The 57671-nt window shown below is 63.3% G+C and carries 47 protein-coding genes and 6 tRNA genes (1 of these 53 running past the window's edge); 13 read left to right on the forward strand and 40 right to left on the reverse strand.

Annotated features, from left to right (window positions below; genetic code table 11):
* Window positions 1–459: 459 nt before the first annotated feature.
* From tyrS to ACRQHG_RS04330, 3 genes are all read right to left on the reverse strand, one after another.
* Window positions 460–1719, reverse strand: coding sequence for a tyrosine--tRNA ligase (gene tyrS / locus ACRQHG_RS04320; RefSeq protein ID WP_284889506.1), 1260 nt, complete (start codon window positions 1717–1719; stop codon window positions 460–462).
* 96 nt (window positions 1720–1815) lie between these two features.
* Window positions 1816–3246: an argininosuccinate lyase gene (gene argH, locus ACRQHG_RS04325; RefSeq protein WP_435713419.1), complete on the reverse strand. Its 1431-nt coding sequence runs from the start codon at window positions 3244–3246 to the stop codon at window positions 1816–1818.
* 134 nt (window positions 3247–3380) lie between these two features.
* Entirely contained in the window at window positions 3381–4067 is a 687-nt protein-coding gene (locus ACRQHG_RS04330) for a nitroreductase family protein (protein ID WP_435719606.1), read from the reverse strand.
* Between the two features lie 277 nt (window positions 4068–4344).
* Between ACRQHG_RS04330 and ACRQHG_RS04335 the strand changes: the two genes are divergently transcribed.
* Window positions 4345–5892, forward strand: coding sequence for an MFS transporter (locus ACRQHG_RS04335; protein WP_435713421.1), 1548 nt, complete (start codon window positions 4345–4347; stop codon window positions 5890–5892).
* A 267-nt stretch (window positions 5893–6159) separates the two neighbouring features.
* On the opposite strand, the gene ACRQHG_RS04340 is transcribed toward ACRQHG_RS04335, so the two are convergent.
* From ACRQHG_RS04340 to ACRQHG_RS04365, 6 genes are all read right to left on the reverse strand, one after another.
* Window positions 6160–7395 (reverse strand): argininosuccinate synthase, encoded by a 1236-nt coding sequence (locus ACRQHG_RS04340; protein ID WP_026428863.1) that lies wholly within the window; start codon window positions 7393–7395, stop codon window positions 6160–6162.
* Window positions 7396–7397: 2 nt separating this feature from the next.
* Entirely contained in the window at window positions 7398–7871 is a 474-nt protein-coding gene (locus ACRQHG_RS04345) for an arginine repressor (RefSeq protein ID WP_087070718.1), read from the reverse strand.
* Between the two features lie 115 nt (window positions 7872–7986).
* Window positions 7987–9609 (reverse strand): dynamin family protein, encoded by a 1623-nt coding sequence (locus tag ACRQHG_RS04350; RefSeq protein WP_435713422.1) that lies wholly within the window; start codon window positions 9607–9609, stop codon window positions 7987–7989.
* Window positions 9588–11507 (reverse strand): dynamin family protein, encoded by a 1920-nt coding sequence (locus tag ACRQHG_RS04355; protein ID WP_435713423.1) that lies wholly within the window; start codon window positions 11505–11507, stop codon window positions 9588–9590. Before ACRQHG_RS04355 ends, ACRQHG_RS04350 begins: the two co-directional genes overlap by 22 nt.
* Window positions 11504–12820, reverse strand: a complete 1317-nt coding sequence (hisS, locus tag ACRQHG_RS04360; protein WP_087070714.1) for a histidine--tRNA ligase — start codon at window positions 12818–12820, stop codon at window positions 11504–11506. Before hisS ends, ACRQHG_RS04355 begins: the two co-directional genes overlap by 4 nt.
* A 13-nt stretch (window positions 12821–12833) precedes the next feature.
* Complete coding sequence (locus tag ACRQHG_RS04365) at window positions 12834–13562, reverse strand: MBL fold metallo-hydrolase (RefSeq protein ID WP_435713425.1); 729 nt, start codon at window positions 13560–13562, stop codon at window positions 12834–12836.
* Window positions 13563–13703: 141 nt separating this feature from the next.
* Here ACRQHG_RS04365 and ACRQHG_RS04370 point away from each other — a divergent pair, with 141 nt between their 5' ends.
* Both ACRQHG_RS04370 and ACRQHG_RS04375 read left to right on the forward strand, forming a co-directional pair.
* Window positions 13704–14996 carry a DUF349 domain-containing protein gene (locus ACRQHG_RS04370; RefSeq protein WP_435713426.1) on the forward strand — a complete coding sequence of 431 codons (1293 nt, stop codon included), beginning with the start codon at window positions 13704–13706 and terminating at the stop codon, window positions 14994–14996.
* Between the two features lie 89 nt (window positions 14997–15085).
* Window positions 15086–15565, forward strand: a complete 480-nt coding sequence (locus ACRQHG_RS04375; RefSeq protein ID WP_148304033.1) for a hypothetical protein — start codon at window positions 15086–15088, stop codon at window positions 15563–15565.
* On the opposite strand, the gene ACRQHG_RS04380 is transcribed toward ACRQHG_RS04375, so the two are convergent.
* The 21 genes from ACRQHG_RS04380 to ACRQHG_RS04480 all read right to left on the reverse strand — a co-directional run bounded on the left by ACRQHG_RS04380 (window position 15562) and on the right by ACRQHG_RS04480 (window position 32603).
* Window positions 15562–17865, reverse strand: a complete 2304-nt coding sequence (locus ACRQHG_RS04380) for a RelA/SpoT family protein (protein ID WP_435713427.1) — start codon at window positions 17863–17865, stop codon at window positions 15562–15564. The two genes, ACRQHG_RS04375 and ACRQHG_RS04380, sit on opposite strands and share 4 nt — an antisense overlap.
* A gap of 19 nt (window positions 17866–17884) precedes the next feature.
* Window positions 17885–18427 (reverse strand): adenine phosphoribosyltransferase, encoded by a 543-nt coding sequence (locus tag ACRQHG_RS04385; RefSeq protein WP_026428855.1) that lies wholly within the window; start codon window positions 18425–18427, stop codon window positions 17885–17887.
* Window positions 18424–19524, reverse strand: coding sequence for a protein translocase subunit SecF (gene secF / locus ACRQHG_RS04390; RefSeq protein ID WP_435713039.1), 1101 nt, complete (start codon window positions 19522–19524; stop codon window positions 18424–18426). Before secF ends, ACRQHG_RS04385 begins: the two co-directional genes overlap by 4 nt.
* Window positions 19524–21263: a protein translocase subunit SecD gene (secD, locus tag ACRQHG_RS04395; RefSeq protein ID WP_435713428.1), complete on the reverse strand. Its 1740-nt coding sequence runs from the start codon at window positions 21261–21263 to the stop codon at window positions 19524–19526. Before secD ends, secF begins: the two co-directional genes overlap by 1 nt.
* A gap of 5 nt (window positions 21264–21268) precedes the next feature.
* Window positions 21269–21745, reverse strand: a complete 477-nt coding sequence (locus tag ACRQHG_RS04400) for a preprotein translocase subunit YajC (protein ID WP_435713429.1) — start codon at window positions 21743–21745, stop codon at window positions 21269–21271.
* Between the two features lie 80 nt (window positions 21746–21825).
* A complete protein-coding gene (ruvB, locus tag ACRQHG_RS04405; protein WP_284889520.1) occupies window positions 21826–22845 on the reverse strand; it encodes a Holliday junction branch migration DNA helicase RuvB in 1020 nt (339 codons plus the stop codon).
* The gene (ruvA, locus tag ACRQHG_RS04410) at window positions 22842–23435 is read right to left on the reverse strand and encodes a Holliday junction branch migration protein RuvA (protein WP_435713430.1); all 594 of its coding nucleotides are present in this window, start codon (window positions 23433–23435) and stop codon (window positions 22842–22844) included. Before ruvA ends, ruvB begins: the two co-directional genes overlap by 4 nt.
* Before the next feature lie 23 nt (window positions 23436–23458).
* Entirely contained in the window at window positions 23459–24097 is a 639-nt protein-coding gene (ruvC, locus tag ACRQHG_RS04415; RefSeq protein WP_435719607.1) for a crossover junction endodeoxyribonuclease RuvC, read from the reverse strand.
* Complete coding sequence (locus ACRQHG_RS04420) at window positions 24097–24852, reverse strand: YebC/PmpR family DNA-binding transcriptional regulator (protein WP_284901235.1); 756 nt, start codon at window positions 24850–24852, stop codon at window positions 24097–24099. The genes ruvC and ACRQHG_RS04420 overlap by 1 nt, the downstream gene beginning before the upstream one ends.
* Window positions 24853–25000: 148 nt before the next feature.
* Entirely contained in the window at window positions 25001–25507 is a 507-nt protein-coding gene (locus ACRQHG_RS04425) for an NUDIX hydrolase (protein WP_435713431.1), read from the reverse strand.
* A 9-nt stretch (window positions 25508–25516) separates the two neighbouring features.
* On the reverse strand, window positions 25517–26110 hold the full coding sequence (locus ACRQHG_RS04430) for a hypothetical protein (protein WP_435713432.1): 594 nt from the start codon (window positions 26108–26110) through the stop codon (window positions 25517–25519).
* Window positions 26107–27231, reverse strand: a complete 1125-nt coding sequence (locus tag ACRQHG_RS04435) for a glycosyltransferase family 4 protein (protein ID WP_435713433.1) — start codon at window positions 27229–27231, stop codon at window positions 26107–26109. Before ACRQHG_RS04435 ends, ACRQHG_RS04430 begins: the two co-directional genes overlap by 4 nt.
* Window positions 27228–28235, reverse strand: a complete 1008-nt coding sequence (locus ACRQHG_RS04440; protein WP_435713434.1) for a phosphatidylinositol mannoside acyltransferase — start codon at window positions 28233–28235, stop codon at window positions 27228–27230. The genes ACRQHG_RS04435 and ACRQHG_RS04440 overlap by 4 nt, the downstream gene beginning before the upstream one ends.
* Window positions 28232–28963, reverse strand: coding sequence for a phosphatidylinositol phosphate synthase (gene pgsA / locus ACRQHG_RS04445; protein ID WP_435713435.1), 732 nt, complete (start codon window positions 28961–28963; stop codon window positions 28232–28234). The genes ACRQHG_RS04440 and pgsA overlap by 4 nt, the downstream gene beginning before the upstream one ends.
* Window positions 28963–30942 (reverse strand): threonine--tRNA ligase, encoded by a 1980-nt coding sequence (gene thrS / locus ACRQHG_RS04450; RefSeq protein ID WP_026428844.1) that lies wholly within the window; start codon window positions 30940–30942, stop codon window positions 28963–28965. Before thrS ends, pgsA begins: the two co-directional genes overlap by 1 nt.
* Before the next feature lie 226 nt (window positions 30943–31168).
* Window positions 31169–31615: a Dps family protein gene (locus ACRQHG_RS04455; RefSeq protein WP_087070697.1), complete on the reverse strand. Its 447-nt coding sequence runs from the start codon at window positions 31613–31615 to the stop codon at window positions 31169–31171.
* 487 nt (window positions 31616–32102) lie between these two features.
* Window positions 32103–32177 (reverse strand) — tRNA-Val (locus ACRQHG_RS04460).
* 1 nt (window position 32178) lies between these two features.
* A tRNA-Gly gene (locus ACRQHG_RS04465) sits at window positions 32179–32251 on the reverse strand.
* A gap of 71 nt (window positions 32252–32322) precedes the next feature.
* Window positions 32323–32397: transfer RNA gene (locus ACRQHG_RS04470), tRNA-Val, on the reverse strand.
* Between the two features lie 4 nt (window positions 32398–32401).
* Window positions 32402–32472, reverse strand: a tRNA-Cys gene (locus ACRQHG_RS04475).
* Window positions 32473–32530: 58 nt separating this feature from the next.
* Window positions 32531–32603: transfer RNA gene (locus ACRQHG_RS04480), tRNA-Gly, on the reverse strand.
* 213 nt (window positions 32604–32816) lie between these two features.
* Between ACRQHG_RS04480 and ACRQHG_RS04485 the strand changes: the two genes are divergently transcribed.
* From ACRQHG_RS04485 to treZ, 4 genes are all read left to right on the forward strand, one after another.
* Window positions 32817–32888, forward strand: a tRNA-Val gene (locus tag ACRQHG_RS04485).
* Window positions 32889–32940: 52 nt separating this feature from the next.
* Window positions 32941–35103 (forward strand): glycogen debranching protein GlgX, encoded by a 2163-nt coding sequence (gene glgX / locus ACRQHG_RS04490; RefSeq protein WP_435713437.1) that lies wholly within the window; start codon window positions 32941–32943, stop codon window positions 35101–35103.
* A gap of 10 nt (window positions 35104–35113) precedes the next feature.
* Window positions 35114–37837: a malto-oligosyltrehalose synthase gene (gene treY / locus ACRQHG_RS04495; RefSeq protein WP_435713438.1), complete on the forward strand. Its 2724-nt coding sequence runs from the start codon at window positions 35114–35116 to the stop codon at window positions 37835–37837.
* Entirely contained in the window at window positions 37837–39744 is a 1908-nt protein-coding gene (gene treZ, locus ACRQHG_RS04500) for a malto-oligosyltrehalose trehalohydrolase (protein ID WP_435713439.1), read from the forward strand. Before treY ends, treZ begins: the two co-directional genes overlap by 1 nt.
* Before the next feature lie 39 nt (window positions 39745–39783).
* Here treZ and ACRQHG_RS04505 read toward each other — a convergent pair whose 3' ends face one another.
* Entirely contained in the window at window positions 39784–40860 is a 1077-nt protein-coding gene (locus ACRQHG_RS04505) for a lipid II:glycine glycyltransferase FemX (RefSeq protein WP_435713440.1), read from the reverse strand.
* A gap of 60 nt (window positions 40861–40920) precedes the next feature.
* On the opposite strand from ACRQHG_RS04505, the gene ACRQHG_RS04510 reads away from it, so the two are divergent.
* Together ACRQHG_RS04510 and ACRQHG_RS04515 are read left to right on the forward strand one after the other, a co-directional pair.
* The gene (locus ACRQHG_RS04510) at window positions 40921–41493 is read left to right on the forward strand and encodes a DUF3000 domain-containing protein (protein ID WP_087070693.1); all 573 of its coding nucleotides are present in this window, start codon (window positions 40921–40923) and stop codon (window positions 41491–41493) included.
* 103 nt (window positions 41494–41596) lie between these two features.
* A complete protein-coding gene (locus tag ACRQHG_RS04515) occupies window positions 41597–42814 on the forward strand; it encodes an HRDC domain-containing protein (RefSeq protein WP_435713442.1) in 1218 nt (405 codons plus the stop codon).
* An 85-nt stretch (window positions 42815–42899) separates the two neighbouring features.
* Here the strand turns inward: ACRQHG_RS04515 and ACRQHG_RS04520 are convergent, their stop codons facing one another.
* Window positions 42900–44168, reverse strand: coding sequence for a class I SAM-dependent RNA methyltransferase (locus ACRQHG_RS04520; protein WP_435719608.1), 1269 nt, complete (start codon window positions 44166–44168; stop codon window positions 42900–42902).
* The gene (locus ACRQHG_RS04525) at window positions 44165–45949 is read right to left on the reverse strand and encodes an APC family permease (protein WP_493927409.1); all 1785 of its coding nucleotides are present in this window, start codon (window positions 45947–45949) and stop codon (window positions 44165–44167) included. The genes ACRQHG_RS04520 and ACRQHG_RS04525 overlap by 4 nt, the downstream gene beginning before the upstream one ends.
* 54 nt (window positions 45950–46003) lie before the next feature.
* Here ACRQHG_RS04525 and ACRQHG_RS04530 point away from each other — a divergent pair, with 54 nt between their 5' ends.
* Window positions 46004–46651 (forward strand): potassium channel family protein, encoded by a 648-nt coding sequence (locus tag ACRQHG_RS04530; RefSeq protein WP_435713459.1) that lies wholly within the window; start codon window positions 46004–46006, stop codon window positions 46649–46651.
* On the forward strand, window positions 46648–47373 hold the full coding sequence (locus tag ACRQHG_RS04535) for a potassium channel family protein (protein WP_435713445.1): 726 nt from the start codon (window positions 46648–46650) through the stop codon (window positions 47371–47373). Before ACRQHG_RS04530 ends, ACRQHG_RS04535 begins: the two co-directional genes overlap by 4 nt.
* Here ACRQHG_RS04535 and ACRQHG_RS04540 read toward each other — a convergent pair.
* The 4 genes from ACRQHG_RS04540 to ACRQHG_RS04555 form a co-directional block, all read right to left on the reverse strand.
* Window positions 47325–48023, reverse strand: coding sequence for a DUF3159 domain-containing protein (locus ACRQHG_RS04540; RefSeq protein ID WP_435713446.1), 699 nt, complete (start codon window positions 48021–48023; stop codon window positions 47325–47327). The two genes, ACRQHG_RS04535 and ACRQHG_RS04540, sit on opposite strands and share 49 nt — an antisense overlap.
* A gap of 47 nt (window positions 48024–48070) precedes the next feature.
* Entirely contained in the window at window positions 48071–48322 is a 252-nt protein-coding gene (locus ACRQHG_RS04545) for a hypothetical protein (RefSeq protein WP_026428833.1), read from the reverse strand.
* A gap of 30 nt (window positions 48323–48352) precedes the next feature.
* Window positions 48353–49129: a DUF3710 domain-containing protein gene (locus ACRQHG_RS04550; RefSeq protein ID WP_435719609.1), complete on the reverse strand. Its 777-nt coding sequence runs from the start codon at window positions 49127–49129 to the stop codon at window positions 48353–48355.
* 183 nt (window positions 49130–49312) lie between these two features.
* Window positions 49313–49612, reverse strand: coding sequence for a DUF4193 domain-containing protein (locus tag ACRQHG_RS04555; RefSeq protein ID WP_016442648.1), 300 nt, complete (start codon window positions 49610–49612; stop codon window positions 49313–49315).
* A 225-nt stretch (window positions 49613–49837) separates the two neighbouring features.
* Here ACRQHG_RS04555 and sepH point away from each other — a divergent pair, with 225 nt between their 5' ends.
* Entirely contained in the window at window positions 49838–51088 is a 1251-nt protein-coding gene (gene sepH, locus ACRQHG_RS04560; RefSeq protein WP_435713448.1) for a septation protein SepH, read from the forward strand.
* A gap of 80 nt (window positions 51089–51168) precedes the next feature.
* Here the strand turns inward: sepH and ACRQHG_RS04565 are convergent, their stop codons facing one another.
* Entirely contained in the window at window positions 51169–52296 is a 1128-nt protein-coding gene (locus ACRQHG_RS04565; RefSeq protein WP_435713449.1) for an alkaline phosphatase family protein, read from the reverse strand.
* A gap of 77 nt (window positions 52297–52373) precedes the next feature.
* On the opposite strand from ACRQHG_RS04565, the gene ACRQHG_RS04570 reads away from it, so the two are divergent.
* Complete coding sequence (locus tag ACRQHG_RS04570) at window positions 52374–54806, forward strand: DNA gyrase/topoisomerase IV subunit A (RefSeq protein WP_435713450.1); 2433 nt, start codon at window positions 52374–52376, stop codon at window positions 54804–54806.
* Here ACRQHG_RS04570 and ACRQHG_RS04575 read toward each other — a convergent pair.
* On the reverse strand, window positions 54803–55837 hold the full coding sequence (locus tag ACRQHG_RS04575; RefSeq protein ID WP_435713451.1) for a hypothetical protein: 1035 nt from the start codon (window positions 55835–55837) through the stop codon (window positions 54803–54805). The two genes, ACRQHG_RS04570 and ACRQHG_RS04575, sit on opposite strands and share 4 nt — an antisense overlap.
* Before the next feature lie 55 nt (window positions 55838–55892).
* Window positions 55893–57671 carry the 3' portion of a DNA gyrase/topoisomerase IV subunit B gene (locus ACRQHG_RS04580; protein ID WP_435713452.1) on the reverse strand. The gene runs 345 nt beyond the window's last position, so only the last 1779 of its 2124 coding nucleotides appear in the window; its start codon lies beyond the right edge, outside the window — the gene reads right to left on this strand; the stop codon is at window positions 55893–55895.

Raw genomic sequence — 57671 nt, forward strand, 5'->3', positions numbered from 1 at the left:
TCTACATCAAACAGACTGGTTGGTCCGAGGAGGAAATCATTCACGCTCAAGAAGAGCAACCCCGTTAGCCTACCACCGTGGCCTGGTTCTTTCAAACCAGGAAGCCTGTGGACTAGAACATAATCACGAGGATTCCGTGTCGCTTTAAGGCGTTTCCGGCTCTCGGCGACGGATAACAAGCTTACAAGCCCGGCCCGCTAGACGCAAATCAAACCAGAGAGACACCCACCACACCCAGCCCAAATACCCCAAAAACAACCAGAAAACTAACCAAAAACTCCCGAAAAACCAATGAAAACCCCGGAGATCCCCTACCAACACAGATCCCCCATCCATTCACCAATTCGCGCACCCTGCAACATAGAAGCGGCGGCGCTACCACCGGTAACGCCGCCGCTATCTACCACGATCTATCCCGCTTCACGCGCGAGAATCGTTCTTTGTTCTTGACTAAGCCCTCTACTCCGCCACGCGAATAACCGCGAGGTTCTTCTTACCCTTGCGGAGTACCACGACTCCACCGGGCAAAACATCCTCGCTGCTGAGCACGTCCGCTTCCCCAACCTTGCGATTGTTGATATTCAAGCCGCCGGATTTTGCGGTGCGCCGCGCAGCACCCAGGCCTCGTTCCTGGCCCGTGGCCACGAAGAGCTCCGGAATGGGAGTTCCCAGGCTTGCGCTGGCCTGCGGTAGCTCCGCCACCGCATCACGCAAAGTATCCGCATCCAGAGCGGCCAAGCCGTCACCGCCGAAAAGGGCCCGCGAGGCATTCTCCACCCGTTCGGCCACGTCCGCACCGTGCACCCAGGTCGTGACGTCTTGCGCCAGCACCCGCTGCGCACGCCGTTCCTGGGGCCGCTCGGCAACAGCCACCGCCAATTCCTCGATTTCTTCCCGAGTGCGGAAAGTGAAGACCTTGAGCATATGCACCACGTCTTCGTCAGCGGTATTGAGCCAGAACTGGAAGAACTTGTAGGGGCTGAGCATCTCCGGGTTGAGCCATACGGCCCCGCCTTCGGATTTCCCGAACTTCGTGCCATCCGATTTAGTAATGAGCGGGTTCGTGAGCACGTGCACCGACTCTCCTGTCACCTTGCGGATGAGGTCCATGCCGCCCACGAGATTGCCCCACTGGTCATTCCCGCCCACTTCCAGGGTGCAACCGTAGCGGGTAAACAGCTCCAGGTAATCATTGGCTTGGAGCACCTGGTAGGAAAATTCGGCATAGGAAATACCTTCATCGGATTCCAGGCGCCGCGCCACGATGTCCTTGGAAAGCATCGTCCCGAGCCGGAAGTGTTTACCCAGGTCACGCAGGAAATCAATCGCCGAAAGCTGCCCGGTCCAATCCAGGTTATTGACGAGCCGCGCCGGATTATCACCTTCGAAATCCAGCAGGCCGCGCAGCTGCCCGGCCAGAGATTCCACCCATCCGGCCACGGTGTCTCGTGAATTGAGCGTGCGTTCAGTCGAGGGGCGCGGATCCCCAATGAGCCCGGTCGCTCCGCCCACCAGCACCAGCGGATGGTGCCCGGCGAGTTGGAGGTGCCGCATGAGCTTCACGGCGACAAGGTGTCCGTGGTGCAGCGAAGCCGCCGTCGGATCAAAACCACAATAGAAGGTGACCGGACCGGAGTTCAGCGCGCTCCGCAGCGCGTCAATATCCGTATGCTGGGCAATCAGCCCGCGCCATTCCAGTTCCTCAAGAACGTCCTTCACGTCTCGTGTCCTTCCCTTATGCTTCGCGCGCCACGGGCCTTTCCGTAACGTCACGTCCGGACGTTATCACGCCCGGTTTTTTCTTGCCACTATTTTTTACGACGACGCCGCATCGGTCGCGCTGCGGGCAAAGCCCTCCGCGCGCCCGATGGATTCCCGCACACTCGCCAGCTGCTCAGCAACCCGCTCCGGGGCGGTGCCGCCCGCCCCCCGCCGGGCCCCTACAGAGGCGGCCACCGTGAGTACCTCCCGAACATCCGGGGTGAGCCGCGTGTCGATGGAGCGCAGCTCGTCGTCGTTCATATCCCATAGTTCGATGCCGCGTTTTTCGCAGAAAGCGACCGCGCGGCCCGAAATCTCGTGGGCTTCGCGGAACGGAACCCCACCGCGCACCAGCCACTCCGCAATATCGGTAGCCAGGGAGAAGCCTTGGGGCGCCAGCTCGGCCATGCGTTCGTAATTGAGCACCATGGTTTCCACCATGCCCGCAACCGCGGGGAGGAGGAGGTCGAGGGTGTCGATGGCGTCGAAAACCGGCTCTTTATCTTCTTGGAGATCGCGGTTGTAGGCGAGCGGGAGCCCCTTAAAGGTGGCCAGCAGTCCGGCGAGGTCGCCGATGAGGCGCCCGCTTTTGCCGCGGGTCAATTCGGCCACGTCCGGGTTCTTTTTCTGGGGCATAATCGAAGAGCCGGTCGCGTAGGCATCATCAAGGGTGACGAAGCGGAATTCGCGGGTATTCCACAAAATAATTTCTTCGGAGAGCCGAGAGAGATCCACCCCGATCTGGGCGCAAATATAGCTGAATTCGGCTACCAGGTCCCGCGCGGCGGTGGCATCGATGGAATTGTGTTCCGGGGAGCTAAAGCCCAGCTCTACCGCAATCGCCTGTGCATCCAGGCCCAGGGTATTCCCCGCCAGTGCCCCGGCACCGTAGGGCGAATAGGCCGCCCGCTTATCCCAGTCCTGCCAGCGCGCAATATCGCGCAGCAGGGGCCAGACGTGGGCGAGTAGATGATGGGCCACCAGCACCGGCTGGGCGTGCTGGAGGTGGGTGCGCCCGGGCATCACCGCATCCCCGGCGCGCTCTGCCTGGGAGACGAGCGCCCGCACTACCGCCAGCAGCTTGCCACTCAGGTGCCGGGCGGCGTCGCGCAAGTACATGCGGATGAGGGTGGCGATTTGATCATTGCGCGAGCGCCCGGCCCGCAATTTACCGCCCAGCTGCGGCCCGGCTTCCGCCAGCAGGGCGCGCTCCAGGGCGGTATGCACATCTTCGTCGTCAGGGGCCGGGGTGAGTTCCCCGCTGGCTACCCGCTGCCCGAGAGTGTCCAGCGCCGCGAGCATCGCGGTGAGTTCAGCCTCGTCCAGGAGTCCCGCACCGGCCAGCGCCCGCGCGTGGGCGCGGCTGCCGGCCAGATCATAAGGCGCCAGGCGCCAATCAATATGAGTCGAGCGTGAAAGTTCGGTCAGGGCATCGGCGCTGGCGCCGCTAAAGCGCCCACCCCACAGGGCGAGATGTTCAGTCATTGCACCATTCTAAGCGCCGCTACTTTCCCGCGGAAAGTTTCGCCACTCTCGCGCGGAAAGTTTCGCCGCCCTCCCGCAGGAAGCTTCACCACTCTCCTGCGCCGCGTTCTGTAGCGCACTCGCCCGGCGCCGAGTTACTTTCCCACGGGAAGTGCCACGTCAAAGCCCTGCGCCCCGATGGCGGCCAGCAGTCGCCCGCGCCGCGCCACCGAGCCGCTCAGGCGGGTGGGCACGTACTCGGTGAAGGGCCCAACCGGCTTTCCGTAGCGAATATCAACCCAGGGCGCGATGGCGGCGTCGTACTCCCGCAGCGATTCTACCGCCGATTCCGGTTCCTGGTAGTGGTCGGTGAATACGCGCAAGCCGGCATCCATACGGGGTTTGAGCTCCGGAATCCGCTCCTGATTGGGGTAGCCCATAATGAGGCCGATAACCGGGAACGTAAGTTCGGGCAGCTCAAGCACCTGGCAGACGCGCCAGGCGCGGCGGGTATCCGCCACGAAAATCCACAATTCGGGTGCCTGCGCCACGTAAGCCTGGGTGCACACCTCCGCAATGGCCTGGCGGCGGGCCGGATCCTGGACCCGAATAATGGTGGCGTATTGCATACCCTGCGAGGTGGCGGCGTGCAGGGCCGCGTTCACCAGGGTGGCGGTGAGTTCCTCGCCGAGAGGCCGGCCGTCGAAATCGCGGATGGTGCGGTGGTTAAGTTGCGTGCGGAGAGTGGCAGCGGCAGCGGCGCGAGCAGCATCGCCAGCAGCGTCACCCGCAACGCCGCCCGCGGGAAGCGTTTCTTCTGAAGTTTTTTGTGAAGTATCCATATGCGTATTGTCCCACGCTTGGGCCGCGGCGCAAGATTCGTCACAGCTGAGGTTCGCGGGGAATGCTGCTATGCTGGCACCCGTACCGGGACTGCTGTCTCTGCTTGCTCGCCTCCGTGCGGGCTCTTTTTGTGCATGCGCCCGGGATTGCCGGTTCTGCCGCTCTCCCGCCGCTCACCTTTGTACACCACAGCATCGCAGAGTTACCGGAGCTAGTGTGCGCTCGTCTCACGGCTAGAACTATGCCGGAAACGTGCGCGTTGTTGTGAAGGATGGAATGGAAAATACGCGTTATTTCACGATTCCGGGTTCGGACCGAACGTATGACCGCAATAAGCTCCTCGTGGTGCTCATTGTTGCGCTGGTCATGTCGCTCATCCAGGTCAGCTCGGTCAATAATCTTCTTCCCATTATCGAAACGGGGCTGAACGCCGGCCGCGGCGATATTCAATGGGTGCTCTCCGGCTATTCGCTGGCCTTCGGGCTGCTCCTGGTGCCCGCGGGCCGCATGGGCGATATTTTCGGGCGTTCTTCGCTGTGGATGATCGGGATGGCGGTCTTCACGCTGGGCTCCCTGCTGTGCGGGGTTGCCAGCGATGCCCTCATCCTCAATATCGCACGAGCCCTCCAGGGCATCGGTTCGGGGATTTTCTCGCCCCAGGTCACCGGCATGATTATGCAGTATTTCGACGGGCACGCCCGCGCGAAAGCTTTTGCCTATATGGGTCTGGCCATTTCCGCTTCGGTGGCCGTGGGGCCGCTGCTCTCGGGTAGCCTCGTGCAGCTCTTCGGCCCCGTGGGGTGGCGATGGTCCTTTATTCTCAACGTCCCGCTTGGCTTGCTTGGTTTGGGGCTGGGTATTTTCTTGCTGCCGTTCCTGAAGGAACGGCGCGCTATTGGCGACGACGCCGCTAAGATCGACGCCGCCTACCGGGCGGAAATGGAACGCCGGGGCCAACCGGTTGGCCGCCGGCGCGGGCATCGCCTCGACCTTGACCCGATAGGGATGACCCTGCTGACCCTCGCGGTGCTCTGCCTCATGCTGCCCTTTATGTCTCATTTCGCCTGGCGCTGGGCGCTGCTGGGCGGTGGGGCTCTCCTTGGCTTGGCCTGGGTGCTCTGGGAGCATTCTTATGCCAAGCGCGGGCGTATCCCCATGGTGAATTTGCGCCTCTTCCGCATTGAGTCATTCAGCTTCTGCACCTCGATCACCGCGATCCAATTCCTGGGAACCACCTCTGTTTTCGTGGTGCTGGCGATGTATCTCCAGCAGGGTATGGGATTCAATGCCTTGCAGGCCGGGTTGCTCGGCTTGCCCAATGCGATTGCTTCGGCCTATGCCTCGGTGTGGGCGGGGCGCTACGCGGTGGCCTGGGGGCGGCATGTCCAAGCCGGGGCTTTCGCGCTCGCGCTGGTCTCGCTCGCTTCCAGTATTCCGCTGGCCGCCGGCGTTGCCTACGCCGGCTGGAGCCCGTGGTGGATTTCCCTGCCGATCTGCGTTTTCGGCTTCGGGATTGGTGTGATCGGTTCGGTCAACCAGACCCAGGCGATGATTGACGTTCCGCGCGCCCACGGCGGTACCGCGGGCGGGGTCCAGCAGACCAGCCAGCGTATTACCACCGCTATCGGCAATGCCATGGTGACCGCAATCCTCTTCGCTTTCGTCAACGAGGGCACCCCGCGCGGGGACGGGGCATGGTTCACCGGCTACGCGGCTTCCATGGGGACGATCTGCGTTATTGTGGCGCTCGCCCTGACTGTCTCGATTATTTTCATGCGGCGGCCCGCCTCACCGGCGATGCTGCGCGCCCGCGAGGGGAAATAAGCCGAGGAAGTAAGCGGGGGAAGTAAGCCGGACCCGCCGGCGCAGGCGCCCGTAGCGCTCTATTCGTAGCGCCTGCATGGCTCTATTCTCAGCGGGATAGCTCCGCACATCATAAACGGGGCCGAGGTCGTGCATAACGACCCCGGCCCCGTTCTCTATATGTCGTATCGCCTGATCCGCGAACCTTAGCTCGGCTGTACGGGCGAAACTAGTTCAGCCGCGCTCATACGCCCGAGTTCAACCGGGCGAGCACATTAGTTCAGCCGCTTAGTTCAGCCGCGCCGGCGGGATGGCCACCCCGCGCCCGAAGGTTACATCGCGGGCGGCGGCGAGTTTGGCCGGTAGCCCGGTCAGCTCGATGAAGCCCTTGGCGTGGGACTGGTCGAAGGAATCACCGGCATCGTAGGTAGCTAGGTTGAAATCGTAGAGGGAGGCGTCCGAACGCCGCCCGGTCACGGTGGCGCGCCCGCCATGCATAACCATACGAATATCGCCGGAGACGTAGCGCTGGGTATCTTCGATGTAGGCATCGAGGGAGCGCTTGAGCGGGGAGAACCACTGGCCTTCGTATACGATATCCGCCCAGCGATCCGTAACGGTGCGCTTGAAGCGCGCCTGCTCGCGATCCATGGTCACATTTTCCAGCTCTTTATGTGCGGTGAGCAGCGCCATGGCGCCCGGTGCCTCGTAAATTTCACGGGACTTGATGCCCACGTAGCGGTCTTCAACCACGTCGATCCGGCCAATCCCCTGCTTTCCAGCTCGCTTATTGAGCTGTTCAATAGCTTGCAGCGGGGTCACGGCTTCGCCGTCGATCTTGACCGGAATACCACCCTCAAAAGTGATGATCACTTCATCGGGCAGCGGCGGGTAAGTCGGGTCATCCGTGTAGGTATACACATCCTTAGTGGGTGCATTCCACAGGTCTTCGAGGTACCCGGTTTCAATAGCCCGGCCCCACACATTCTGATCAATGGAGAAGGGATTATGGTGGGTGGTTTCGATGGGCAAATTGTGCTTATTGGCGTAATCAATAGCGAATTCGCGGGTGAGCGCGAGATCGCGCACCGGGGATAGGCAGGCCAGATCCGGCCCCAATTGGGTAATGCCGTTTTCGAAACGGACCTGGTCATTGCCTTTTCCGGTGCATCCGTGCGCCACCGTGGTGGCCCCGAATTGCCGGGCCGCGGCCACCAGGTGCTTGACGATAACCGGGCGGGAAATAGCGGAAATAAGCGGGTAGGCGTCCATGTAAAGCGCCCCGGCCTTGAGGGCCGGCATGCAGTACTCGCTGGCGAATTCATCGCGGGCATCGGCGATATAGGCTTCCACGGCCCCGCAATCGAGGGCGCGCTGGCGAATGGTCTCCAGATCCTCGCCGCCCTGGCCCACATCCACGGCGACCGTGATGACTTCGGCTCCGGTTCGCTCCCCGATCCAGCCGATCGCCACCGAGGTATCCAGTCCGCCCGAATAGGCGAGAACTACCCGCTCCTTCGCCATTATTACTCCTTTTTCTCCCCCATCGCGAGGAGGTGTTGCCTGATCTCTACCGCGCGTTCTTCGCTGCGGGCAATAACCAGCACGGTGTCATCTCCGGCAACGCAACCGAGCACACCATCCAGGCGCGCCCGGTCAATCCCGGCGGCGAGTAGCTGCGCGGCCCCGGGTGGGGTGCGCAGCACGATCTGGTTGAGAGCGCATTCGGCGCTGAGCAGTATTTCACGAGCCCACCGCGCCAGGCGCTCCCCCGTATCCATCGTCTGGTCAGCGATGCGATATGCCATCGATCCGTCCACCCGGATCTTAACGGCCCCTAAATCGTCTAAATCGCGGGAGAGCGTAGCCTGGGTGACATCCACCCCGGCACGTATGAGATACTCCCGCAGTTCATTTTGGGAACCGATGAGATGAGCATCCAGAATCGAGGCGATAAGCCCTTGGCGGGCAGTGCGACTCGAAGGAATTCCGGCGGTCACAATGATCCTTTCGCATCACCGGGGCACGCGAACCGACGACCCGCGTCCCCCTTGCATTATAATCATACACGTGTGTGCAAGTTCTTGCATTACACGCGGCGGGTGCCGGCCCGAGTCAGGCAGACACCCGCATTAATGATGCCACGGCGCGCGCAAAGTCTCGGTAGCGTTCCATTTCCGCGCGGAACGGCGCCAGTACATTTTCGCGGACTTCCGTTTCAATAGCGGCACGTGCCCGCGTGGTCACCTGCCGTTCCAGGCGCTGCGCTCCCCGCGTGCGCGCGGCCCGCGCGATCATACTTACGACGACGCCGCACACCACGCCGGCCAGCAAGCAGATAAGGCTCGTTCGGCGCAGCCCCAGCGGGAGGGTTACTCCCCCGGCCCCGGTGATGATTCCGGCGGCTAGTCCTAGCGCGCCCAGCACCAGAGCGGCGAAAGCGAGCCATTGGAGGGCAGCGACGCAGCCCCACCAGCGGGGCCTATGCCAGGTCTGGCTTTCCCGCGCAATAATCCGGGCGATGCTATCGGCAAGCCGCGCGGCCTGCCGGGAATTTTCATCCCGCACCGCCCCGCGCCAGGAACGCGGGAGGAAACGGGTGGCCTGGACCGTGAATTCCGCTAGCGCTACCCGAGTTTTTTCCACCGCTCCGGAGCTGGCCACCGCATCAGAGCTGTCTGCCACGTATGACCTGGTATCCGAATGAGACGTGACTCCCGCTGTGGAACTCAGCACAGCATCCGTACCGCTTCCCTTCCCACCGCCGTTCCCACTGCCGGGGCGGGCCCGCCTGCTCCATCCACGCAGCAACGGCCAGGCGGTAGTGCGGCGTGCTGCCTTGCGGTAGTGGCCTGCCGCTTCGCGTGCTGCGGCGCTGAGTCCGCCCGCGCGTGCCAGGCCGGCAACAAGCTCGTCTACCCCGGCAATATCGGTGAGGTCACGCGGATACCCACCTTGCTCAATGATGTTCTCCGTGAGCGCGGCTCCCGCGGTTCGCACATCCGCAGCGAGTTTTTCCGCCGCGGCGCTCTTCCCCGCCGCGATTTCTACGAGCGCCCCGCGGATCTCATCAATACCGCGCCCGGTGAGCGCGGAGGCCGCCACAATATCCGCGCTTACTCCTTCCGCGGCGAGGATACGCCCCAGATCCGCCACAATTGCTTGTTCATCGGCCGCGCCCAGGCGATCCACCTGGTTGATAACGATGAGCAGGGAGGAATGATATTCGCCCATCGCGGCCAGGAAATCTTCGTGCACCACGGCATCGGCGTATTTTTGCGGGTCGAGTACCCAGATCACCACATCGGCTCGGGCGATAATACGCTCGGCCTGGGCCCGGTGGGTCTCCGCCGTGGAGTCAATATCGGGAAGGTCCACGAGCACCAGGTTCGCGGTGGTATCGGGAGCTAGCTGGAGTAGAACTTTGCGTTCGTGCACCCCGAGCCAATCGAGCACATCGGAGGCGTGACGCCCCGAGACCCCCAGGGGTGCGCGGGTAGCTGGCCGGGTGGCGGCCACTCCGGCCACTTCCTGCCCTACGATGGCGTTGAGCAGGGAGGATTTCCCCGAGCCGGTGGCACCGGCCAGGGCTACCACGGTGCGGTCGGTTCCTAGCAGCCCGCGCTGGCGGGCGCGGTCGAGCACATCGCGTACCTGGCTGCGCACCGATTCGTCGAGGTAGGCACCGCCCAGGTCCAGGGACCGCTCCAGGTTTTTTAATCCAGTGGGGAGATCCATCCTCGCCTCCCTTCCGCGCTGCGCATCGCTTCATCTAGCTCGTTTAGAGCTTCCGTGCTGATTCCCAAGCGTGCGATTTCCTCTCGGTAGGGTGCGGCGGTGGCCGCGAAGAACTCGTCGGTGCGCCCGAGGAGATCCTCGGTGGCGGTGGTAGCCATGCGGCGAACGGCGTCGTCGCCGAAAATAGCTTCCAAAACGCGCTGCGCTACCACGGCCGTTCCCCCAGCGATCGCGACTTCCCCACCGGTGAGGCCGGCGGTGTGGGCGAAAACGACGAGCATAAGCGTCACGCCCACCGCGTTGATGCCGAGGGAGACGATGCGCGCGGTGAGCTGTTTGCCGCGTCCGCGCTCGCCGAGCATATCCATAAGGGAACGGCGCCAATCGCGAACCAGGGCCCCGGCAGCTTCCCGGCGCGCCGCGGCATAAGGATGAGCCGCGGTATCCGTACTCCGGGCCGCGGTATCACGCCCGGCATCTGCCGCCGACGCATTATTCCCGGTCGCGGTATCCGCGCCGCGGGCTTCGACCGCGAGGACGATTCCGGCTCCGGCCGCGCTGCGTTCTAATTCGGTGGCAAGGCGGGTGGTGAGGCTGGCGTCCGCGGTGAGGAGCATCTCGGTGAGGGAATCTTCGATGGCTTCCCCCACGGCCTCCTCGCTCGCGTTCTGGCCAGCTGTGCGCCGCAGGCTCAGCCGGTCGCGCCAGCGCGTCACGCCCGATTGCAGGGCGCGGGCCCACTGCCCGCTGCCGAGCATCTCATGCCAGCGGCGCAGCACCTCGCCACGCAGCACGGTTCCATCCGCGATAGCTGACTCGATACTGGCGCGCGTTTCTTTCAGCGCGGAGGTGACATCCGCGTCTAAACGCTTGGCCTCCTCGACCTGTTCACGGTACGAGGCGCGCGCCTGCGCGCAGGTGTCGGCCAGGCTGCCGAGCGCCCCGGAAAGGGTTTGGCGCGCCACCGAAGCGCGCGAGCGTTCATCGCGGGCGAGCCCGGCGAGCCATTCGCGCAGCGGAGCCACATCGGCTTCCGGAATGCCCGGCGCCCCCGGGTACTCCGTGATAACAAAAAGCGGGGCGCTGCCCAGGCCGCGTTCCTCGAGCCGGCGGATGAGATCGGGGCGAATCGCCGCGGCATCCCCCACCGGAACCCGATTGAGAACCACAGCGATAACAATATTGCGCGCGGCGGCCTCATCCAGGAGGGCCCAGGGAATCGCATCCGAGTAGCGCGCGGCGGTGGTAACAAAAATCCACAGATCAGCAGCCTGGAGCAACTGCCCGGCCAGCCTCCGGTTATCCCCCTCGACCGAGTCAATATCCGGGGAGTCCACCAGCGCCAGCCCGCGCGGCACCTGAGGCGAGTCCACCAGGCGAATTTCGCCGCTCGCCTGCGCTGCCGGAGCACTGTTAGCCGCAGCTGCGCCGTCGTTCACAATCTCACGCGAAGGTGCCGTGCCGTTCGTAGCTTCCACGGCGCCGTCGTTCACAACAGTAGCTACGCCGGTGCCGGAACGTTCGTCCGCAAGCGCGGCGCCGTCGCCGCTCAGGCGCGCAAGCCCGGGGAAAATACGGTCGTCGGAAAACCACGCCTCCTCCCCGGGAGCGTGGGCGAGCACCGGGATCCGGGTGGTAGGGCGCAGCGCCGAGGACGCGGTAACCGGAGCACCCACCAGGGCGTTCACCAGGGCTGATTTACCCGAACCGGTGGACCCGCCCACCACCGCCACCAGCGGCGCATCCAGACAGCGCAGGCGCGGGAGCACGTAATCATCGAGTTGGTGGAGTGCGTCCGTGCGGGCATCGCGCCCGTCCGCCGCACCCGGGGTGGGCAGCGGGAAGCTCAGGTTTTCCAGCGCCTGGCGGACCCGCTCGAGGGAAGGCAGGCGACTCACGGCATAATCACCCGCGGGAAGCGATCTTCTTCCGGCGGAGTCCAGGTATCCGGGTCAGCGGGGACCTGGGTGCCCGAGCGCACATCACGGACCTGTTCACCTTCCGACGTCGTAAACCATACAAAAGGAATGCCGCGCTTATCGGCTGCCTTAATCTGTTTCCCGAATTTCGTGGCATTATGCGAAACGTCCGCGGGAATACCGCGGGCACGCAGGCGCGCCGCGATGGTGGAGGCGTGGTGCCGCTCGGATTCATCGTTCACCGCCACGTACACGGCCGTGGGAACCTTGCGGCTAGCGCGCAGCAGATCCTGGTGCAGGAAGCGCGCGAGCAGGCGCGAGACCCCGATGGACAGGCCCACGCCCGGGTAGCTGCGGTTCCCGGCCGTGGCCAGGTTATCGTAACGCCCGCCCGAGCACACCGAGCCGAGATCTTCGTGCCCTTCCACCGTCGATTCGAAAACGGAACCGGTGTAATAGTCCAGGCCGCGCGCGATGGACAGATCCGCGCTCACCGACCCGGGGATAAGAGAATTCGCTTCGGTCACGAGCGTTGCGAGTTCTTCCAGACCTTCTTCCAAAAGCGACGACGACGCACCGAGCGCGCGGACTTTGTCAACGAACGAGGCATCTTCGGTGGTGATACCCGCCAAGCTCAAAGCGAGTTTCGCCTGCTCCTCGCTTGCTCCCACGTGTTCGGAGAGCAGCTCGGTCACTACCTGCGGGCCGACCTTGTCGAGCTTATCGAGGATGCGCAGGGTTTCCTCGGTGTTCTCCAGGCCGATGGCTTCGTAGAAGCCCTGGGCGAGTTTGCGGTTCGAGGCACGCACCCGCACCCGCGGGATGGGAAGCTTGCTCAGCGCATCCACCATGACGAGGGGCAGCTCAATATCGTGGTGGAAGGCGAGGGTATCCTGGCCGACCACATCAACATCGGCCTGGTAGAACTCCCGGAAACGCCCGTCCTGGGGGCGTTCGCCGCGCCAGACCTTTTGGATCTGGTAGCGCTTGAAGGGGAAATCGAGCTTCCCGGCGTTCTCCAGCACGTAGCGGGCCAGCGGCACGGTGAGATCGAAGTGGAGGCCAAGGCCAGAATCCTGGCCCTCCTCGCCCTGGAGGCGGCGCAGCACATAGACTTCTTTGGAGGTTTCGCCCTTGCGCAGGAGCTGATCCATAGGTTCGACGGCGCGAGTTTCCACCCCCGAAAAACCGTGCAGTTCAAAGGTGGAGCGCAGGGTGTCAAGAACTTTCTGCTCCACAATGCGAGCTTGCGGGAGCCATTCGGGAAAACCGGAGATCGGCGCAATTTTCATAGGTACTATTCTTTCACTTCATCGCAATATAGGCGCGCAGGTACGGCGAGGCTTTGAGTTCGCGTGCCAGGGTGGAAGGTTTGCCGTGGCCGGGGAAGAAAATCGTGGAGCCGTCCACCTCGGCAACGATGGTGCGCAAGGAGGCGCGCATCTGCGCATCGTTCCCACCCGCGAGGTCGGTGCGGCCCACCCCGTCCCGGAAGAGCACATCTCCGGTGATCATGAAATTCTCCCCGAAGCCCCAATCGGGAAGCTGCGGAGTTTCCGGATCCGCTTCGAAACGCCCCGAGAAGAGGAACACGGTTGAGCCTTCGGTATGCCCGGGGGTGGCGATGGCGCGCAGGTGCACGCCGGGAACCAACTCCGTTCCTTCCCCGTATATCTCTTCGGGAAGGGGCACGATCTTCTCCGGTTTCACCCAGGAGCGCCCCCCGGTGGCCGCCAGGACGAGCGGCGCGTAAAAAGCGTTGGCAATGGGATTATCCAGCCGGTAGGCATCACCTTCGGCGATATAGCACGGTACGCTCGAGCCGGCCACTACCCCGGCATCCCATACGTGATCCCCGTGCCCGTGGGTTGCCAGCACCGCGCCCAGGCGCAGGTTGCGGGCGGCCAGGGTGCGCTCCACCCACGGCGCGCTTCCCGCTCCCGCATCAATAACCAGGGCGACCCGGTGAGTAGGGTCGGCCATAATATAGCAATTCGCCTCCAGGGCAGTATCGGAATACCGCAAGAAAATCATGCATTAACCGTATCCTTTCTCCCGATTTTTTCCTACTGACACCCGGAATCCCTTTTACCGTGGCACAATTGTGGTATACCGTAAGAATTAAAATTGTCCCGCGGCGTGTACCGCACGCCTCTTTCTCCACAAGGAGTAACAATGTCCACAGCTCATCCCGCTCAGCCCGCTCCCGCGCCGCTGGATCCGGCCGCCGTCGCCAAAGCCCGTCCGTTCGGGCGTGTGGACGACGAAGGGAAGGTGTGGCTCAAGGATGGGGATACCGAACGGGTCGTTGGCCACTACGCGGCTTCCGGCACCGAAGATGATGCCCTGGAATTCTATATCCGCCGCTATATTGACCTGGATACCCAGGTGAGCCTGGCAGAAACGCGCGCCCACCACGTATCTCCCGAAGAAAGCCGCAAGTCAATCGCATCCTTGCGTAAGGAACTGGCCGAACCAGCCGCCGTGGGTGATATCGCGGCGCTGCGCACCCGCCTCGATAAGCTTGAGGAAGTCGTGGCGGTGCGGGCCAAGGAATACGCGGCCCAGCGTGCCGCAGCCAAGGAAGCTGCCCTCCAGGAGCGCACCCAGATTGTGGAACGCGCTGAGGAAATCGCCAACGCGAATCCGCATACGATCCACTGGCAGAATACCCGCGCTGAGCTCAATGATCTTTTTGAGAACTGGAAGCGGGCCCAGCGCCAGGGTGCCCGTATTGATCGCCCCACCGAAGAAGCGCTCTGGCGGCGTTTCGCTACCGCCCGTTCCACCTTTGATCGGGCCCGGCGCAACCACTACAAGGAATTGGATGTGCGCCGCAGCCAGGTGAAGGCCACTAAGGAGAAGCTCATCGCGGAAGCTGCCGCGCTTTCCTCCTCCACCGATTGGCGGGAAACCGGGGAACGCTACCGCGAACTCATGGATGAGTGGAAGCGGGCCGGGCGGGCCGGGCGCCGCGATGACGATAAGCTCTGGGAGCGTTTCATGGCTGCCCGTCAGCCCTTCTACGATGCCCGGGACGCGCATTTCAGCCAGGTGGATAGCCAGTACGCGGAAAACCTGGCCGCCAAACTTGAATTGGTGGCGGAAGCCGAAGCTCTTCTTCCCATTACCAATGTGGATGAAGCCCGCGAAAAGCTCCGTGAGATCGGGGAACGCTGGGATGAGATCGGCTTCGTGGCCCGCGGTGATATTGCCCGGACCGAAGGCCGCATGCGGGAAATTGAAGAGAAGGTCCGCGCGGCGGAAAACGACCGTTGGAACCGCACCGATCCGGAAAAGCAGCAGCGTTCTTCCGGGATGGCCGCCCAGCTCGAAGCGCTTATTGCCGAACTCGATGAGGAAATCGCCCAGGCCCAGCAGTCCGGCGATGAAAAGAAGCTCACCGAGCTGAACGAAGCACGGGCCGCTCGCGTGGCCTGGCTCGAGCAGGTCAACAAGGATCTGTAACTTTTCCTACCTGTGGATAAACGCAAGCCGCTCTCCCCGCCTGGGGATAGCGGCTTGCGCTATTTTCTTCGCCATCGCACACTCTCGGTATGTATGTGGATGCGGTGCAGCGCCTGGATATCAATGCTGGTTTGCTGGTGGAATATGCCCCCGGGCTGGTGTGCGCGGCTGATTGCGCTGCCTATCGGGCGCTGCGGGCCTCTCTTCTTGCCCCGTTGGTGGGAAGCGGTGCTATTGCCATCACCCTGAGCGCACTATGGGTTCATACCGGGTATTGGCCGGCGGACCGGCTGGTGCGGGTCTGTAGCGTGCGGGTGAAGTCTCGGGCTCGCCGCAAGCCGCCACCCGAGGAACGCCAATCAATAGCAGGCTTGTGCTTGACTACCCTGCCGCGCACAATCACGGATATTTTCCACCAGGAAGAACTTCACCTCGCGATTACCTGCGCATTGGAAGTGGCGCGGCGTCGCCTTCTCGAAGCTGATGAGTGGGACGCGGTAGCACGGAGCCTCGCCGGGCGGCAGCATGCCGCCGCCCGCAGTGCGTTGCGTGCCATTGCCCTGCGCTAGCCGCGCGGGGGTTCCACCCGGCGCTGGTTGGCGGGCTTCGAGTTGGTGACCCGGTAGGCGTCGTACACACCTTCGATTTTGCGTAAGTCAGCGAGCACCCGGGCCAGGTGGTGGGGGTCGGCCATCTCGAAAGTGAAGGTGTTACGCACCATGCGTTCCTTGGTGGTCATCATATTGCCGGCTAGGAGATTCACCCCGTTATCCAGCAGAGCCCGGGAAATATCGGAAAGCAAGCCCTGGCGGTCCAGGGCATCCACCTGGACCTGGATCACGTAGACAGCTTCGGAATCATCGGCCCAATGCACCTCGAGGAAGCGTTCGGGTTGCTTTTGCAGCTGTTCCACATTGGGGCAATCCGCCCGGTGAATCGATACTCCCGAGCCGCGGGTCACGAAACCGACGATGGCATCGGGGGGAACCGGGGTGCAGCAGCGGGCCAGTTTGACCATAACATCGCCGGCTTCCATGCCCTGGACCACCACGGCGTTATCGGTACTCGCGGTGCTCTGCCGCCGCGAAATACGGTTCGGGGTCACGGCCTCCGCCAGGGTTTCTTCCACCCCGGCCTGCCCGCCCTGGGAGGTAATGAGGTTACGCACCACGGTTTCGGGGGAAATATCCCCTTCCCCGATACCGGCGTACAGATCATCCACGGAACTGCGCCCGGCTTCCCGTGCGACTTCCGCGAGGGTGTCATGGCTCATGAGGCGCTGGACGGGCTGGTTGCGCTTGCGGATAGCGCGGGCCAGCTTATCCTTGCCTTCTTCCACCGCTTCATCCCGGCGGCTCTTCTTGAACCACACCCGGATCTTGGCGCGGGCGCGCGGGCTGGCCACAAAATCAAGCCAGCCGAGGGAAGGTCCGGCATCGGGGCTTTTCGCGGTAATGATCTCGACCGTATCCCCCGATTCCAGCTTGTGGTCTAGGGTGACAAGGCGATCATTCACCCGCGCACCCACGGTGCGGTGCCCCACTTCAGTGTGGACGGCATAGGCGAAATCGACCGGGGTGGCACCGGTGGGAAGTTCCATGACTTCCCCGGCCGGGGTAAAAACATAAACCTTATTGCCGGAGATCTCATAGGAGAGTGATTCGAGGAATTCCGCCGGGTCCGCGGTTTCCCGCTGCCAATCGACCAGCTGGCGCAACCAGTTAAGCTGCGTGGTTTCTTCATCGACTTTCGCGGCACCGCCCCCGCGCTTGGTGGCATTCGGGTTTTCTTTGTAACGCCAGTGCGCGGCCACGCCGTATTCGGCGCGTCGATGCATATCGTAGGTGCGGATCTGGATTTCCAGGGAACGGTTATCCGGGCCGATGACCGTGGTGTGAATTGACTGGTAGAGGTTGAATTTCGGGGTGGTGATATAGTCCTTGATTCGCCCCTGAATCGGCGTGAAAATCGTATTGGCCACGCCCAGAACCGCGTAGCAATCCGGGATGGTTTCTACCAGCACCCGCACGCCCACAAGGTCGTAAATATCCTCGAAGTCCTTACCCCGCAAAATCATTTTCTGATAGATGGAGTAATAGTGCTTGGGGCGGCCGGTGATCGTGCATTTGATATGGGAAGTCTTGAGCTCCCGCTCCAAGATCGCCTTGATTTTCGCGATATACGCTTCGCGTTCCGGGGTGCGTTCTTGCACCAGGGATTCGATTTCGGCGTAGACCTCAGGGTACATGGTTTTGAAGGAAAGATCTTCAAGTTCCCATTTAATGGAATTCATGCCGAGGCGATGCGCGAGGGGCGCGTAAATTTCCAGGGTTTCATGCGCCTTGGAGCGCGCCTTTTCCTGCGGCATGAAACGCCAGGTGCGGGCATTATGAAGCCGGTCGGCAAGTTTAATGAGGAGTACGCGGATGTCTTTAGACATCGCGATCACCATTTTGCGTACGGTTTCAGCCTGCGCGGCTTCCCCGTATTCGACCTTATCGAGCTTCGTGACCCCGTCCACGAGGAGTTCCACGGTGGAACCAAAATTCTCCCGGACCTGCTCGAGGGTGTATCCGGTATCTTCCACCGTGTCATGGAGGAGGGCTCCCACGAGAGTGTCCTCATCCATACCGAGTTCGGCGAGGATGGTTGCCACCGCGACCGGATGCGTAATATACGGCTCTCCTGAGCGCCGCTTCTGGCCGCGGTGGCATTCCTCCGCCACGTTATACGCCCGGATAATGCGTTCCTTATCCACATTTCCCAGGGCGCGCATAAGGGGTTCCAGGGCATCAGGAACCTGGCTGGCCGTGCGTCCGGTCAACCACGATAGCCGCGATAGTACCCGCGGACCTTGCGATTCCGACATGCCCTACTCCCCTCTTGACTTAATCGAAGGTTAGCACCGCTTCGACCTGCCTACCGGCCAGACGCTCCCGGCCGCCCATACCTGCCAGCTCAATGAGCATGCACAGGCCGGCCACAATCCCGCCTGAGCTTTCTACCAGCTCACAGGCGGCGTGTGCGGTTCCACCGGTGGCGAGAACGTCATCGATGATGAGAACGCGCTGTCCATCTTCAATATTAAAGGGCTGAACTTCCATGCGGGCCGAACCGTATTCCAGTTCATAATCAACCCCGATCACCGGCCCGGGCAGGCGCCCGGCTTTGCGGATGGTGACCATCCCCAGACCCATGGCGTAGGCCAGCGGAGCGGACAAAATAAATCCGCGTGATTCCAGCCCGGCGACGGCGTCGATCTTACCTTCGTAGTGGCGCGCCAGCTCATCAATAAAGAGGTGGAAAGCTTCACCGTCGGCTATGAGCGGGGTGATATCGCGAAAGATCACCCCGGGGGCCGGGAAGTTTTCACGTTCTCGCACCCGGCTGGCCGCGAGTTCCACGAGTTGCGAAGAAAACGCACTACTCACTTCTTGCTCCTCTTCTTGCGGCGCGGCTGCGCTGCATTACCGAGATGGTGACCCGGTTCAAGAACCGCAGATACCACGTCTTCTTCGGCAACGCCGCCGGCCTCAACGCGTTCGGCGCGCGCGGCGGCCACTTCCGCGTTATGAGCCTTGATACGCGGATCGGCATTCGTCAGGGTGACGGCGAGGGGCGCGGCCAAGAAGATGGAGGAGTACGCCGAGAGCAACAGACCCACGAAGAGCACCAGCGCCAGATCACGCAGCGTCCCCGCACCCATGAGGTACACCCCGATAAAGAGGATAGAGGCCACCGGCATAATCGAGGTGACCGAGGTGTTAATGGAGCGAATAAGGGTCTGATTGACAGCGTGGTTTGTGGATTCCCCGAAGGTCACGCGGTGCTGGCGCAGCACGTGTTCGGTATTTTCACGAACCTTATCGAAGACCACCACGGTGTCGTACAGGGAGTACCCGAGGATGGTCAGCAGGCCGATAACGGTGGACGGCGTGAATTCGAAACCGAAGAGGCAGTAAATCCCCACCGTCACCACAAGATCGTGGAAGAGCGCAACGATAGCACCCAGGGCATTACGCCAGGACCGCATATAGGCCCAGAGGGCCAGCAGCACCAGCACGATAAAGACCACGAAACCTTGGAGGGCCTTCGTGGAAATATCCTGCCCCCATACTGGGCCGATATAGGTGGAGGTGACATTCTGAACGGAGGTGCCGTAAGCTTCGGCTAATTCCGTGCGAATCGCTTCCGTTTCCGCGTTCCCCACCCCGGTACCGTCGGCATTCGCCGAGGTCTGGATACGCAGGGAGTTCTCCCCCACCTGGGCCACGCGCGCGGCTTCATCCCCGCCGTGGCGGGCCATGATATCCGAGGCGAGGCGCTGATCGGTGGTTTGCGCTTCCGAGACCGTGAACTGGGATCCCCCGGTGAACTCAATACCCATATTGAGTCCGCGGGTGAACAGCGCGATAAACGAGGCGATTACGCAGATAATCGCGATGGTGTACCAGGTCTTGCGCCGCTGCACAATTTTGAAGCTGCGCCGCCCGGAGTAGAGATCATTACCTAAGCTGTACATCGACATTAGGCGTTCTCCTTTCCCTCGCTGCTCGCGGGGAGAGCGGCCCGGCGTTCCCGGGTGCGCCGCTCGGCGAGCGAGCCTTCCCCGGGAACCTTACGGCCGCGGTACGCCGGGGTATGCGCCAAATGCTTGGCGGACATACCCGATGCCGGGTGCCCCCCGCCGAAGAACTTGGTGCGCACCAGCAGCGTCATAAGCGGATAGGTAAACATAAAGACGACGACGAGGTCGAGGATGGTGGTGAGCCCCAAAGTGAAGGCGAAACCGCGCACCGAACCCACCGCGATGAAGTAGAGCACCCCGGCCGCGATGAGGTTGACGGAGTCAGAGGCGATAATCGTGCGGGTCGCGCGCTTCCAACCGCGCTGCACCGCGGTGCGGACAGCGTGCCCGTCACGAATCTCATCGCGGATACGTTCGAAGAACACGATGAAGGAATCGACCGTAATACCGATGGAAATAACCAGGCCGACGACGCCGGCCATCGACAATCGGTAACCCATCACCCAGGAGAGCAAACAAATAACCCCGTAGGACAGACCCGTGGCAAGCACCACCGAACCCACCGCCACAATGGCGAGGGCGTGGTACTGCCAGACGAGGTAAAGAACAATAAGCACAAGACCGATCAACCCGGCCACCAGGCCCGCGCGCAGCGATTCAGAACCGAGGGTGGCCGAAATTTGCTGTTCGGATTGCACCTCGAATTCCAGGGGCAGCGAACCGAATTGCAACTGATTGGCCAGCACGCGCGACGTCGTCGCATTAATACCGGAACCGTTAATACTGGCCTGCCCACCCGAAATCTGCGTTTGCGGAACCGCGGAGGAAATGACGCGCCCGTCCAACACGATAGCGAATTGGTTTTGGGGACTTTGTAAGCCCACCAGCCGCCCGGTCACTTCGGAGAACTTCTGGGCGCCCTCGTTATCGAATTCCAGCTGCACGATCCACTGGCCCTGCTGCTGATCGAAACCGGAGGTGGCGCGCGTCAAGTTCGTTCCGGCAATTTCGGCCGGGCCGAGCACGTACTTGTAAGGCGTCACTTCGCCGGTTTTGGAATCTTCGCTTTGCCCGCAAGCCACCAGCGCGGTATCCGGGTTTTCTTCCGGAGCGGTGGCGGGGTTTTCCGCGGTGCAATCCAAAGTCAGCGCATCGTAGGTGACCCGCTCGGTTTTGGCCCAGGCCGGATCCGAAGCGCTGGTGGGCTCGCTAGGCGGAGTGGTGGAGAGCTTGCCGTCCCCGTCCGCGTCGGCGGCCTTCATGGCGGCTTCTTCCAGCGCGGTACCGGTGAGAGGCGCGGCGTTCTCACCTTCGCCCTTCATGGTTCCCGGGTTCGCCATGGCGAGCACCGGGCGCATCCGCAACACCGCGGAATTGCGCACGAGGTCGAGGGTTTCCTGGCTGGGGTGCCCGGGCAGACCCACCACAATATTCGAGCCACCCTGGGAGGTGATCTCCGCTTCTGCCACACCCGAGGCGTCCACGCGCTGGCGAATAATTTCAATCGCCTGGTTGACATCTTCCGAGGTGATCTCGGAATTGTCCGTGGTCTTCGGGGTGAGAATAAGCTCCGTGCCCCCTTCCAGGTCGAGGGCGAAATTCGGGGTCCACCGGGATTCCGATCCGGATCCCGCTACCGAGCCCACGCCCAGGGAGACGAAGAGCGCGATCGCCAAGATCGCAAGGGTAATGATCCGGCGCCAGGATAACCGGACGCCGGAATTTTTAGATTGAGACATAGTGTTTACTTCCAGGCCGAGCCCGACTCATCTTTCTTTTCACCAAAAGCCGAGTCCGTGCTCCGAGGAGTCACGTGACCGGTCACTTCCGGGGTGGCCGCGCTAGTGGGCGCACCGGTTCCCGCGGCATTATCCGCGACCGCCCCGGCCCCGGATTCTTCCGAAGCGCTCAGGCGGGCGGCTTCCGCGGCATCTTCCGCCGCCGCTTCTTCTTCACTGACCGGCGCGAAGGGAATAGAGGCTTGCTCCCGAATGGCCAGGCGCGACCACACAGTTTCATCCCCGGAGGGACTTTCGAGCGTCACCGCATCCCCGTCAATCGCAACAATGCGCCCGTAAAAACCAGCGGTGGTCATGACATCCGTGCCGACCACCAGAATGCTATTGCGGTGTTCTTCAGCACGTGCCCGGGCCTTCTTATTGGACTGGGACATGAACAGCACCATCCCCACCAGGATGATGCCCATGATGGCGAATTCCACGCGAAAGCTCCTTGGAAAAGACAATAATTACCGTGCCAGTTTACCGTGCATAGCTGCAAACACCGGCGGCCGTGACGAAACTAATCTGTAGGCGGAGTTAAACCCAGGTGTGTCCAGGCCCGCGGGGCCGCCATCCGCCCGCGCGGGGTACGCACCAGGTAGCCTTCACGCACCAAATAGGGCTCCACCACGGTTTCCACCGTTTCGGGTTCTTCGCCGACCGACACCGCGAGGGTGGTCAGGCCCACCGGCCCACCCCCGAAACGGGTGCAGATCGCTTCGAGCACCGCGCGGTCGAGGCGATCCAGCCCGGCCGGATCCACCTGGAAAAGATCGAGGGCAGCCCGCGCGGCCCGCAGGTCCAGATCCCCGGTGCCGCGCACCTGCGCCCAGTCCTGCACGCGGCGCAGCAGCCGGTTGGCGATACGCGGGGTGCCGCGCGAACGCCCGGCAATTTCCTGGGCCGCATCCTCGGTAATGGTATGGCCGAGCTTGACGGCATTACGCCGGACAATACGGGCCAGATCGCGCTGTTCGTAATATTCCAGGTGCGCCGTAAAGCCGAAGCGATCACGCAAAGGAGCGGGCAGTAAGCCGGCGCGCGTCGTCGCCCCTACTACCGTGAAGAACGGCAGCGGCAACGGAATCGAGGTGGCGCCCGGGCCCTTCCCCACCATCACGTCCACCCGAAAATCTTCCATGGCCAGGTAGAGCATTTCTTCGGCGTTGCGGGCCAGGCGGTGGATTTCGTCGATAAAGAGGACGTCGTTTTCCTGCACGGAGGAAAGAATCGCGGCCAGGTCACCCGAATGTTGAATCGCCGGGCCGGAGGTCAGGCGCAGCGCCCCGCCCACTTCCGCGGCAATAATCATGGCGAGGGTGGTTTTCCCCAGGCCCGGCGGCCCGGAAAGGAGCACGTGGTCCGGGGTGCGACCGCGTTGTACCGCGGCCTGGAGCACGAGGGAGAGCTGGTCGCGCACGGTGTCCTGGCCCACGAATTCGGAGAGCTGGCGCGGGCGCAGGGCCGCTTCGGCGGCGCGTTCCGTTTCGCTGGCTTCCGGGGAGACCAGGCCGGCGTCGAAGGACATATCTTCGCTCATCGGCGGGCCCCTAGTACTTGCAGACTGGCGCGCAGCAGCTGGGCCACGGTGCCCTGCGGTATTTGCGTGCGCGCTTCTTCATAAGCGGCGACGGCGTCGCTTTCCTTCCACCCCAGTCCCACCAGACCGGCAACTACGGCACTCGGATCCGCCTCGGGGCTGGCTGTTTCGCCGGCGGCCACCGGAGCCGGGCCGAGCTTATTACCCAGCTCTAAAATAATGCGCTGGGCGCTTTTCTTACCGATACCGGGGACCCGCGTGAGGGCAGCCTCGTCCTTGGATTGCACGGCGGCGCGCAGGGCATTCGGGGTGTGGACGGAGAGGAGCGCGAGCGCAACTTTGGCGCCGATTCCGGAAACCGTCTGCATGATTTCGTAAACGTCGCGCTCGTCGGCTTCGCTAAAACCGTAGAGGGAGGGCAGATCGTCACGGCTGGCGACCAGCGAGGTGTAGAGAAAAGCTTCCGCGCCTTCCCGCAGGCGCGAGAGGGTATCCGGCGTCGCAAAAACTTTGACGCCCCACCCGCCGACCTCCACCACCGCGAACGTGGTGGTAATACGGCTTACAGTTCCGCGAATACTTGCAATCACTCCGGGCTCCCTTCCTCATGACTCTAACCGCTAGCGGAGCGGTGCGGGGAGACCGCACCGGCGCGCCGGCTCATGCGTTCGGCTCCCGCCCACATGCGCTGCGCCGGTGTTAAATCGGCTCCTTCGGCGCGCGGGAGGGTGCCGGCCCCGCCGTGCTGGCCGTTATCAACCGTGGCGTCCAGGGCGTGGGCGCCCCCGCGCCAGGCGTGGGTAATCGCGATGGCCAGGGCATCCGCGGCGTCCTTGGGGCGCGGCAGTTCCGCTAAACCCAAAATCCGCTGGACCATATTTTGCACCTGGAGTTTCCCGGCGCGCCCCGAACCCGTCACCGCTGCCTTCACTTCGGAGGGTGAATGCAGGCCGAGGGGCAGCTGGGCGCGGGCGGCGGCCAGCATCGCGATACCGGCCACCTGCGCGGTGGAGGTTACCGAACGCACATTTTCCTGCGCGAAAACGCGTTCCACCGCCACAACCTCGGGGGAAAAATCCGCGATGACCGCGTCAATTTCATCCGCGATGAGGAGAAGACGCCGATGCGGGGCCAGGTCCACCGGGGAACGCGCCACCCGCATATCCACCAGGCGTACCCGCCGCGTCACATCGGCATCAATGGTTCCCAACCCGCAGCGCGTGAGTCCCGGGTCAATCCCCAGAATGCGCACTACTCACCCTCGAGCTCGGCGAGGATCTCGTCGGCAATATCCGCGTTGGTGTAGACCTCTTGAATATCGTCCACATCGTCGAGGGCATCGGTGAGCTTGAGGAGCTTTTCCGCGCCGCTCCGGTCGAGAGGCACATTGGTGGAGGGCACAAAGCGCGATTCGGCGGAATTGTAGTCAATTCCAGCTTCCTGGAGCGCGGTACGCACAGCTACCACATCGCTGGCGGCGCAGTAGATGGTGAAGGTATCGCCGTCGTCCTCAATTTCTTCGGCGCCGGCGTCAAGAACGGCCATGAGGACGTCGTCCTCAGTGTTCTCCCCCTTGACCGCTTCCACCACACCGCGGCGGTTGAAGAGGTAGGAAACCGAACCGGGATCCGCCAGCGTTCCGCCATTGCGAGTGAGGGCGGTGCGCACATCCGAGGCGGCGCGGTTGCGGTTATCGGTCAGGCATTCGATGAGGATAGCCACCCCGCCCGGGCCGTAACCTTCGTACGTAATGGCTTCGTACTGGATGGAATCATCAGTTTCACCCGAACCACGCTTAACGGCGCGATCGATATTATCGGCCGGCACCGAGTTCTGCTTGGCCTTGCGGATCGCGTCAAAGAGCGTGGGGTTACCCGCGGGATCGCCACCACCGGTTGCCGCCGCCACTTCGATGTTCTTGACCAGACGCGCGAAGAGCTTGCCACGCTTGGCGTCATTAGCGGCTTTCTTATGCTTGGTGGTTGCCCACTTGGAGTGTCCTGACACGTGTCCTCCCGAGTAGATAAAAACTTCCGGAGCCATTGTACGCGGTTCGCGGCCGGGGAACTATTACCCGGGCCGCAGCGCGCCACAATTGTTCCGAAGACCGGTTCTCTCGGTGTTCAGTTTTCCTGCGCCTGAGTTTTCCCGCGCTTCAGTTGTCCCACATCTCGCGGCAGGTGCCGTCCCAGCCGGCATGCACCTGGGCGGCGAGCTCCGCGAGGCCCGCCGGGTAGACCCGCTCGCTCGGTGAGCCTATGAGCTGCGTGCCGGTGCGCCAGTGGATGGCGTCGAGGAGTTCTTCTTCCGCCGCGGTCCAGGCCCGCCCACGTCCGGTCACCGCCGCACGGCCGCGCTCCGCGTCGAGGCGCACCGCGAAAAATACTTCGTCTTGGTTGAGGGTGGCACGCGCGAAACGAAAAGTTGCGTGCCGGCGCAGGACCGGCCCGATGAGTTCCGTTTCAGTTACGACGACGCCGGTCTCCTCCCGAAATTCCCGTACCGCTGCCGCTCGGGGGCTTTCCGCATCTTCCAATCCCCCACCGGGCGTGAACCACCAGCGGTGGGTGGGGTCATCCCGGTCGTGGCCGCGGATGAGGAGGACACGGCCGGCCTCATCCAGGGCGATAATGCGCGCGGCGCGCCGCGGGGTAGTGGTCATCGGGTGCTCTTATTCATCATCAATATCGATGGTTTGCGGGACCGGGGCGTGCCCGGCGATGGGGAAAATGGAAAGGACCCGGGAATTACGCACCCGGCGGGCCTGATCCACATGCGAATTATGGAAGGAGCGCGTCATGCGCACATCGAGGCGGGCGCGCTCCAAGCGCCGGTAAAATTCGCGGGCCGCCGCGTCCGTAATATCATTCGGGTCCAGCTCATCCACGGTGAGGCGCAGGGCGCGGGAAAGCTCGGATTCCACCGCGCGCCGCTCCCGGGCAGCCACCACCGGATCGGGCAGATCTGCGCGCATATCACCGGGCAGAGCCTCCAATCCGTCCGCCACCACCGGGAGCATGGAAGCAGAAAGTACCCGCTGCGCACTATCGGTGAGGATAAGGGCCCCGGCCATATCCAGCTCCCCGGACATCGCCATATCGTAGGCGGTGCGGGCTCGGGCAGCGAGGGCCTGTTCCACCGCCCGGCGGGATTTCAGCAGGGTGGTGTGGAGGCGGTCGAGGCGGCGGGCCGCCAGGGCCGCGCTGAACCCGAGCAGAAGGAGCACCACACCGGCGAGAAGGGCAAGGGACCACCAAAGATTCACTGCTCTACCTCCATGTGGGCGGTGCGGACCGCGGTCTCGTACACGGCAAAGACTTGGGAGGCCACCGTGGACCAGTCGTAACGCTGGGCTTCGGCCTGGCCGGCCTGGGCCACCCGGGCCCGGCGTTGTGGATCGCGCAGGGCCGCCAGCGCAACCCGAGCCAGATCCTCCGGGTCTTCGTTGGCGAAGTGATCCCCGAAGGTTCCCCCGCCCAGTACCGCACGGAAAGCAGGAATATCCGAGGCGAGCACGAAACCGCCCGCGCTCATCGCTTCGATAAGAATAATTCCGAAGGATTCACCCCCGGTATTGGGGGCCACGTAGAGGTCCACGCTGGCGAGCATCGCGGCTTTATCAGCATCGCTGACCGGCCCGAGGAAGGTCACCTGGGTGGCCGCCTCCCCGAAGAGTTCCCGGGCGGCTTCCTCATCGCCTTTCCCGGCCACGAAGAAGCGCGCTTGCGGGTAGTCGCGCAGGATGAACGGGGCGGCGGCGGCCAGTACGGGCAGGCCCTTGCGCGGTTCGTCCAGGCGGCCGAGGAATCCGAAAGTGGGCGAATCGGGCGTGCCGGTGAAGCGGGCATCGCGCGGCACCTCGAAATCAGCGGTGTACACGCCGTTGGGAATAATAAAAGCGTCCCCGCCTAAATATTGCACGGTGGTGCGGCGTGCTTCTTGGGAAACCGCGATCCGCGCCTGGATTTTTTCCAGGATGGGGCGCAGCACCGGGGAGAAAAGGTCGAAAGCCCGGGAGCGATCCATGGCGGTGTGGTGGGTGGAGACCACCGGGCATTCCGCGCTCATGAGCGCGAGCATCGACACAGAGGGAACGAAGGGTTCGTGCACATGGAGCACATCGAAATTCCCGTCGCGTAGCCAGCGCCGCACCGCCCGATTGACGCGCGGCCCGAAGGAGAGGCGCGCCACCGAACCGTTATAGGGAATCGCCACGGAGGCGCCCACCGGCACCACGTAATCGGGCAGTGCCTCGTTTTCTTCACTCGGAGCGATCACCGAAACACTGTGCCCGCGGGCGATGAGTTCCTCAGCTAGATCCCGGATATGGAATCCCACTCCCCCGGGCACGTCCCACGAATAGGGGCAGGCAATCCCGATGTTCACGGCGTTCCTTCCTTCGCGTCGTACTCTGCTTGCCGGCGCGCGAGCTCCCGGGCGGCTTTTTCGCGGTTGGCGCGGTAGCGCTCGGGGTCCAAATCGGCAACGAAAACGGGTTGGAGCATATGCCAGTCCTCAGGGTGCTCGACCAGCACGCTTTCAAAAGCTGTGATCCATTCCTGGGTGATGCGCGCGATATCCGCGTGGCGCTCATGCGGGGAAGCCGCGGCATCCACTCGTGCGCGAATAGGTGCGCCGCTGCGCAACACCATGCGCCACCGGGTGGGTACGGCCCGGGTACGTTCCTTTTTCACGTAGTAGGAGAAAATAGGAACGACGGCGCAGCCGGTGTCTATGGCAAGAATGGCCGGCCCGGCGGCGGCGAGCATCTTCTCCCCGAAGAATTCCACTTCCACCCCGGAGGCGGTGAGATCCCGATCCGCGAGAACCGGGGCCAGAATGGGGCCCTGCCGGGTGTCCTCCGCGAGGCGATGAATAGCCCCGCCACCTTTGACCACGGGATAGATAACCATCCCAATATTTTCACGCAGGCGCACGAAGCGCTCGAATACCTCGGCCGGTTCGAGCTTTTCGACCAGGGTGTGCACGGGGGCGAGGAAATAGCGCGACCAGGCCCCGGCCATATCCCAATTCCCCATGTGCATAAGTGCACCGATGAGGGAGTGGCCGCGGGCAAATTCCGCGCGGGCAGAATCCAGGCCGTCCTCAATAACCCGCGCCGCGAAATCATCGGCTTCCCAGGTTCCCAGGCGCAGAGCTTCGTAATAGTAGCGCATATAGGAACGCATGGCCGCGCGGCTCAGCCGGCGGGCAGCGCGCCCGCGCGCATCTGGCCGTACCCGCGCCAGGTTGCGGCGCAGCTGCTGGGTTCCGCGCAGCGGCAGGGTTCCAGCGAGCGTTCCGACCGCGGCGAAGAGACCGCGGCCCACCGGTTCGGGGAGTCGGGCCACCGCCCCGGTGGCGCGGAAAAGAAGATTGCCGAGATTCACTGGCCGCTCCCCCGGCCGGCCCGGTCACCGGCACTCTGTTTACCGGAACTCGGATCACCGGCAACGCGTTCATCGGCGCAGTCCTCCGCGCCGTGCTGCGTTGCGGCTACGCGGGACTGCCGGTAAACAGTCACCATGCGCTGGGCCACCGTGATCCACCCGGCTACCGCGAGGTAGGCCAGGGCAACCAACAACACCCAGGCGCTCGCCCCGTAGCCGGTAATCAACGCCCCGAGGAGCACAATCACGAGCCGGTCAGCGCGTTCACTGATCCCCACATTCGCGGTAAATCCCACCGCTTCGGCGCGGGCGCGCGCATAGGAGGTACACAGCGCGGCCGGCAGGGCCGCCAGGCAGGCCAGGGCCAGCCACTCGGTGAGCCCCGCGGCAGCCCCGATATTCCAGCGCACGATCCACAGCAGGATCCCGCAGAATATCGCGGAATCTGCCAGGCGGTCCAGGGTGGAATCCAGGAAGGCACCCCAACGGGAGGCGGTTCCGGTGAGCCTGGCGATTTGGCCGTCAAGGCTATCGAAAATCACGGTGATACCGATAATCCAGGAGGCCCACACCGGGTGCCCGAGGGGATAGAGGATGAGCGCGCAGGCCACCACCGCCACGGTCCCGGTGATCGTTACGGCATCGGCGCTGATCCCCGCGCGCACGCACAGGCGCGCAATGGGACCGAAAATTGCCTGGGCCAGGGGCCGCCCGCTCCGAGAGAGCATTAGAACTTCTCCGCTTCCGGCTCGTTAGCGCGCCGTCGTACCACATCCACGATATGCGCGATCGCTTCGTCAATAGCGACCCCGTTATGCTGTTCGCCGTCACGGAAACGGAAGGACACGGCGCCGGCATCGACGTCGTCCCCACCGGCAATGAGGGTGAAGGGAATCTTCTCCTTCGCGGCGTTACGAATCTTCTTACCGAAGCGATCATCGGAAGTATCCACTTCGGCGCGGATATGCTGCTCACGCAGGCGCCGGGCAATATCTTCGCAGTAGTCGTTGAAGGTTTCAGCCACCGGCACCAGACGCACCTGCACGGGGGCGAGCCAGGCGGGGAAAGCCCCGGCGTAGTGCTCGACCAGCACGCCCAGGAAGCGTTCGATGGAACCGAAGAGGGCCCGGTGGATCATAACCGGGCGCTGGCGCGAGCCGTCCGGCGCGGTGTATTCCAGCCCGAAGCGCTCGGGGAGGTTGAAATCAAGCTGGATCGTGGACATCTGCCAGGTGCGGCCGATAGCGTCGCGGGCCTGCACCGAGATCTTGGGGCCGTAGAACGCCGCGCCTTCCGGATCGGGCACCAGTTCTAGGCCTGAGGAGAGCGCCACTTCTTCCAGGGTGCGGGTGGCTTCTTCCCAGAGGTCATCATCCCCGATGAACTTCTTGGGGTCCTTGGTGGACAGCTCCAGGTAGAAATCGTTGAGGCCGTAGTCCTTGAGGAGGGACAGCACGAAGGTGAGCAGGGAGGAAAGTTCCTCGCGCATCTGCTCGCGGGTGGTGTAAATATGGGCATCGTCCTGGGTGAAGCCGCGGGCGCGGGTGAGGCCGTGGATAACACCGGACTTTTCGTAGCGGTACACCGTCCCGAATTCGAAGAGCCGCAGCGGCAGATCGCGGTAAGAACGCCCGCGCGCCTTATAAATAAGGGAGTGCATGGGGCAGTTCATCGGCTTGAGGTAGTAATCCTGATCCTCATCCACCCGCATGGCCGGGAACATGCCGTCCTTGTACCAGGACAGATGCCCGGAGGTTTGGAAGAGCTGCCCCTTGGTGATATGCGGGGTATTGACGAAATCGTAGCCGGCTTCAATATGACGCTGGCGGGAGTAATTTTCCATTTCCATGCGGATAATGCCGCCCTTGGGATGGAAGACCGGAAGCCCGGAACCAATTTCATCGGGGAAGGAGAACAGGTCGAGTTCGGTGCCCAGCCGGCGGTGATCCCGGCGCTGCGCTTCGGCGATACGGGTCTGGTAGGCATCCAGTTCTTCTTTGCTCGGCCAGGCGGTGCCGTAAATGCGCTGGAGGTGATCGTTATTCTGATCGCCCTTCCAGTAGGCGGCCGAGGCGCGGGTGAGCGCGAAACCATTGCCGATGAACTTCGTGGAGGGCAGGTGGGGCCCGCGGCACAGATCGGTCCACACCACATCGCCGTGGCGGTTGACGTTGTCGTACATGGTGAGCCCGCCATGGCCCACTTCCACGCTGGCGCCATCCGCATCGTGGCCCTTGGTGGTAATGAGCTCAAGCTTATAGGGCTGGGAGGCTTCTTCCTGGCGCGCTTCTTCCTCGGTGACTTCACGGCGCACGAAACGCTGATTTTCCTTGACGATGCGCTTCATGCGCTTTTCGAGCTCTTTCAGCATCTCCGGGGTGACCGGGTCAATATTGCCGAAATCGTAGTAGAAGCCGTCCTCAATGAAGGGGCCGATGCCCAGATTCGCATCCGGGTAGATCTGCTGGACTGCCTGGGCCAGCACGTGGGTGGCGGAATGGCGGAGAATATTGAGCCCGTCCGGGGAGTCGATACGCACGGTTTCCACCTCGGCACCGTCCAGCGTGGTCAAATCCGTGGCCAAATCCTTGAGTTCCCCGTTAACTTTCAGGGCGACAATCGCGCGATCCGCGGCGAAGTAGGCGGTTCCCGGGCACGGTTCGTCAAGGGTGACGAGGGTGCCGTCCACGGATAGACGTGCGGGCATAGTTTTCTCCTTAGTTCTATTTTTCACGGCATCCAGACCGGGGATGCCCGCCCACCAGGATACCTGTTTCGCTCCGGGCCCGCCCGCGCGGCCCTACCGCGAACACGGCGAAGGGGACGCACCTCACGCCTGGTGAGATGGTCCCCTTCGCTATGAGTCACGGCTGCGATGCGGCGAGGTGCCGACGCGCGCTAGCCGCCGGCGTGCGCCCGTCAGCGCGAGCGATTTAGTTTTCGACCGCGGCGGCCTTCATGAACCAGCCCTGCAGCTCCAGGTTGCGAGCGACCCCGATGAGCAGGTCACCGCTGAGCGGATCGGCTTCGTCCACCTTGGACAGGTCATTCTGGATGCGCCGGGAGGCCCCGTAGAGCTTCTCCGCCATCACGGTGTAAACATCGTCCACATTGAAGGGACCGGTGCCCGCATCATCCAGACCGCTTTCCTTGGCGACGGTCACGGCCCGACCATCCGGGAAGCCCCCGATGGTGGCAATGCGCTCGGCAACCTCATCGAGGTCAGTGCGGGTCACGGACACAACTTCATCAAGAGCGAGGTGGAGGGCGCGGAAACGCGCACCCTGAATATTCCAGTGGTACTGCTTAGCTTGCAGGGAGAGGTCAATAAGATCGGTCAGCGTGCGCTGAAGAGCATCGATAACAACTTTTTCGGCCATTGATCCATCCTTTCGTTTACGTCTATAGGTCTACCCGCTTGATTGCGGAAAATATAGTCAGGAAGACCTAACGCAGGGCTGTGCACCGTTCTTTTTCCACCCGCTTTTTCCGCACGACAACGCCGCTTTGCCGCGTGGTTGCGCGCTTTTACGCTCATGGCATGATTGCTTCCAGCTTGAGGCGGACACCCGGGACTTTGGTCATTTACTTCCTAGGCATTCTGTTAGCTGGCTCTGGTGCGATCACCCGCTCGACACGGACAAGCATGGACGATGTGAGCGGTGATGCCCACAAAAAGCAACCTGGCGACAGCGGGCTCCACAGGCTGCAACCACACCACATCGGACCCCACAGGATGCAACCCCACGACATCGGACCCCACAGGATGCAACCCCACGACATCAAAACAATTTCTTAACGTAGCTGTTGTTGCATTTTGATTCCGGGCGACTGTGGGTACGGAGGGCGATATGCGGTGAATAAATATGGTGGGCGATACTGGGATCGAACCAGTGACCTCTTCCGTGTCAGGGAAGCGCGCTCCCGCTGCGCCAATCGCCCGAGCGGATGACGGGGCTCGAACCCGCGACCTCAACCTTGGCAAGGTTGCGCTCTACCAACTGAGCTACATCCGCACTGTTTCACAGCGAGCCACTAGCTTACCCAACCGTGAGAGCCGGGTCAAAATGGCGCTGCAAGGAAATAGTGGTGGGCGATACTGGGATCGAACCAGTGACCTCTTCCGTGTCAGGGAAGCGCGCTCCCGCTGCGCCAATCGCCCCGCGAGGTGGGTACGGGATTCGAACCCGTGTACACGGCTTTGCAGGCCGTTGCCTCGCCTCTCGGCCAACCCACCGTCCGGATACGTGAGAGGAGTATGGGCACGTGTGCCGCTTTGCCTTTCTTCACATCCGAGCGGATGACGGGGCTCGAACCCGCGACCTCAACCTTGGCAAGGTCGCGCTCTACCAACTGAGCTACATCCGCGTGGCCGATCAACAATCACTAACCAAGCCGCGCTGGCCGGGTTAACCGTGGCGGGAACCGCCGCGGCGACGTCGATGACATCGAAAAACTATAGCGACATTCCGCGCACCCGGTCAAACCGAGGCAGTGAGGTGCACACCACGTTAGTTAAATTTGAGTTTCCCCGCCCACCCCCTATAAGCTTGCGTGATGCACGGGCCGTTACGGTCGCCCGGGCGATTAGCTCAGTGGTAGAGCGCTTCGTTCACACCGAAGAGGTCACTGGTTCGAACCCAGTATCGCCCACCGTCTCGCTAGATTTTCAGTAGATTCCCATTTTCGTATGAGATACTCAGGTATGAGAATTTGGCCTGGACACCCGTATCCGCTGGGCGCTACTTTCGACGGCACCGGCACGAATTTCGCGATCTACTCCTCCGTGGCTGAGAAAATCGAACTCTGCCTGCTTGACGATAACAACAAAGAAACCCGCGTGGAACTGCGGGAAGTTGATGCCAATGTCTGGCATTGTTACCTCACCTCAATTCGGCCCGGGCAGCGTTACGGATACCGCGTCTACGGCCCCTACGATCCGGCTCAGGGCCTGCGTTGCGATCCTTCCAAGTTCCTCCTGGATCCCTACGCCAAAGCCATCGAAGGCAATATCACCAATGCTCAGGAAGTCTTTTCCTATGACTTCAACGATCCCTCGCAACCGTGCACCTTGGATTCACTGGGCCACGTGCCGGTCTCCGTGGTTATCAGCCCCTACTTCGATTGGGGCTATGACCGCCCGCCCAAGCATGAATACAACGAGACCATTATTTATGAGACCCACGTGAAGGGCTTCACCCAGCGCCACCCGGACGTTCCCGAAGAATTACGCGGTACCTACCAGGGTCTCACCCACCCGCCCATTCTCGATTACTTCACCTCCCTGGGGGTGACGGCTATTGAGCTCATGCCGGTACACCAGTTCATCAATGACACTTCGCTCCAGGATCGGGGCCTGAGCAATTACTGGGGTTATAACACCATCGGTTTCTTCGCGCCCCACGATGGCTACGCCACCCGCTCGCGCGGGGAGCAGGTCGATGAGTTTAAGGCCATGGTCAAGGCCTTCCACGAAGCCGATATTGAGGTCATCCTTGACGTGGTCTACAACCACACAGCGGAAGGGAACCACATGGGTCCCACCCTGTCCTTCAAGGGTATTGATAACCGCTCCTACTACCGCCTGGTCCCCGATGATCCGCGGCACTATTTCGATACCACCGGGACCGGGAACTCCCTGAATATGACCTCCCCGCATACCCTCCAACTCATTATGGATTCACTGCGGTACTGGGTGACGGAGATGCACGTGGATGGTTTCCGTTTCGATTTGGCTTCCACCCTGGCTCGCGAACTTCACGCGGTGGATAAGCTTTCTTCCTTCTTTGACATCATCCAGCAGGATCCCATTATTTCCCAGGTCAAACTCATTGCTGAGCCCTGGGATGTGGGCGAAGGCGGCTACCAGGTGGGTGGCTTCCCGCCGTTGTGGACGGAATGGAACGGAAAGTACCGTGATACCGTGCGTGATTTCTGGCGCGGGGAACCGGCCGCCCTACCGGAATTCGCTTCGCGGCTAACGGGCAGCGCGGACCTGTATGAATCCTCCGGGCGCCGCCCCTTCGCTTCCATTAATTTCGTGACCGCCCACGATGGTTTCACCATGCGCGATCTGGTTTCTTATAACGAGAAGCACAATGAAGCCAATGGTGAAAACAACGCGGATGGCGAATCGAATAACCGCTCCTGGAATTGCGGGGAAGAAGGCCCCACGGATAATCCCGAAATCCTCGACCTGCGCGAACGCCAAATCCGCAATTTCATCTCCACCCTGCTGCTCTCCCAAGGCGTTCCCATGATTTCCCACGGTGATGAAATTGGGCGCACCCAGGGCGGTAATAACAACACCTACTGCCAGGACAATGAGATCGCGTGGATGGATTGGGATCTCGATGACCGCCAGATGGATATTCTGCAATTCACGCGGGCTGCTATTGCTTTCCGCAAGAATCACCCGGTGTTCCGGCGCCGGCGCTTCGTGGCCGGTTTCGATCCTGTATGCGAAGGCTGCCTGCCGGAAATCGAATGGTTCCGCCCCGATTCCAGCCAGATGGAAGATTCCGATTGGGATTCCGGGTTCGCGCGGGCCCTCATGGTGTTCCTCAACGGTGCGGGTATCCGCGAACCCGATGAGCGCGGCAACCCGATTATTGATGATGATGTTCTCCTCATGTTTAATGCCGGCGACGACGAAGTCGAGTTCGCTATCCCCGGCGGCGTCTACGGCCGCGAATGGACGGAAGTGGTCAATACCGCGGCGGAGGTCAATCCCCAGATCGTTTTTGCTTCCGGGGATACCACCAGCGTGATCGGGCGCTCCCTGCGCGTCTTCGTGCATGAGCCCTCCGAGGAAGATATCGACGACGCCCTGGCCGGCGCCCAGAAAACTCCGCAGGCCGTGCGCTAAGCTCGAAAGTATGACCGCAATCACTGACACCTCCAGTATTCCAGCTCTACGTTCCCACGTGCCCAGCGCCGGGCGGCGCCAGCCCGTGTCCACGTACCGGCTGCAACTCGGTCCCCACTTCACCTTCGCGGATGCCACCGCCCTGCTCCCCTACCTGGTGCAGCTCGGGATTACCGATGTGTACTGCTCCCCCATCCTCCAGGCCGCCCCGGGCTCCACGCACGGCTATGACGTGGTGGATCACACCCGAATTTCCGAGCCTATGGGCGGGCGGGCCGGTTTTGAGGCTTTTGCGAATGCCGCGCACGCGGCCGGCCTCGGCGTCGTCGTTGATGTGGTGCCTAACCATATGGCTATGCCCACCCCGCTCTACCTCAACCGGGCCATGTGGTCCCTGCTGCGTGACGGGCCCGAGTCCCCCTACGCTTCCTGGTTCGATATTGACGTGGAGTCCAGCGACGATGGGATTCTCATCCCGGTGCTCGGCGAACGGGTGGGTACGGCGCTCGCCCGGGAGGCGATTAGCCTCGATCACGTCGTCGTACCGGGTTATGAGAACGACGGCGCAGTTCCCGTCTTGCGCTACTATGACCACGTTTACCCGGTCCGGAAAGGCACCGAATTTCTGCCGCTGGCAGAACTGCTGCAACGCCAGTATTATCGGCTCGCCTATTGGCGGGTCGCTGAGGAAGAACTCAATTATCGGCGATTTTTCGATGTGGATACCCTCGCCGGGATCCGGGTAGAGGATCCGGAGGTATTTCAGGCTTCCCACGCGCTGCTGCTTGAGCTGTTCCACGCCGGCTTCATTGATGCTTTCCGGATTGATCATCCCGATGGGCTGGCCGATCCGCGCCAGTATATGGAACGCCTGCACGAAGCCACCGGCGGGGCGTGGATTGTGGCGGAAAAAATCCTGGAGGGCAACGAAAAATTGCCTTCGGATTGGAAGTGCGCGGGGTGTACCGGGTATGAGGCTTCGTGGCGTATCGGGGCGCTGCTGACCGACCCGGAGGGCGTGCGTTCCCTCACCGCGAATTTTGTGCATCTGTCCCATACCACCCAGCCGTATCCGATCCTGGAGCGCGAGGCGAAAAGCCAAATTATGCATTCCTCCCTCCAGGCGGAAGTGGAGCGGATGGCGCGGCTCATGGCGGAAGTATGCCGCGATGATCTGCGCCTGCGGGACCATTCCCAGCGGTCCTTGTACGATGCGGTCTCCGCGCTTGTCATCTGCATGGATCGGTATCGGGCCTATGTGGTTCCCGGGGAGAAAGCGCATGCCAGCGCTGAAACCGCGCTGCTTGAAGCCGCCGAACGCGCCCGGGGACTGCTCTCCGAAGACCGGTGCGAAACCCTGGACGTGGTTGTAGATATTTTGCTCGGGCGGGAAATTGGTTCGGCGACGAAACGCCATGATGCTTCCCGTAATGAGGCGATTATCCGCTTCCAGCAAGTGTGCGGTGCGGTTATGGCCAAGGGTGTGGAGGATACCGCTTTTTATCGGTATACCGCGCTTACCTCGGCAACCGAGGTGGGATCCGATCCGCTGCGCGCCTCGCTCACCCCCGATGAGCTGCATACCTGGACGCGGCAGATGATGGCCGATTGGCCCGTGATGATGACCACGCTCACCACCCATGATACAAAACGCGGGGAAGATACCCGCGCCGCTATTGCCACCCTAGCCGATTACCCCACCGAATGGCTGGAGCTCCTGGAACGGCTGCGGGAACGGCACGCTGCCTCCCGCCCAGCGGAACTCGATGGCCAGATCGAGAACCTCATGTGGCAAACAATTATGGGAACCTGGACGGATAACGGGCCTATCGAAGCTGATCGCCTCATTGACTACCTGCGTAAGGCCGCCCGGGAACAAAAATCTTGGACCACCTGGACCGAGCCGGATGAAGCACTGGAGACCGGGCTTTTTGCCTATGCACGCTCGGTTATTTCCACCCCGGAATCGGTGGCTGAGCTCACGGCCTGGTGGGAACATACCCGCCCGGCGCGCCGCGCCCGTATCCTCGCCGCGAAGGTTCTGGCCCTCACGCTGATCGGGGTGCCCGATACCTATCAGGGGGAGGAAATCACCCGCAATCTGCTGGTGGATCCGGATAACCGCCGCCCGGTGAATTACCCGCGGCTTGCCAGCATGCTCGAGCAGCTCGATAGCGCCGGGGCGCTCCCCGCGCAGGCGAGCGTCGATGAAGAAAAAATGTGGGTGACCTCGCGCCTCTTGCGCCTGCGCCGCGACCGCCCCGATACTTTCGTTTCGCTGCGTTCATGCTACGAACCGCTGGCCGCCACCACCGGCAATATTTTTGCTTTTACCCGCACCCTGGATGGGGAGCCGGATGTGATCGTGGTGGTCTCGCGCCTCGCGCACCGCCAGGAGGTGGCCGGGGGCTGGGGCGATGCGCATATTGTGCTCCCGCCCGGGCGTTGGCGCAGTGTGCTGGAGGAAGGCGAGGTTGAAGGGCCCCAGCTCTTTGTTCGTGATGCCTGCGCGAATCTGCCGGTGGCGGTGTACGTTCGTGCCGATACCTGCGGGTACGACGGCGCGAGTGCGGCAGGCCGCGCTCAAGCGAGCGCTGCATCACCTACCGGAGCGAAGGCCGGAGGGAGCGCCGGATCGAACGCCGAATCGAACGCCGAACCGAACGCCGGATGGAGCGCAGAGGGCAACGCAGGGTGCGACGCAGGGTGCGACGCCGGAGGGAGCACCGAGTAATGGAACCGCTGAGCGTCTGGGCGCCGGGGCGGATGCGCGTCGAGGCCCTGGTAGGCGGGGAGCGCCTCCCCTTCCGGCCGGTCACCGCTGCGGATATTGCGGCAGCGCGCGCGGGGCGCGACGGCGCTGCCCTGGCCAGCGGGCCGGGATGGTGGATCCTCGATACTCCCCTGCCGGCCGGCACCCGCTACCGCATTAGTCTGGATGGCGGGATGGGGCTGCCCGATCCGCGCACCCGGCGCCAGCCCGAGGGCGTTATGGGCCCCTCCGAAATTGTTGATCTCGATGCCTTCGAGTTATCGGCCTTCCCCGGGGTGGATCCGCTCGGCAAGGTTTTTTACGAAATGCATATTGGTACGTTCACCCCGGAGGGCACCTTCGATGCGGCGGCGCAAAAATTCGGGTACCTGCGCGGGCTCGGGGTGGATATCGTGGAGGTTATGCCGATTTGCCCGGTGCCCGGCACCCGCAATTGGGGCTACGACGGCGTGGATATCTATGCGGTGACCGAAAATTACGGCGGGCCGGCGGGTTTCGCACGGTTCGTGGAGGCCGCGCATCGCGCTGGCCTGGCGATATGCCTGGACGTGGTCTACAACCATTTCGGACCCGACGGGAATTTTTTGGCGGAGTTCGGCCCCTACACCACGGATCGTTATTCTTCGGTGTGGGGCCCGGGTGTGAACGTGGACGGCCCGGATTCCGGCCCGGTGCGGCGTTATTTTATTGACAATATGCTCCAGTGGGCCCGAGATTACCACGTGGATATTTTTCGGCTGGACGCCGTTCACGCGATCCGGGACCACTCCCGTAAACATATCCTCGCGGATTTATCCGACGCCGCCGCGGCTTTCGCCGCGCAGACCGGCCGGCATATCGCACTCGTGGCTGAATCCGATCTCAATGATGTGAGGATGCTGCGCCCCACAAGGGCGGGCGGCTACGGTATGGATATGCAGTGGGCTGATGATATTCACCATGCCCTGCATACCTATGTGACCGGGGAACATTTCGCCTATTACGGGGATTTTGCGCTTCCCGGCGCCCTGGAAAAAGCCATGCGCCGTGTTTTCGTGCACGACGGTAATTTCTCTAGTTTCCGGAAGCAAAACTGGGGTGCCCCGGTGCCCGCTGCCCTGGATTCGCGCCGTTTCCTCGCCTATACCGAAAACCACGACCAGGTGGGTAACCGCGCGCTCGGTGACCGCCGCTCCGCTACGTTGAGCGCGGAACACACGCTCGTTGCTGATGCGCTTATGCTGCTCTCCCCCTTCACGCCCCTCCTTTTTATGGGCCAGGAATGGAGTGCTTCTGCGCCCTTCCAATTCTTCACCGATCACACTCCGGAGCTGGGAGAACGCGTGGATGCGGGGCGGATTGCGGAATTTCGCGACTGGGATTGGGGTGAGCACGCCGACCAGATTCCCCCGCCTCAGGCGCTTTCCACGTTCACACGCTCGCATCTGGACTGGGCGGAGCTCGAGGAGCCCTCCCATGCTCGCTATCTCGAGGCGACCCGGGAACTGCTGCGGCTACGGCGCGAGCACCCGGATTTTTCGTCGCCTGACCGGGAGGATTCGGAGATCGTGCGCCTGGGTGAGGCGGGGTATTACCGGCGCGGGGACAGTTTCGTGGTTTTCCATATAGGCGCGGCCTCCCCGCTCCCAAGCGAAGCAACTGCCAATGAACCAGGTGAAACGCAAGCGGAAACACAAGCGGAAGAAACGGCCACGGCGGCTGCGCATCCAACCCGGGTGCAGCTGCCGCCCGAGGCGGGCCACCTCCATGCACTCCTCACCTGGGGTGACGTGAGCGTGGCCGAATCCTATGTTGATTTTGCCGGGCCCGGTTTCGCGGTGCTCAGCCCCTACCGCCTCAACAGCCCCTGCACTCCCGGCAAGGCCTAGCCTCGGAGGGGCGCGCCCCGCGCTGAGGAGGCTAGGAGACTAGGAGGCTTTGCCTGCGCGCCGGCCTAGGCGTTCGCGCACACCGCGCACCGCCCCCGCAGAGGCACGCACCGCCCCCACCGCGGCACGCTTAGCGCGCAGAGCCAGCTTGAGACCGCGGTAGTAGCGCGGGCGCAGCGGCACATCCCAGGCACCGGCCACCTCGGTGAACTCGGCAGCGAATTTTTGTTTGTAGCCGGTCACGCCTTCCAATTGCGGGGCGCGCTCCGAATGCACCCCCATCAGGTCATAAGCTTTCCGCCCGGTTTCCCGCAGCCACGTTATGGTGTGCAGATCCATAAACATGGAGGCGTGGCGCTGGCGGGCTTCCGCGCTGGTTGCCGCGTAATAGGCTTCCCCGAGGTCATCGGTAGCGAGCACAATCTGCCAGGCCAGCGCCCGCCCCTCCGCGCGCGCCACGAAAAGCCGGGCGTGGTCCGGGCCCAGGGATTCCAGCATGGTCACGTATTGGCTCATGGGTGCCGCCCCGAAATCATCCCGGCTGGCCGTTTCGGTGAGAATGGCGTATAGCTCCGGGAAAACCTCCCGGGCCCGCTCCGTTTCATCGCAAAATTCCAGGCCCTCCGCCTCGGCTTTACGTGCTTGGCGGCGCCCCGACTTGGAGAAACTCGCCCGGATCTCCGCATCCGGGCGTGCGACGTCGACCATAACGGTGCGATCATAGGTGACCGTTTGCAGTAATTCGTGCAGGTCCGGGGCCGGGTGCCAGGCGTGAATCCGCATGAAGGCGAGGCTGCGGTCCGCGCCCCGCACCAGCTGCGCCAGCGCGGTCCGGAACTCCCGTTCTTCCGCCGCCGCGGGCTGTTCCCCGAGCCACACCGGGCCTTTTTTCGCCCACAGGTAGGTGAAACCGCGCCCTTCCATCCGGGTCAGAGAAATAAGGGCACGCGGTGCACCTGCGCTATCGCGCCATAGGAAACGCCCAAACGGCGCGTGGCCGGGCAGAGCATCCTCGTAGCGGTCCCAGGCGGGCAGCTGCTCGAGGGGCAGGCCGTGGCCGGCAGCCAGCTCCAGGTAGGTGGTGTCATCGATCCGCGACAGCGAGAGTGTAGACATGCCGCCATCCTACCTGCGCGGCGCGCCTGGCTAAAACCCGCGCGCGGGCGCATTACGGTAATGAGCGTGTCTCAGATTCATGCACCCGAGGACTTCCTCACCGCGCTCGATAGCCTGCGCGGGCACGAGTTTCGTCCCGAGCTGCACATCGTGCAGATACCGCCCCCGAAACGCATTGCTCCGTGGGCGGTTGCGCTGCAGGCTGAGATTAATGATTCGACGGCGATGGAGCCGGAAAGCTATCGCGGTGGCGCCCGCTTCGTGGTGCTCCACGACCCGGCCGGTCAGGAGGCCTGGCACGGAACTTTCCGGATTGTATGCCATATGGGGGCGCCGATGGATGCGGCGATGGCCGGTGATCCGTTGCTCGGCGAAGTTGCCTGGGCGTGGCTGGCCGATACCCTGGATGCGCACGGCGCTGATTACCACCACCTGGTCGGCACCGTCACCCGCATGTATAACGAAACTTTCGGCGGGCTGGAGCTTTCCTCCTCCCTCACCGAACTGGAATTGCGGGCCTCCTGGACCCCGAGCAGCCCCGATCTTTATCATCACGTGCGAGCGTGGGCGGATTTTATCGCCCTCGCTTGCGGTTTAGCTCCGGAAGGAACGACGGCGCTGCCAGCCCGCTAGGAGTAATCCCGCTGGGAAGTGGCGCCGCTGCGCGTGGCAGCCCCGGGCCTGCGCAGGCCCGCTAGTATTAACCGCGGCCCCTAGTCTGAGCAGTTATGAGGTTATGACGTCTTCTTCTATTCGCTGGAGCGAGGATCCCACCCTGATTCATGTGGATACCCCGCGCGAAGGCATCCCGCCGCTCACCACCGGCTCGGCCTATCGCCCCGCGCTGACGAGGCTGCGGCGCGGGAGTGGCCCCGTGGCCGTGGATGTGGAACGCGCCATGGGTATCCGTTATTCGGCCCGGGCCTACCTGATACAACTGCGCCGCGAGGGCTCGGGAACGCTGCTGTGTGATCCAATCGGAAACGAGGAATATTACCCGGAACTGGCCGGGATTCTTGCCGATACCGTGTGGATTTTGCACGCCGCCGATCAGGATTTGCCCTCTCTGGAGGATCTCGGTTTGCGCCCGGGGCCGGGCAAACTTTTTGATACCGAGGTGGCCGCGCTGCTGTTGGGTGATGAGCATATTTCCTTACAGACTCAGCTGGCGGAAAATTTGGGGTTGCTCCTGGCGAAAGAGCATTCGCAGGCGGATTGGTCCGAACGCCCGCTCGCTGATGACCTGCGTTCCTATGCCGCCCTCGATGTGGAATTGCTCGCTCCTCTGCGCGAGGTGCAGCTTGAGCGGCTGGAGCGGGCCGGGCGCTTGGAGTGGGCGGCCCAAGAATTTGAAGAGATCCGTACCCGGCCGCCCAAAGCCGCGCCCGCGGAGCCGTGGCGGCGCGCCACCCACCGCCAAGATTTTTCTTCCCGGCGTGATCTTGCCCTGGTGCGGGCCCTGTGGCAGGAGCGGGATCGCATTGCCCGCGCCACCGATACCGCCCCCGACCTGGTGCTCTCTCGCTCCGATATCGCTGCCCTCGCGCGGCGCCGCCCGCGCTCCCTGGCCGATGTGCGTACCTCCCGGCCGCTGCGCAGCGGAGGCAAACAGTACTTAGCGCCGGCCCTGTGGCAGGCGGTAGCGAAGGCCTGGGCGCTGCCGAGTTCCGAGCTTCCCGAACTGGCACCGGCCCGCCCCGCTCGGCGTGCCGAACGCGGCATTCCGCACCTGCTCGATCACGTGCGCGGCGCCGTTCAGGAACGCGCGGCGGACTTGGGTATCCGCCACGATGTGCTTCTCAAACCGGCCGTGCAACGCGAACTGGCGCGCCTCTTGCGCCACCGGGTGGCGCGCACCGCTCCCGCCATTGGCGATGCGCTGGCTGAACTGGGGGCCCGCCCCTGGCAGGTGGAGAATACCGCCAGCTGGATTGCCGCCGCGGTGCGCTCCTAGCCTCGTGTAACGAGCCCGGCGCGGCTCAGCGCGGCCTGGCGCCGTCCTGCGCGGCCTGGCGCGGCCCAGCTTAGTGCGCCGTAGTTTAGCGCAGCGCTGTCACCACTTCGAAGTGGTGGGTATTGGGGAAAAGATCAACGGCGCGCATGGACTCCACGCTCCGCCCGGACTCCACCATGGAGGCCACATCACGGGCCAGCGCGGCCGGGTCACAGGACACCAGGACGATCCGACGGGCGCGGCTGGCTGCGGCGGCCCGGGCCGCCGCGATTCCCAATCCGCTCCGGGGAGGATCGGCGAGGAGAATATCGGCGTCGCTCATATCCCGTACCGAAATAGCGGCGGTGCGGGCACGCGCCCACGGGTAGGGCCGCAGGTTCGCGCGGGCGTCTTCCACCGCGGTGCGCGCACCCTCAAGGCTCTCCACCCGGCCGGTTGCCCCGGTGGCGCGGGCCAGCGGCACGGTGAGCAGCCCCGCTCCCGCGTACAGCTCAAGAATATGGTCGCCGGGTTCAACCTCGGCCGCGCGGGTCACCAGATCGATGAGGGTGGCCGGTGCCTCGCGGTGCACCTGCCAAAAACCGGAGGCCCGTACCCGGTAGCGGTAGCTGTCCTCCCCCACCACTACTTCTTCGCGCGCGAAGGGTGAACATTCCGCACCGGTCGCGTCGAAGGTGCGCCCGCCAATGCTCACCGCCACCGGGCTGGCCGAAGGGGCGAGGATACGTACCCGCTGCCCCTCGCGCAGCGAGCCGATAGTGCGAGCCAACCGGGTGAGGTAACTGCCATCCCACAGCCCCAGTTCCTCGATGTCCTTCACCGCGAGGGGCATGGAGGTAATGGGAAGAACCTCGCGGCTACCTTCGCGGAACATTCCGAAACGCCCCGCGCTCACGGTGACGTCGATGCGGGTGCGGCTCGCCCAACCACCACTGGCGCGGTCGGATTCCAAGGCCGCGACTTCGGGAACAATGCCCTGCTCCGCCAGGTGATCGCTGAGCGCTTGCCCGCCGATGCGGCGCAGCGTGGAAGTGAGCACCTGGGTTTTCCACTCGTGCTGGTAGTCGAAGATCACGTGGCCCAGGTCCGCGCCGCCCACGCCCCCGGGCCCGGCTTCCAGCCAGGGGTGGGCTTGGCGGTAGGGCGAGGGCTCGCCGAGCACCTCGATGACATCCCCGCGGGCGAAACGAGCACGTTCTTCGGTGAGCGCCACCCGCACGCGTTCCCCGGGCAGCCCGAAGCGAGCCAGGATTGCTTTGCCTTCGGCGCGTCCGATGGCAATACCGCCGTGGCCGATATCCTCCAGGGTGATATCCACGGTCGAATGATGAGATTGAGCAGCAGGGGTGGTCACAGGTCTTCTCCCGAATGAATTTGGTAGGGAACTTGCACCAACATGAGGCGCGAGTCATAGGACAGGTCAGCGAAAAGCGCGGGCACGGAACGGCGCAGGTACACCCGGTGCCACAGGGTGGTGGAGACCACCTTCGGGGCGATAACCAGCACAATATCCTGCGGGTGGGTATCGAGGAGGAAACGAATATAATCCACGAGTGGCCCGCGCGCCCCGCTGGTGGGATTGCCCAGCACCGTCAATCCCACCGGCAGTTGGGACTGGCTCCAGGCGGCGCGCAGCGCAGCGGTACGGCTTTTGCTCAGATCCACGGTGAGCGCGGTGAGGGTGGAAGGGCGCAACGCCCGCGCGTAGGTGACCGCCCGCAGGGTCGGCAAATTGAGTTCTTGAACCAGCACCACGGCGTGGGTGCGGACCGGCAGGCGCCGCCCGGCCCCCAGATCCAGCGGTTTGAGATGGGCGCTCATTTTTCCGCGCCCGCGCTGGGCGATGAGCATGCCCGCCGTGGGCACCGCCACCGCCGCCAGCGACGTCAGCGTCCAGGCCGGCTGCATGGCCACCGTGACGAGCAAAACAAGGAATCCCGCCAGCGCGAAGAAAGCAAAACCCCACCGCGAGGCATGCGCGGCCCGGCGTTCTTCCCGCCGCTCCGAAGTTTTGAGGATCTGCCCGCCGCGCAGAGAGAGGGCCGCGCAATGGAGCGTGAAGATAAGGAAACATACAAAGACAAGGGCGACGACGCCGGCGTGCGTCGTCGACAAAAATACCCCGAGGGCGCCGGCAAGTACCGCCACCAGCAAAACCACGCCGCTGCGGGCTCGGGAAGCTTCCGGGGCGGCGAGGCGAGCGGGAAGGGCGCCGTCGAAGGCGAGTTCCCGCAACAGGCGCGGGAGACGTTCGTACACCACGAAAACACAGATCAAACCCAGGAAGCCGAAAGCAATCGCGGTGATAATACGACCGGCACTCCCCCAGAACGCGGTGCCCATAACGATGCTCGGCAGGCCCACGGGGACCGTGAGAATATCCAGGCGCATTTCCAGGTAGAAAGTACCCGAAAGCACCACCGCGGCGATCCCGGCAATGGTGCTCAGGGCGCGCGGCCCCAGGAAACGTTCCCGCCCGGTGCCGATGCGTCCGCCCACCAGCAGCACCACCGCGGCCAGGAAGCACATAATGACGAAGGTATTTCCGAGCGGGTGGATGGCTTGGGAACCGGGGAGTTCTTCGGCGCGGTTCGTGATGAGATCCGCGAGGGAAACGGTGCCCCGGGCCTCGCGCACCAGTCCGGTCACCAGAGTTGCGATAATCACCCCGCTCGCCGCCAGCACGGCAAGCAGCGCCCCCGCCAGGGGCAGGCGCCAGTGCACCAGCGCGGGCAGGGCACACACCACCACCAGCGGGATTTGAATGAGCCGCCCGTCCACCGCCAGCGGGGTGAGGGCATTGACCGCCATGCCCACCAGCCCGGCGGCCAGTACCAGGAGCAGCGCGAAAGCGGCGAAGCGCGCGGCGGCGGCAACGGTGCCGAAAGCCGGGGAGATATAGCGGGAAACCACCTGGTGGGCGGCTTTCCCGGGCACCACGCGGGAGGCGGCAATAGTGGCCGCCACCACGAGCGCGAGTACCGCGGCACCCGCCAGCGCCATCGCCCCCACGAGGGTGGGGTTCGCGAAAGGTGCCCCGCGTTGAATACTGCGCGGGAGGAGCACCACCGCCAGGCACACGCAGGTGGCCGCGCCCACGTACTGGGACATCCCCAGGAAGGATAATTTTCTCATCACTAGGATACGGTACCCGCTTTGCGGTAGCGTAATGTAGTGCACTTCGTAATTATGGGATGCGGGCGCGTGGGTGCCGCGCTGGCGCTCTCGCTTTCCGCCATCGGCCATTCGGTGGCCATTATCGACCAGGACGCCGAAGCTTTCCGCAAGCTCCCCGAAGATTTCCCGGGGCAGCAGATCACCGGCGTGGGTTTCGACCGTGATGTGTTGGCGCGCGCGAATATCGACGACGCCGCCGGCTTCGCCGCCGTTTCCTCGGGCGATAATTCGAATATCATCGCCGCCCGGGTGGCGCGCGAAACTTTCGGGCTTACCAATGTGGTGGCGCGGGTCTATGATCCGACCCGCGCGATTATCTACGAACGGCTCGGGATCGCCACGGTGGCCCCGGTGCGCTGGACGGCGGACCGGGTGCTGCGCGAACTCATCCCGCTGGGCCCCCACCACGAATTCCGCGATCCCCTCGCCCGGATTTCCCTTATTGAAGTGGCGGTGGATCGGCACTGGTTCGGGCGCACCGTGGCGGATGTGGAAGAGGAAACCGGGGCGCGGGTCGCCTATATTATCCGCAGTCTGGCCGGGCTCCTCCCCCATAGCGACACCGTGATCCAGGACGGGGACACCCTCAAAGTGCTCGTCGCTTCCGAGAATGCCTCCGGCGTGCAACATGTGCTGCTCAAATCGGAAGGGGCGCAGTGAATATTCTCATTATTGGGGCCGGCGCGGTTGGGGTGTCGGTGGCCCGCGAACTCCTCAAATCCGAGCATTCCATTTCGATTGTGGATAAGAAGCCGTCCGCCATGCGTATTTCGAGCGCTTCGGATGCGGATTGGCACCTGGCCGATGCCTGCGAAGTTCCCGCGCTGCGCGAGGCAGGCGCGGCGGAGGCGGATATTATCGTCTGCGCCACCGGGGATGACAAAGTGAATCTGGTGGTGTCTTTGCTGGCGAAAACCGAGTTCGGGATCGCCCGCACCATCGCGCGCGTGAATAACCCGCGTAATGAATGGCTTTTCACCGATGCTTGGGGGGTGGACGTGACCGTATCCACCCCGCGGATTATGGCTTCCCTGGTGGAGGATGCGGTCTCGGATGGCTCCCTCACCCAGGTCATGCGGTTCCACCGCAGCGGGGCGAGCCTGTGGCAGGTTTCGGTATCCGCCGAGGCCCCGGTGGTGGGCAGCGCCATCAGCGATATTGAGCTTCCCGCCGGGGTCGCCATTAACGCTATTATTCGCGACGGCGTGCCCCTCACGGCCGATGCCGATCTCATCGTGGATGTGGATGACCAGGTGCTTCTCATTGACGGCGGGGACGATGTGGATATGTCCGCCCTCAAGAACTATTTCCGGCCCCGCCCGGTGGCTCCCGCTCAGGATGCGGACGGGGAATCCGCCGCGGATTCGGAAGGCTCCAGGTAGGTACTGGCGGGCGGCAGGCCGCGCACCAGCAGCCAGGTGGCCCACAGGATCAGGCAGAACAGCACCGGCCCGGCAATAATTTTGATGACTCCCAGCGCCGCGGTATTACCGCTGATAAAGAAGGGTAGTTGTACGACGACGCGGCCAGCGAACATGGCGAGCCACAGCCACGTAATGCGGGTGTAGCGCCGGTAGGTGAGCCGGGCGGCCGGGTGAGAGGCGCTGCGCCAGCTGGCAATATCCCCGCGCAACATCCCGATGATATAGCCCATAATGGGCCGCCGGATGAGGAGGGAAATCGTCACGCCTACCGCGTAGGCGGCGTTGGTGAGGAAGCCGGGTAGGAAATAGGTTTCCGCGCGCCCGGAACGCCAGGCAAAGAAGGCGGAGATTCCCACCACGAAGAGCCCGCCGAGAGCCGGCATCACATCAATACGCTGGATGAGCCGCACCAGGATGGCCAGGACCGCCATGCCCAGGGGCACGAGCACCGCCAAGGGAATATTGCGGGTGGCTAAATAAATAATGACAAAAACGAGGGCGGGAACATTGGCTTCTATAACGCCGCGTACTCCGCCGATAGCTTTCCAGGCGTCGAATTCTTCCCCGAGCACCGCGCGCAGGCCGCCGCCGGGTGTGGTGGTATCCATGGGGCCTCCCGGCTTATGACGTGGGCGGTACGGGTGCGGGGCGCTCGCTAGAGCACCGTGTATTCCGGGTTATATGCTACCAGCACGCCCCGGCGCCGCAATGGCACCACCCGGGCGCGAATGCGGTCCCCGACCCGCACGCAATCGATGGTGCGCCGCCCTTGGAAAATGAGGGTGAGGAGCCCCGCGGTGGTTTCCACGGCGATGCGTACCTCCGGGGTGTGTGCCCCGTTTCCTCCCGGGGCGCCCGGGTACGTGATGGCGATAATATCCCCCGTCACCCACACCGGCGTAGCCATAGGTACCTAACTATCTAGCTATCTAGCTAACTAGCGGATCTCTTGGATTTCCGGGCCGCGCTTGGGTAGCTCAATACCGGTATCGGGCGTTTCAGGTTCTGGTTCGCCCTGCTGGGGAAGGGCAAGGGGAAGTAATTCGCGCGGCGGAATGGCCTGGGTACCGCGCACCACCACCAAATCATCGAGAACGCGGTGGAGTACTTCGGTGCCGCGGGCGGGATCTACCGCCCCGCGCCCGGTCACAGCTACCCGCAGCAGCCAGCGCGGGCCGTCAATACCGATGAAGCGCACCGGCACCCGGCCGTTCTCCGCGGGCATCTGAGCCTGGATTTCCGGGCCGTACTCCCCTTCGGCTTCCTGGAAGCGCCCGCCCTGGTTGGCGATGGAGGAGATAACTTCTACGCGGATGTCCTCCCAAAGGCCGGTGGATTTCGGGGCGGCGAAAACCTGTAATTGCACCGCGGAATCGCCCATCATGTAAACCACGCCGAGCACGACCTGGCGTTCACGATCCACCGAGAATTGCATAGTGGCATCGGGCAGAATCGGCAGGCGCAGGGCCCCGCCGTCAATAAGGGCGGGATTCTCCGGTGCCTCCGATTCATCATAGGGGCCGCGTTCTTTCGGGCCGGCCGCGGCAGCAGCCGCGTCACCGGCAACGGCATCGGAACCACCAGCGCCGGCGCCTTCCGCGCCGCCATCCGCCACGCCGGAGTTATCCGCGGCGAGGTCCTGGCCGGCTTCGTCACGTTCGTCCGGCTGCGATGCCGGGGCCTCGTTTTTCTTCCGCCGTGAGAACCATGCCATGCTTATACTCCTCGTCCCGATTCCTTCATTCCCTCTAGTCTACTGAGGGAGCTCACCCTCGTGGAATGCACCCACCGTTAGGGATGCACTGTAGTGAGATACCGCGGCCCGTGGGCCGCGGCGTCGTCGTACTTCTTCTTCGTGTGCCGCAAGCTCAACCGCCGCACGCATGCTCGTTTCCCGCTAGCCCGCGCAATCCACGCAAACGGGCAGGCCATCTTCCACGTGATCCAATTGGGAGCGGTGGTGAACCAGGAAGCACTGCGAGCAGGTGAATTCATCATCCTGGGCCGGAATCACATTGACGGATAGCTCAACATTGGACAGGTCAGCGCCGGGCAGCTCAAAGCCCTCGGCCGCTTCGACCTCGTCCTCGTCAACCGCACCGGATTGCTGGTCCGAGCGCCGCCCGGCGAGCTGCTCGAAGGAATCCTCGCGGAGCTCCTCGTCTTGCTTGCGCGGAGCATCGTAATCTGTTGCCATAAAGTCACTCTCCAAAAGTGCCGGGGTCCACGCGGTGGATTCCGCACGAACCGGCGTCCACCCGCGAGAAACGGATCTTTCCGCCCTCGCGTATGGTCCTGACGGGTGGTACTGCGCGCTTAGTGTAACAGCACCCGCGCCACATGGAAACACACCCGCGCCCAATGCCTGCTTTTCGGGCCCGGAGGTGGCACCCTAAGAGTGGTACCAAGAGTAAGGGAAGAGATGAAAAAGCTGGAGCTGCTCGGCTTGCAACCCGACGGTCACAACCTCACGCTTAATGATGAGGAGGGCAATCGCTACCTGCTGCCCGTCACTGATGATCTGCGGGCGGCGCTGCGTAAGGATCCCCATCCCAGCGCTCCGGATGAGGAAATCACTCCGATGGGGCCGCGTGAAATCCAAGCTTTGGTGCGGGCCGGCCGCAGTGTTGACGATATTTCCGAGATGGCTGCACTGCCCCCTTCGCGTATCTCCGCCCTGGCTCACCCCATTATTGCCGAGCGCAATTACACCGCCGCACAGGCCCGGAACTACACTCTCGGGCGCGATGTGGGAGGTTTCACAGTTGAAGAACTCGTCACATCGCGGCTGGTTGCCCGCGATGTGGATACCGCGTCGATTACGTGGGATGCGGTGCGTGAGGCCGGGCAGCCCTGGGCGCTGATTGTGCGGTTTATCTCTGCCGGCCGCGAGCACGAGGCCCGCTGGTTTATCGATACGGATCGCCACACTCTCCAGGCGCGCAATGATGAGGCGTCCTGGCTGTCGGAAACCTCTCTCACGGCCGATGCCGGCCCGTGGCGCCCGGATCACACCCCCGCGGTGGTACCGGGCGGTGCGGATCCTGTTTTTTCCGGTACGACGACGCCCGCGGCGGTTCCCGCCGCGGTGTCCTCCCCGGCGGCGGCCCTCCCGAACGCGGTGGATACTCCCCCGGCGCGTGCCTCTATTGATGAGGTGCTGGCCTCGCTGGATTCTCAGCGCGGTAAGTCACGGCCCATGCCGGATGCCGATCATGACGTTGATCCCGATGAATGGGATGGGGCGCATCGGGCTCCCGAGGATGAGGAGGAGCTGCGGGCTCCGGCCACCATTGTTTCCCTGCCCTCGCGTGAGGGGCAGCTGCCCGGCCAGCGGGCGCTGCTAGAGCCGGAGGAGCTGGTGCCGGCCCCGGTGCTCCGCCCGGCTTCCGGTTCGAATGCGGGTGCTGGTTCTGACGCGGGTGCTGGGGCGGCCTCCGGTGCGAGCGCGGAACCGAGTGGTACGGATGCAGCTAGTGGTACAGCAACAGAGAGTCCGGCTCCCGCGCCGGCACCCACGGCAGCCTCTGCACCGGTTCCCGAGAAAACGGCCCCGGCTAGCGCGCCGGAGAAAGCCGCTCCGGCAGCTACCGAGGCACGGCGCGGGCGCAAGCGTACGGATCGGCCCACTATGCCGTCCTGGGATGAGATCGTCTTCGGTAAAAAGGACTAGTGTTAGCGCGCTAGTGCCCGCTCTGGCGCGCTAACGCCACGCGTGCCCGCCGCCACACGCCGCTACGCATTTGCGAAGCACTATTTAAGCTCCAGGAGCAGGGGAATCAGCATTTCCGTGGGGGTAAGCGAACCGTGGACCCCGCGCATAAAGGTGGCGCCCGGCTGCATCTGCCCTGTGTGGACCACGCTCAGGCGGCCGCGCTGGAAAGCGAGCACATCCCCCATGGCTTCGCGTGCCTGCGCGGTAACCGGCCCGAACATGCCGGTGGCGATGGCTTCCTCTTTGGTGTAGATCCAGGAGCGCTCCCCCAGGTAGTCCCGCCAGCGTGCCGCCACCGCTTCCGGTTCCCGGGTGTAGAGATGCACCGCGCGTTCTTCCCCGGAATACAGATCCACGCCCTCGCTTAGGGCCGGCGTGGTGGCTACATCGATGCGTTCGCTCGGATCGACCATGCCGTGATCAGCGGTGAGGACCAGCAGGGTATCCGGGGGGAGCAGCCGGGTGAGCAGGCGGATACCAGCGTCCAGATCTTCGAGCGCCATGGTCCATTCCTCGCTGGTGGCTCCCCAGCGGTGCCCGCGGTGATCGACGTCCCCCCAGTACAGGTAGGCGAAACGCCCGCCCTCGCGCAGAAAACGCGCGGCTAGGTGCACCCGGTCATCGAGGGCCGGGCCTCCGATCGCGGTAAAGCCGCGCCAGGCGGCCCGGGTTAGCCCCGAACCGATATGGTCCGGATCTTGGATGGCTCCCAGCTGCTTGGCTATGCCGGGCCGGGCGGCTTCAAGGCGCTGCGCCCAGGTGGGGACCGGCTGCCATTCCTCCGGATCAAGCCCGCTATCCTCCCAGCTAATCAGGGAGAAATTGCGGCCGGTGCGCGGGGAACGCAAGGAGTAGGAGAGCATCGAAGTGCGCCCGGGGAGTTCCCCGGTGCCCAGGGTGGTGAGGGCGGCCGCGGTGGTGGATGGCGCGGTGGAGGTGAGCGGTTCGCGCGCGGTGAGAGCCCGCAGGGTGGGTGCGTGGCCAATGCGCGCCACCAGGTTTTCCGCCCCCAGGCCATCCACGAGAACGAGGCAGACCCGGCTGGCACGCGGCAAATCCAGCACGCCCGCGGATTCCGTTTCGGGCAGCACCCCGCAGGCGGCTAAACATTCACCCAGGACGGCGCGCAGCGAGCGCGCGGCAGGCAGCACAGGAAGCTCAGTCATGCCTCTCAGTCTACTTTCCGCCTCGACACTCCTGCGCCCCCGCCCCGCCCGCGGCCAAAAAGCGGGATAATTGAGCAATGCCCAAGAATACGAGCCCCGCGGAACATATCGTCGATATTAACGTGTCGGAGGAGATGCGCACCTCCTTCCTCGAGTACTCCTACTCGGTGATTTACGCGCGTGCCCTCCCCGATGCTCGCGACGGCCTCAAGCCGGTGCAGCGCCGTATCCTCTTCCAAATGGGGCAGATGGGCCTGCGCCCCGACCGCGCCCACGTGAAATCCTCGCGCGTGGTGGGTGACGTGATGGGGCGCCTCCACCCCCACGGTGATACTGCTATTTATGACGCGATGGTGCGCCTCGCCCAGCCTTTTACCATGCGCTTGCCGCTGGTAGACGGGCACGGTAATTTCGGTTCGCTCGACGACGGGCCAGCTGCCTCGCGCTATACCGAGGCACGCCTGGCGGCCCCGGCCATGGCGATGATTTCCTCACTCGACGAGGACGTCGTCGATATGGTCCCCAATTATGACAACACCCTCCAGCAGCCCGAGGTGCTCCCGGCCGCGATTCCGAATCTGCTGGTCAATGGTTCCTCCGGTATCGCGGTGGGGATGGCGACGAATATTCCGCCGCATAATCTTATTGAGGTTATTAACGGGGCGAAGCACCTGTTGCGCCACCCGGATGCGAGCCTCGAGGATATTATGCGTTTTATTCCCGGCCCGGACCTGCCCGAAGGCGGAAAGATTATTGGTTTGGACGGTATCCGGGAAGCGTACGAAACCGGGCGCGGTATTTTCCGTACCAGGGCGACGGCGCGCATCGAAAAAATCAGCGCCCGTAAGCGCGGAATTGTTATTACGGAATTGCCCTATCTTGTGGGTCCGGAAAAGATCATTGACAAGCTCAAGGACGCCGTTAACGCCAAGAAAATTCAGGGGGTCTCCGGGGTCCAAAACCTGACCGACCGGCACCATGGCATGCGGCTCGTCGTCGAAGTAAAAAATGGGTTCCACCCCGAGGCGGTACTCGCCCAGCTCTACCAGCACACCCCGCTCGAGGATTCTTTCGGGATTAATAATGTGGCTTTGGTTGATGGCCAGCCGCAAACCCTGGGGCTGCTGGAGCTGCTGCGGGTGTGGATTAAGCACCGCATCACGGTGACGCGCCGGCGCAGTGAGCACCGTTTACGGGCGGCGCAATCTGATTTGCACCTGGTGGAGGGCTTGCTCATTGCCGTCCTCAATATTGATGAGGTGATCGCGGTTATTCGTTCCTCGGAGGATACCGCGGCGGCCCGCGAGCGGCTCATCGCTGTTTTTGATCTGTCCGAAGCGCAGGCCGATTATATTTTGGAGCTGCGGCTGCGCCGCCTCACCAAGTACTCCCAGATTGAGCTGGAAGGGCGCCGGGAGGAATTGGAGCGCACCATCGCGGAACTGGAAGAAATCCTCGGTTCGCCCGAGCGGCTGCGGGACGTGGTCGCTTCCGAAATGACGGAGGTGGCCCAGCAGTTCGGGACCCCGCGGCGCACCGTGCTGTTGGAATCGGATGGCGCGGCCAGCGCGGCGACACCGGCCGCCCTCCCCCTGGAAGTTTCCGATGATCCGACCTGGGTACTGCTCTCGGGAACGGGGCTGGTGGCGCGCACCGCGGGCGGCGATGCTCCCGAACGCGGCGGCCCGCGCCGGGCCCACGATGCGATTATTTCGCGAGTTGCTGCCACGGCCCGCGGGCATATCGGGGTGGTGACCAGCCACGGGCGCATGATCGACCTGGATGTGCTCACCGTCCCGGCGCTTCCCGATACCGCGGGGGCTCCCTCGCTGGCCGGTGGCACCCCGATAGCGGATCTGATTTCTCTGGATTCCGGGGAACGCGTGATCGGGCTGGCCCCGCTTACCGCCGCTGAGGGCGATCCGGTTCTCACCCTGGCCACCGCGCACGGGCGGATTAAACGGGTGAACGGCGCGTACCCGAATAAGGAAAGCTGGGAGGTTATTACCCTGGCTGAGGGCGATAACGTGGTGGGCTGCGCGCTGGCCCGCGATACCGATCAGGTGGTTCTTATTACGAGCGATGCGCAATTATTGCGTTTTGAGGCATCACTGGTGCGCCCGCAAGGCCGGGCCGGTCAGGGTATTGCCGGGATTCGCTGCGCGGAGGGCGCCCAGGTGATTACCCTCGGGGTGGTGCCCGGTGACGATCTTGCCGGTTCCCTGGTGGCCACGATTGCCTCGAATGCGCAGGCGCTTCCGGGTACCGAACCGGGCAGCGCGAAGGTGACGCCGCTGGATCGTTTCCCGGCGAAGGGCCGGGGTACGGGCGGGGTGCGCGCCCAGCGTTTCCTGCGCGGGGAAAATATGTTGGCGGTGGCCGCTATTGGCCCCGAGCCGCTGCGCGCCATCACGGCCTCCGGCCAGCCGGTTGAGCTACCCGAGGTTGAAGAAAAGCGGGATGCTTCGGGCAGCGCCCTGACGGTCCCGGTGGCGGCTATCGGAAGCTAGGAGCGCGCCGGCAAATCCGGGAGCGGGTGGTGCACCACCCGGGTGCGTTCGGTGACCTCGAAACCGAAACTTTCATACAGGCTCAGGCGCGCCGCGCTTTCGGGAGTCAGGCGGCTGCCGTCCGGCTCGTAGTGGACGGTGAGATCCAGGGTGGTGGCATCCATGCCGCTATGTGCCTGCGCTGCGATACTGGCGGCCAGCAGGCGGGCATTGACCCCGTCCGGGCTTTCGGCCCGCACCGCGAGCTCATCAACATAGCCCTCCCGGAATCCCAGCCCGGGCCAGTCCTGTTCATAGGCGGCGGTCATAATGCACCCGAGTACCCGGGGCCGATCCCCGCGGGTATCTACCGCCAGGAAACTCCATTCCCGGCGCATAAAAGCACATTCGATCCGCCACTGCTCCCGGGTGTAAATCGGGTAATTCAATTTATCTGCGTAAAAGGAATTGTGGGCGAGAAGCGCGGCGTCGTCCCGATCCGGGGTGAGGGGAACCAGCTCCACGCCGCTATTGTCCGTATGCGCGGAAGCGGGTAGGGGCAGCGGCCCGCGCGTGAGCGGCCTGCGCATTTGCAGGTAGGAGAGCCGGTCGGTGAAACCGGCGGCCGCCAGGGCCCGGCCCCGTTCCGGGTCCCAGCTTTCCACATTCGCCACGGCCACCGGGTGGAGGGTGCCCGCCGCCAGGGCCGGGGCGCGGCGTAATTGTTCGGCGAGCACCTCGCGGGCGGCCTGTTCACGCACCTCAGGGCTGAGCTCGGGGTGCACGCTGGCCGAGAGCGTGACCGTGGGATGCGCAGTGCGCGCATCGTAAAGGCGCACAATACCGAAGGCGAGGAGGCGCCGGCCCGGTGCTGCGTCGTCGTACCATCCGAAAACGCTATGCGGAACCGAGGGCTCAAACATGAGGTCGATTTCTTCGCGCGAGGTGCGGAAACTGGAGTTCACGGCGCTTTGGTGGGTGTCCAGCAGCGTGAAAATCGCGCGGGCGTCCGCCGCCGTGAGATCGCTCCACCGTATCGCGCCGTTACCCATGAGCCCTCCTTTACGGGTATGACTCTCAAGTGTAGCGAAGCGCGGGCCGGGAAACTTAGGCATCGATCTTGTCGTAGGAAATATGCTCGGCGCCCTCGACAATAAATTCGCGGCGCGGAGCCACCTCGTTACCCATCAACACCTCAAAAACGGACTCGGCTTCCCGCAGCGCGGCTTCGTCCTCGATGCGGATGCGCCGCAGGGTGCGGTGGGCCGGATCCATGGTGGTTTCCGCGAGCTGGTGCGCGTCCATCTCCCCCAGGCCCTTGTAGCGTTGGATGGGTTCCTTATAGGTTTTCCCGGCGCGTTCGAGCTTCTTGAGTTCCCGATGCAATTCCTCTTCGGAATAGGTATAAATATACGAGCCCTTTTTCCCGCCGCGCCCGGCCACCTCAATGCGGTGCAGCGGCGGTACCGCGGCGAAAACCCGCCCGGCTTCCACGAGGGGACGCATATAGCGGAAGAACAGAGTGAGCAGGAGCGTGCGGATATGGGCGCCGTCCACGTCCGCGTCCGTCATCATAATAATTTTCCCGTAGCGCGCCGCGGCGAGGTCAAACGTGCGCCCGGAACCGGCCCCCACCACCTGAATAATGGAAGAAACCTCCTGGTTGCGCAGAATATCCGCGGGCGAGGCACGCTGCACGTTGAGGATCTTGCCGCGGATGGGCAGCAGCGCCTGGAATTCCGAAGAACGCGCCAGCTTCGCGGTGCCCAGCGCCGAATCCCCCTCGACGATAAAAAGTTCGGTGTGTTCAATATCATCGCTGCGGCAATCGGCGAGCTTGGCGGGCAGAGTGGAATTTTCGAGCGCATTTTTCCGCCGCGAGATTTCCTTATGGACGCGCGCGGCCACCCGCGCCCGCATTTCCGCCACGATTTTTTCGAGGAGCCGCGAGGTTTCGGTTTTTTGGTCGCGTTTCGTGGACGCCAAGATGCTGTGGAGCTGTGCGGCGACGACGCGCGCCACGATGGGGCGCACTGCCGCCGTCCCCAGGATCTCCTTCGTTTGTCCCTCGAATTGGGGCTCGGCTAGCCGGACCGTGACAACCGCGGTCATCCCGGCCAAAATATCGTCTTTTTCGATTTTGGCATCTTTGGCGGTGAGCTTGAGGCGCCGCGAATTAGTGTCGATAAGGGCGCGCAGGGTTTTCACCACACCCTGTTCGAAGCCGCTCTGGTGCGCCCCTCCCCCGGGCGTGCGAATAATATTAACGAAGGATTCGGTGATGGTGTCATAGCCAGTTCCCCAGCGTAGGGCCACATCCACTTCGCAAGTGCGTTCAACTTCCTGGGCGCGCAAATGCCCGCTTTCCGAATCGAGGACCTGCACGTTTTCGGTGAAAGTTTCGCTGCCCGTGAGGTGCATGGTGGCGGTGAGGGCCGGATCGGTGGCCAGGTAGTCCGCGAAATCAACGACGCCGCCCTCGTAGTGGAACACTTCCTCATGGGGGCCGTTCTCTCCCGGGGTGCCCGCCAGGCCGCGTTCATCACGGATGGTGATAGTCAGGCCGGGAACAAGGAAGGCGGATTGGCGTACCCGTTCGGTGAGCAGATCATAGGAGAATTCCGCTTCGGCCAGGAAAATCTGGGGGTCAGCCCAGTAGCGCACGGATGTTCCGGTGTTTTTCTTCGCTACTTTCCCGACTGTGTCAAGTTCGCTGCCGTGGGTGAAGGCTTCGAAAGGTGCCTCCGGGGAGGGTTGGGCGCCATCCTGGAAACGCCCGGGTTCCCCGCGTTTGAATTGCATCTGGTAAACCTTGCCGCCGCGCCGAACTTTCACGTCCATGCGGGCGGAGAGGGCATTGACCACCGAAGCACCCACGCCGTGGAG

This window comes from Actinotignum vesiculae (genome assembly GCF_051267215.1).
Classification (GTDB): Bacteria; Actinomycetota; Actinomycetes; order Actinomycetales; family Actinomycetaceae; genus Actinotignum; species Actinotignum schaalii.

What these genes read in the sequence shown, in the direction of transcription:
- ACRQHG_RS04570 (WP_435713450.1), top strand. Translation starts at nt 52,374, where the DNA reads ATGCCCAAGAATACGAGCCCCGCGGAACATATCGTCGATATTAACGTG.
- ruvB (WP_284889520.1), bottom strand. Translation starts at nt 22,845, where the DNA reads ATGAGCGAAGATATGTCCTTCGACGCCGGCCTGGTCTCCCCGGAAGCC.
- argH (WP_435713419.1), bottom strand. Translation starts at nt 3,246, where the DNA reads ATGACTGAACATCTCGCCCTGTGGGGTGGGCGCTTTAGCGGCGCCAGC.
- ACRQHG_RS04515 (WP_435713442.1), top strand. Translation starts at nt 41,597, where the DNA reads ATGACGTCTTCTTCTATTCGCTGGAGCGAGGATCCCACCCTGATTCAT.
- hisS (WP_087070714.1), bottom strand. Translation starts at nt 12,820, where the DNA reads ATGAAAATTGCGCCGATCTCCGGTTTTCCCGAATGGCTCCCGCAAGCT.
- ACRQHG_RS04525 (WP_493927409.1), bottom strand. Translation starts at nt 45,949, where the DNA reads ATGAGAAAATTATCCTTCCTGGGGATGTCCCAGTACGTGGGCGCGGCC.
- secF (WP_435713039.1), bottom strand. Translation starts at nt 19,524, where the DNA reads ATGTCGATGTACAGCTTAGGTAATGATCTCTACTCCGGGCGGCGCAGC.
- treZ (WP_435713439.1), top strand. Translation starts at nt 37,837, where the DNA reads ATGGAACCGCTGAGCGTCTGGGCGCCGGGGCGGATGCGCGTCGAGGCC.
- ACRQHG_RS04350 (WP_435713422.1), bottom strand. Translation starts at nt 9,609, where the DNA reads ATGGATCTCCCCACTGGATTAAAAAACCTGGAGCGGTCCCTGGACCTG.
- ACRQHG_RS04530 (WP_435713459.1), top strand. Translation starts at nt 46,004, where the DNA reads ATGGGATGCGGGCGCGTGGGTGCCGCGCTGGCGCTCTCGCTTTCCGCC.
- pgsA (WP_435713435.1), bottom strand. Translation starts at nt 28,963, where the DNA reads ATGCTCTCTCGGAGCGGGCGGCCCCTGGCCCAGGCAATTTTCGGTCCC.
- ACRQHG_RS04550 (WP_435719609.1), bottom strand. Translation starts at nt 49,129, where the DNA reads ATGGCATGGTTCTCACGGCGGAAGAAAAACGAGGCCCCGGCATCGCAG.
- ACRQHG_RS04555 (WP_016442648.1), bottom strand. Translation starts at nt 49,612, where the DNA reads ATGGCAACAGATTACGATGCTCCGCGCAAGCAAGACGAGGAGCTCCGC.
- sepH (WP_435713448.1), top strand. Translation starts at nt 49,838, where the DNA reads ATGAAAAAGCTGGAGCTGCTCGGCTTGCAACCCGACGGTCACAACCTC.
- ACRQHG_RS04335 (WP_435713421.1), top strand. Translation starts at nt 4,345, where the DNA reads ATGGAAAATACGCGTTATTTCACGATTCCGGGTTCGGACCGAACGTAT.
- thrS (WP_026428844.1), bottom strand. Translation starts at nt 30,942, where the DNA reads ATGCCCGCACGTCTATCCGTGGACGGCACCCTCGTCACCCTTGACGAA.
- ACRQHG_RS04565 (WP_435713449.1), bottom strand. Translation starts at nt 52,296, where the DNA reads ATGACTGAGCTTCCTGTGCTGCCTGCCGCGCGCTCGCTGCGCGCCGTC.
- ACRQHG_RS04425 (WP_435713431.1), bottom strand. Translation starts at nt 25,507, where the DNA reads ATGACCACTACCCCGCGGCGCGCCGCGCGCATTATCGCCCTGGATGAG.
- ACRQHG_RS04330 (WP_435719606.1), bottom strand. Translation starts at nt 4,067, where the DNA reads ATGGATACTTCACAAAAAACTTCAGAAGAAACGCTTCCCGCGGGCGGC.
- ACRQHG_RS04370 (WP_435713426.1), top strand. Translation starts at nt 13,704, where the DNA reads ATGTCCACAGCTCATCCCGCTCAGCCCGCTCCCGCGCCGCTGGATCCG.
- ACRQHG_RS04375 (WP_148304033.1), top strand. Translation starts at nt 15,086, where the DNA reads ATGTATGTGGATGCGGTGCAGCGCCTGGATATCAATGCTGGTTTGCTG.
- treY (WP_435713438.1), top strand. Translation starts at nt 35,114, where the DNA reads ATGACCGCAATCACTGACACCTCCAGTATTCCAGCTCTACGTTCCCAC.
- ACRQHG_RS04540 (WP_435713446.1), bottom strand. Translation starts at nt 48,023, where the DNA reads ATGGATACCACCACACCCGGCGGCGGCCTGCGCGCGGTGCTCGGGGAA.
- ACRQHG_RS04365 (WP_435713425.1), bottom strand. Translation starts at nt 13,562, where the DNA reads ATGATTTTCTTGCGGTATTCCGATACTGCCCTGGAGGCGAATTGCTAT.
- glgX (WP_435713437.1), top strand. Translation starts at nt 32,941, where the DNA reads ATGAGAATTTGGCCTGGACACCCGTATCCGCTGGGCGCTACTTTCGAC.
- ACRQHG_RS04510 (WP_087070693.1), top strand. Translation starts at nt 40,921, where the DNA reads ATGAGCGTGTCTCAGATTCATGCACCCGAGGACTTCCTCACCGCGCTC.
- ACRQHG_RS04380 (WP_435713427.1), bottom strand. Translation starts at nt 17,865, where the DNA reads ATGTCGGAATCGCAAGGTCCGCGGGTACTATCGCGGCTATCGTGGTTG.
- ACRQHG_RS04575 (WP_435713451.1), bottom strand. Translation starts at nt 55,837, where the DNA reads ATGGGTAACGGCGCGATACGGTGGAGCGATCTCACGGCGGCGGACGCC.
- ACRQHG_RS04545 (WP_026428833.1), bottom strand. Translation starts at nt 48,322, where the DNA reads ATGGCTACGCCGGTGTGGGTGACGGGGGATATTATCGCCATCACGTAC.
- ACRQHG_RS04455 (WP_087070697.1), bottom strand. Translation starts at nt 31,615, where the DNA reads ATGGCCGAAAAAGTTGTTATCGATGCTCTTCAGCGCACGCTGACCGAT.
- secD (WP_435713428.1), bottom strand. Translation starts at nt 21,263, where the DNA reads ATGTCTCAATCTAAAAATTCCGGCGTCCGGTTATCCTGGCGCCGGATC.
- ACRQHG_RS04340 (WP_026428863.1), bottom strand. Translation starts at nt 7,395, where the DNA reads ATGGCGAAGGAGCGGGTAGTTCTCGCCTATTCGGGCGGACTGGATACC.
- ACRQHG_RS04505 (WP_435713440.1), bottom strand. Translation starts at nt 40,860, where the DNA reads ATGTCTACACTCTCGCTGTCGCGGATCGATGACACCACCTACCTGGAG.